The organism is Hoeflea sp. TYP-13 (assembly GCF_040932035.1).
In the GTDB taxonomy this organism is placed as follows: domain Bacteria; phylum Pseudomonadota; class Alphaproteobacteria; order Rhizobiales; family Rhizobiaceae; genus Hoeflea_A.
This window is the reverse complement of the sequence record NZ_JBFRBB010000002.1, coordinates 685431-741812: the sequence shown is the minus strand read 5'-3', so window position 1 is coordinate 741812 and position 56382 is coordinate 685431. Positions and strand designations below refer to the sequence as shown.

At 57.3% G+C, this 56382-nt stretch carries 56 protein-coding genes (2 of these 56 running past the window's edge); 26 read left to right on the top strand and 30 right to left on the bottom strand.

Annotation, left to right across the window (positions count from 1 at the left end):
* Both ABVT35_RS13815 and ABVT35_RS13810 read left to right on the top strand, forming a co-directional pair.
* Nucleotides 1–1550, top strand: the 3' portion of a protein-coding gene (locus ABVT35_RS13815) for a flavin monoamine oxidase family protein (RefSeq protein WP_368467165.1). It extends 19 nt beyond the left edge of the window; only the last 1550 of its 1569 coding nucleotides appear in the window; its start codon lies beyond the left edge, outside the window; the stop codon is at nt 1548–1550.
* A 137-nt stretch (nt 1551–1687) separates the two neighbouring features.
* Entirely contained in the window at nt 1688–2305 is a 618-nt protein-coding gene (locus ABVT35_RS13810; RefSeq protein WP_368467164.1) for a class I SAM-dependent methyltransferase, read from the top strand.
* Nucleotides 2306–2617: 312 nt separating this feature from the next.
* Here ABVT35_RS13810 and ABVT35_RS13805 read toward each other — a convergent pair whose 3' ends face one another.
* From ABVT35_RS13805 to uvrB, 3 genes are all read right to left on the bottom strand, one after another.
* Nucleotides 2618–3046: a cytochrome c family protein gene (locus ABVT35_RS13805; protein ID WP_368467163.1), complete on the bottom strand. Its 429-nt coding sequence runs from the start codon at nt 3044–3046 to the stop codon at nt 2618–2620.
* A gap of 189 nt (nt 3047–3235) precedes the next feature.
* Nucleotides 3236–5071, bottom strand: a complete 1836-nt coding sequence (locus tag ABVT35_RS13800; protein WP_368467162.1) for a BCCT family transporter — start codon at nt 5069–5071, stop codon at nt 3236–3238.
* A gap of 282 nt (nt 5072–5353) precedes the next feature.
* Nucleotides 5354–8119, bottom strand: coding sequence for an excinuclease ABC subunit UvrB (uvrB, locus tag ABVT35_RS13795; RefSeq protein ID WP_368467161.1), 2766 nt, complete (start codon nt 8117–8119; stop codon nt 5354–5356).
* Between the two features lie 240 nt (nt 8120–8359).
* Between uvrB and ABVT35_RS13790 the strand changes: the two genes are divergently transcribed.
* Nucleotides 8360–9430 (top strand): HlyD family secretion protein, encoded by a 1071-nt coding sequence (locus ABVT35_RS13790; protein ID WP_368467160.1) that lies wholly within the window; start codon nt 8360–8362, stop codon nt 9428–9430.
* Between the two features lie 17 nt (nt 9431–9447).
* A complete protein-coding gene (locus ABVT35_RS13785) occupies nt 9448–11052 on the top strand; it encodes a DHA2 family efflux MFS transporter permease subunit (protein WP_368467159.1) in 1605 nt (534 codons plus the stop codon).
* Here ABVT35_RS13785 and ABVT35_RS13780 read toward each other — a convergent pair.
* The 4 genes from ABVT35_RS13780 to ABVT35_RS13765 all read right to left on the bottom strand — a co-directional run bounded on the left by ABVT35_RS13780 (nt 11018) and on the right by ABVT35_RS13765 (nt 13808).
* Nucleotides 11018–11959, bottom strand: a complete 942-nt coding sequence (locus tag ABVT35_RS13780; protein ID WP_368467158.1) for an AEC family transporter — start codon at nt 11957–11959, stop codon at nt 11018–11020. The two genes, ABVT35_RS13785 and ABVT35_RS13780, sit on opposite strands and share 35 nt — an antisense overlap.
* A gap of 29 nt (nt 11960–11988) precedes the next feature.
* On the bottom strand, nt 11989–12396 hold the full coding sequence (locus tag ABVT35_RS13775; protein WP_368467157.1) for an acyl-CoA thioesterase: 408 nt from the start codon (nt 12394–12396) through the stop codon (nt 11989–11991).
* A gap of 131 nt (nt 12397–12527) precedes the next feature.
* A complete protein-coding gene (locus ABVT35_RS13770) occupies nt 12528–12824 on the bottom strand; it encodes a hypothetical protein (RefSeq protein WP_368467156.1) in 297 nt (98 codons plus the stop codon).
* A 669-nt stretch (nt 12825–13493) separates the two neighbouring features.
* The gene (locus ABVT35_RS13765) at nt 13494–13808 is read right to left on the bottom strand and encodes a hypothetical protein (protein WP_368467155.1); all 315 of its coding nucleotides are present in this window, start codon (nt 13806–13808) and stop codon (nt 13494–13496) included.
* A gap of 266 nt (nt 13809–14074) precedes the next feature.
* Between ABVT35_RS13765 and ABVT35_RS13760 the strand changes: the two genes are divergently transcribed.
* The 7 genes from ABVT35_RS13760 (at nt 14075) to ABVT35_RS13730 (ending at nt 18576) form a co-directional block, all read left to right on the top strand.
* Nucleotides 14075–14452 carry a YciI family protein gene (locus ABVT35_RS13760; RefSeq protein WP_368467154.1) on the top strand — a complete coding sequence of 126 codons (378 nt, stop codon included), beginning with the start codon at nt 14075–14077 and terminating at the stop codon, nt 14450–14452.
* Entirely contained in the window at nt 14427–15704 is a 1278-nt protein-coding gene (locus ABVT35_RS13755) for an RNA polymerase sigma factor (protein ID WP_368467153.1), read from the top strand. Before ABVT35_RS13760 ends, ABVT35_RS13755 begins: the two co-directional genes overlap by 26 nt.
* Nucleotides 15705–15758: 54 nt before the next feature.
* Nucleotides 15759–16166 (top strand): VOC family protein, encoded by a 408-nt coding sequence (locus tag ABVT35_RS13750; protein ID WP_368467152.1) that lies wholly within the window; start codon nt 15759–15761, stop codon nt 16164–16166.
* Between the two features lie 61 nt (nt 16167–16227).
* Entirely contained in the window at nt 16228–16620 is a 393-nt protein-coding gene (locus tag ABVT35_RS13745; protein WP_368467151.1) for an MAPEG family protein, read from the top strand.
* Between the two features lie 31 nt (nt 16621–16651).
* Nucleotides 16652–16981 (top strand): TfoX/Sxy family protein, encoded by a 330-nt coding sequence (locus ABVT35_RS13740; RefSeq protein WP_368467149.1) that lies wholly within the window; start codon nt 16652–16654, stop codon nt 16979–16981.
* Nucleotides 16982–16993: 12 nt separating this feature from the next.
* Nucleotides 16994–17680: a DUF2461 domain-containing protein gene (locus ABVT35_RS13735; RefSeq protein WP_368467148.1), complete on the top strand. Its 687-nt coding sequence runs from the start codon at nt 16994–16996 to the stop codon at nt 17678–17680.
* Nucleotides 17681–17760: 80 nt separating this feature from the next.
* Nucleotides 17761–18576, top strand: coding sequence for an extensin family protein (locus tag ABVT35_RS13730; protein ID WP_368467147.1), 816 nt, complete (start codon nt 17761–17763; stop codon nt 18574–18576).
* Between the two features lie 12 nt (nt 18577–18588).
* Here ABVT35_RS13730 and cobT read toward each other — a convergent pair whose 3' ends face one another.
* Complete coding sequence (gene cobT, locus ABVT35_RS13725) at nt 18589–19605, bottom strand: nicotinate-nucleotide--dimethylbenzimidazole phosphoribosyltransferase (protein WP_368467146.1); 1017 nt, start codon at nt 19603–19605, stop codon at nt 18589–18591.
* Between the two features lie 113 nt (nt 19606–19718).
* On the opposite strand from cobT, the gene ABVT35_RS13720 reads away from it, so the two are divergent.
* From ABVT35_RS13720 to ABVT35_RS13710, 3 genes are read left to right on the top strand one after another with little or no spacing between them, the layout of a single operon-like run.
* Nucleotides 19719–20495, top strand: a complete 777-nt coding sequence (locus ABVT35_RS13720; RefSeq protein WP_368467145.1) for an adenosylcobinamide-GDP ribazoletransferase — start codon at nt 19719–19721, stop codon at nt 20493–20495.
* Nucleotides 20496–20541: 46 nt separating this feature from the next.
* Nucleotides 20542–20772, top strand: a complete 231-nt coding sequence (locus ABVT35_RS13715) for a DUF1289 domain-containing protein (protein WP_368467144.1) — start codon at nt 20542–20544, stop codon at nt 20770–20772.
* Between the two features lie 2 nt (nt 20773–20774).
* Nucleotides 20775–21479: a TIGR02281 family clan AA aspartic protease gene (locus ABVT35_RS13710; protein ID WP_368467143.1), complete on the top strand. Its 705-nt coding sequence runs from the start codon at nt 20775–20777 to the stop codon at nt 21477–21479.
* 17 nt (nt 21480–21496) lie between these two features.
* On the opposite strand, the gene ABVT35_RS13705 is transcribed toward ABVT35_RS13710, so the two are convergent.
* Nucleotides 21497–22315, bottom strand: coding sequence for a sulfite exporter TauE/SafE family protein (locus ABVT35_RS13705; protein ID WP_368467142.1), 819 nt, complete (start codon nt 22313–22315; stop codon nt 21497–21499).
* Nucleotides 22316–22407: 92 nt separating this feature from the next.
* Complete coding sequence (locus tag ABVT35_RS13700) at nt 22408–23940, bottom strand: sensor histidine kinase (RefSeq protein WP_368467141.1); 1533 nt, start codon at nt 23938–23940, stop codon at nt 22408–22410.
* 147 nt (nt 23941–24087) lie between these two features.
* On the opposite strand from ABVT35_RS13700, the gene ABVT35_RS13695 reads away from it, so the two are divergent.
* From ABVT35_RS13695 to ABVT35_RS13685, 3 genes are all read left to right on the top strand, one after another.
* Nucleotides 24088–24699 carry a glutathione S-transferase gene (locus ABVT35_RS13695; RefSeq protein WP_368467140.1) on the top strand — a complete coding sequence of 204 codons (612 nt, stop codon included), beginning with the start codon at nt 24088–24090 and terminating at the stop codon, nt 24697–24699.
* Between the two features lie 13 nt (nt 24700–24712).
* A complete protein-coding gene (locus ABVT35_RS13690) occupies nt 24713–25330 on the top strand; it encodes a uracil-DNA glycosylase family protein (protein WP_368467139.1) in 618 nt (205 codons plus the stop codon).
* A 204-nt stretch (nt 25331–25534) separates the two neighbouring features.
* Entirely contained in the window at nt 25535–26026 is a 492-nt protein-coding gene (locus tag ABVT35_RS13685; protein WP_368467138.1) for an Lrp/AsnC family transcriptional regulator, read from the top strand.
* A 14-nt stretch (nt 26027–26040) separates the two neighbouring features.
* On the opposite strand, the gene ABVT35_RS13680 is transcribed toward ABVT35_RS13685, so the two are convergent.
* Both ABVT35_RS13680 and ABVT35_RS13675 read right to left on the bottom strand, forming a co-directional pair.
* Nucleotides 26041–26754 carry a DNA alkylation repair protein gene (locus tag ABVT35_RS13680; RefSeq protein ID WP_368467137.1) on the bottom strand — a complete coding sequence of 238 codons (714 nt, stop codon included), beginning with the start codon at nt 26752–26754 and terminating at the stop codon, nt 26041–26043.
* A gap of 1 nt (nt 26755) precedes the next feature.
* Nucleotides 26756–27625: an NAD(P)-dependent oxidoreductase gene (locus tag ABVT35_RS13675; RefSeq protein ID WP_368467136.1), complete on the bottom strand. Its 870-nt coding sequence runs from the start codon at nt 27623–27625 to the stop codon at nt 26756–26758.
* Nucleotides 27626–27689: 64 nt separating this feature from the next.
* Between ABVT35_RS13675 and ABVT35_RS13670 the strand changes: the two genes are divergently transcribed.
* On the top strand, nt 27690–30149 hold the full coding sequence (locus tag ABVT35_RS13670) for a penicillin acylase family protein (RefSeq protein ID WP_368467135.1): 2460 nt from the start codon (nt 27690–27692) through the stop codon (nt 30147–30149).
* Between the two features lie 57 nt (nt 30150–30206).
* On the opposite strand, the gene ABVT35_RS13665 is transcribed toward ABVT35_RS13670, so the two are convergent.
* The 10 genes from ABVT35_RS13665 to moaA all read right to left on the bottom strand — a co-directional run bounded on the left by ABVT35_RS13665 (nt 30207) and on the right by moaA (nt 39546).
* Nucleotides 30207–31037 carry an ABC transporter permease gene (locus tag ABVT35_RS13665; RefSeq protein WP_368467134.1) on the bottom strand — a complete coding sequence of 277 codons (831 nt, stop codon included), beginning with the start codon at nt 31035–31037 and terminating at the stop codon, nt 30207–30209.
* Nucleotides 31034–31747: an ABC transporter permease gene (locus tag ABVT35_RS13660; RefSeq protein ID WP_368467133.1), complete on the bottom strand. Its 714-nt coding sequence runs from the start codon at nt 31745–31747 to the stop codon at nt 31034–31036. Before ABVT35_RS13660 ends, ABVT35_RS13665 begins: the two co-directional genes overlap by 4 nt.
* Nucleotides 31748–31841: 94 nt before the next feature.
* Nucleotides 31842–32630 carry an ABC transporter substrate-binding protein gene (locus tag ABVT35_RS13655; RefSeq protein ID WP_368467131.1) on the bottom strand — a complete coding sequence of 263 codons (789 nt, stop codon included), beginning with the start codon at nt 32628–32630 and terminating at the stop codon, nt 31842–31844.
* 265 nt (nt 32631–32895) lie between these two features.
* Nucleotides 32896–34179 (bottom strand): gephyrin-like molybdotransferase Glp, encoded by a 1284-nt coding sequence (gene glp, locus ABVT35_RS13650; RefSeq protein ID WP_368467130.1) that lies wholly within the window; start codon nt 34177–34179, stop codon nt 32896–32898.
* Nucleotides 34176–34697: a molybdopterin-guanine dinucleotide biosynthesis protein B gene (mobB, locus tag ABVT35_RS13645; RefSeq protein WP_368467129.1), complete on the bottom strand. Its 522-nt coding sequence runs from the start codon at nt 34695–34697 to the stop codon at nt 34176–34178. The genes glp and mobB overlap by 4 nt, the downstream gene beginning before the upstream one ends.
* Nucleotides 34694–35362, bottom strand: coding sequence for a molybdenum cofactor guanylyltransferase MobA (gene mobA / locus ABVT35_RS13640; protein ID WP_368467128.1), 669 nt, complete (start codon nt 35360–35362; stop codon nt 34694–34696). Before mobA ends, mobB begins: the two co-directional genes overlap by 4 nt.
* A 4-nt stretch (nt 35363–35366) precedes the next feature.
* Nucleotides 35367–36245 carry a formate dehydrogenase accessory sulfurtransferase FdhD gene (gene fdhD, locus ABVT35_RS13635; protein ID WP_368467127.1) on the bottom strand — a complete coding sequence of 293 codons (879 nt, stop codon included), beginning with the start codon at nt 36243–36245 and terminating at the stop codon, nt 35367–35369.
* 24 nt (nt 36246–36269) lie between these two features.
* Nucleotides 36270–37439: a multidrug effflux MFS transporter gene (locus ABVT35_RS13630; RefSeq protein WP_368467876.1), complete on the bottom strand. Its 1170-nt coding sequence runs from the start codon at nt 37437–37439 to the stop codon at nt 36270–36272.
* A gap of 166 nt (nt 37440–37605) precedes the next feature.
* Complete coding sequence (locus ABVT35_RS13625; protein ID WP_368467126.1) at nt 37606–38511, bottom strand: DMT family transporter; 906 nt, start codon at nt 38509–38511, stop codon at nt 37606–37608.
* A 45-nt stretch (nt 38512–38556) separates the two neighbouring features.
* The gene (gene moaA, locus ABVT35_RS13620; RefSeq protein ID WP_368467874.1) at nt 38557–39546 is read right to left on the bottom strand and encodes a GTP 3',8-cyclase MoaA; all 990 of its coding nucleotides are present in this window, start codon (nt 39544–39546) and stop codon (nt 38557–38559) included.
* A gap of 259 nt (nt 39547–39805) precedes the next feature.
* Here moaA and ABVT35_RS13615 point away from each other — a divergent pair, with 259 nt between their 5' ends.
* Both ABVT35_RS13615 and ABVT35_RS13610 read left to right on the top strand, forming a co-directional pair.
* Entirely contained in the window at nt 39806–40546 is a 741-nt protein-coding gene (locus ABVT35_RS13615) for a class I SAM-dependent methyltransferase (protein ID WP_368467125.1), read from the top strand.
* Between the two features lie 21 nt (nt 40547–40567).
* Nucleotides 40568–40951, top strand: a complete 384-nt coding sequence (locus ABVT35_RS13610; RefSeq protein WP_368467124.1) for a gamma-butyrobetaine hydroxylase-like domain-containing protein — start codon at nt 40568–40570, stop codon at nt 40949–40951.
* A 12-nt stretch (nt 40952–40963) separates the two neighbouring features.
* Here the strand turns inward: ABVT35_RS13610 and ABVT35_RS13605 are convergent, their stop codons facing one another.
* Nucleotides 40964–41434, bottom strand: a complete 471-nt coding sequence (locus ABVT35_RS13605; protein WP_368467123.1) for a MarR family winged helix-turn-helix transcriptional regulator — start codon at nt 41432–41434, stop codon at nt 40964–40966.
* Nucleotides 41435–41481: 47 nt separating this feature from the next.
* On the opposite strand from ABVT35_RS13605, the gene ABVT35_RS13600 reads away from it, so the two are divergent.
* Nucleotides 41482–42387 carry an alpha/beta fold hydrolase gene (locus ABVT35_RS13600; protein WP_368467122.1) on the top strand — a complete coding sequence of 302 codons (906 nt, stop codon included), beginning with the start codon at nt 41482–41484 and terminating at the stop codon, nt 42385–42387.
* Nucleotides 42388–42482: 95 nt separating this feature from the next.
* Nucleotides 42483–43094, top strand: coding sequence for a pyridoxamine 5'-phosphate oxidase family protein (locus ABVT35_RS13595; protein WP_368467121.1), 612 nt, complete (start codon nt 42483–42485; stop codon nt 43092–43094).
* A 32-nt stretch (nt 43095–43126) separates the two neighbouring features.
* Here the strand turns inward: ABVT35_RS13595 and ABVT35_RS13590 are convergent, their stop codons facing one another.
* From ABVT35_RS13590 to ABVT35_RS13575, 4 genes are all read right to left on the bottom strand, one after another.
* Nucleotides 43127–43741 carry a L,D-transpeptidase gene (locus tag ABVT35_RS13590; protein ID WP_368467120.1) on the bottom strand — a complete coding sequence of 205 codons (615 nt, stop codon included), beginning with the start codon at nt 43739–43741 and terminating at the stop codon, nt 43127–43129.
* Nucleotides 43742–43867: 126 nt separating this feature from the next.
* A complete protein-coding gene (locus ABVT35_RS13585; RefSeq protein ID WP_368467119.1) occupies nt 43868–44923 on the bottom strand; it encodes a DUF2332 domain-containing protein in 1056 nt (351 codons plus the stop codon).
* On the bottom strand, nt 44920–46539 hold the full coding sequence (locus ABVT35_RS13580) for a fumarate hydratase (protein ID WP_368467118.1): 1620 nt from the start codon (nt 46537–46539) through the stop codon (nt 44920–44922). Before ABVT35_RS13580 ends, ABVT35_RS13585 begins: the two co-directional genes overlap by 4 nt.
* Nucleotides 46540–46702: 163 nt before the next feature.
* Nucleotides 46703–47245, bottom strand: coding sequence for a tetratricopeptide repeat protein (locus tag ABVT35_RS13575; RefSeq protein WP_368467117.1), 543 nt, complete (start codon nt 47243–47245; stop codon nt 46703–46705).
* Nucleotides 47246–47450: 205 nt separating this feature from the next.
* Here ABVT35_RS13575 and ada point away from each other — a divergent pair, with 205 nt between their 5' ends.
* Both ada and ABVT35_RS13565 read left to right on the top strand, forming a co-directional pair.
* The gene (gene ada, locus ABVT35_RS13570; RefSeq protein WP_368467116.1) at nt 47451–48527 is read left to right on the top strand and encodes a bifunctional DNA-binding transcriptional regulator/O6-methylguanine-DNA methyltransferase Ada; all 1077 of its coding nucleotides are present in this window, start codon (nt 47451–47453) and stop codon (nt 48525–48527) included.
* The gene (locus ABVT35_RS13565; protein WP_368467115.1) at nt 48524–49270 is read left to right on the top strand and encodes a 2OG-Fe(II) oxygenase; all 747 of its coding nucleotides are present in this window, start codon (nt 48524–48526) and stop codon (nt 49268–49270) included. The genes ada and ABVT35_RS13565 overlap by 4 nt, the downstream gene beginning before the upstream one ends.
* Before the next feature lies 1 nt (nt 49271).
* Here ABVT35_RS13565 and ABVT35_RS13560 read toward each other — a convergent pair whose 3' ends face one another.
* Nucleotides 49272–51635: a mechanosensitive ion channel family protein gene (locus tag ABVT35_RS13560; RefSeq protein ID WP_368467114.1), complete on the bottom strand. Its 2364-nt coding sequence runs from the start codon at nt 51633–51635 to the stop codon at nt 49272–49274.
* Complete coding sequence (locus tag ABVT35_RS13555) at nt 51628–52791, bottom strand: 2Fe-2S iron-sulfur cluster-binding protein (RefSeq protein WP_368467113.1); 1164 nt, start codon at nt 52789–52791, stop codon at nt 51628–51630. The genes ABVT35_RS13560 and ABVT35_RS13555 overlap by 8 nt, the downstream gene beginning before the upstream one ends.
* 290 nt (nt 52792–53081) lie before the next feature.
* Between ABVT35_RS13555 and ABVT35_RS13550 the strand changes: the two genes are divergently transcribed.
* A complete protein-coding gene (locus ABVT35_RS13550; RefSeq protein WP_368467112.1) occupies nt 53082–53762 on the top strand; it encodes an aquaporin in 681 nt (226 codons plus the stop codon).
* Nucleotides 53763–53935: 173 nt separating this feature from the next.
* On the top strand, nt 53936–55885 hold the full coding sequence (locus ABVT35_RS13545) for a murein L,D-transpeptidase (RefSeq protein ID WP_368467111.1): 1950 nt from the start codon (nt 53936–53938) through the stop codon (nt 55883–55885).
* A 37-nt stretch (nt 55886–55922) separates the two neighbouring features.
* Here ABVT35_RS13545 and ABVT35_RS13540 read toward each other — a convergent pair whose 3' ends face one another.
* Nucleotides 55923–56382: the 3' portion of an HAD family hydrolase gene (locus ABVT35_RS13540; RefSeq protein ID WP_368467110.1), read on the bottom strand. It continues 218 nt past the right edge of the window; the window shows 460 of its 678 coding nt (coding positions 219–678); its start codon lies beyond the right edge, outside the window; the stop codon is at nt 55923–55925.

Here is a 56382-nt window from a genome sequence, read left to right as displayed (position 1 = left end):
ACTTTCTAATTCGCATTGGCCAGGTCGCCGGCGCCGGAGTGCTTTATTCCGTCATGCAGGGGCTTGGGCATTTCCATGTTGCGCAGGGTGCCACACAAACACCCGTAATCCCGAAAGGCCAGTCCGGCAACAAATCGGTGCTGATCCTGGGCGGAGGAATTGCCGGTCTGAGCGCCGCTTACGAATTAATGCAGGCCGGTTACGATTGCCGTCTTTTGGAGGCGTCGGATATCGTTGGCGGGCGCTGCCGCACTCTCCGGCGCGGCGACGCGGTTTTCGAATCCGGTGCTGACGCCCAGATCTGCAAGTTCGACAAGGGGCTCTACATGAATGCAGGGCCGGCGAGAATTCCCAGTGCGCACCAGGCTGTCCTCGGTTATTGCAGGACCTTCGGCATCGATCTTGAGGTGTTCATCAACAACAATCGCAGTGCGCTCTTTCAAGATGATCGGATCAATGACGGGCACCCGGTGGAATCCAGACAGGTGCACCACGACACGGCAGGCCTGATTTCCGAGCTGCTCGCCAAGGCGATCGACGGTCATTTGCTCGACGAAGAGCTGGGAGATATCCACATAGACAGGCTTTTCGCGTTTCTGGGTAGATTTGGGGAACTTGACTATTACGGTACCTACGCCGGCGGTGGCCGCAGCGGATACGAATCGCTGCCCGGGGCATTCGAAAAACGGGGGCGTTTGCGCAGGCCTCTCGAGCTGAAAGATCTTCTGAGCTCGGATTTCTGGCGCTGGAAAATGTATTTCGAAGAAGAGTTCTTTCAGCAGGCCACCATGTTCCAGCCAGTCGGCGGAATGGATGCGATCGTCCGCGCCTTTGCGGATCGCCTCGGTGACCGCATCGAGACCCGGGCCGCGGTCACTGAGATCCACAACACCGAAAACGGCGTTCAGGCCACCTTCAACGCCGATGGTTCTGAAGGAAAAGTCGTCAATGCCGACTTTTGCATATGCACTTTGCCGCTCAAGGTGCTGGCGGGTGTAACGACCAATTTGTCCGCTCAACACAAAGAGGCTGTCCGCTCCGTTGCCTACATGCCGGTCGTAAAGATCGGTTATCAGGCCAATCGACGGTTCTGGGAAGAGGATGATGCGATTTATGGCGGCATATCCTACATCAATCATCCGATTACACAGATCTGGTATCCGTGCAGCGGCTATCATTCCGGCAAGGGAATTATGGTTGGGGCCTATGCTTTTCACGGTGACGCCGTCCGGCTCTCCGCGATGACACCAAAAAAGCGATATGAAACGGCCAAGACGGCGGGAAGCAAGTTGCATCCGCAAATTGGAAGCGAGGTCGGCAGGCCGATTTCTGTGGCGTGGCACAATATGCCGTTGGCCAAGGGCGCATGGGCTGTCTGGCGACGGGACCAGCGCGGCAACGAATACCGGACACTCAGCAAGCCGGACCGGAACATGTATTTTGCCGGTGAGCATATGAGCTGGCTGCCGGGCTGGCAGGAAGGCGCGGTTCTGTCCGCCCATGAGGTGGTCTCTTCCATTCACGAACGGGCTCAGACATCCAAGGGCTGATCCACGACGGCCGAAACCATGGACATCGGTTGAAAACCGGTGCACCATTTCCGTCAGGCGGTGAGCAGGGCAGCGGCGTTAAACCGGAATTTGCGGCTGGGGACTACGAGCAAACTCCGCAATATTGGGAAAATACCATGCCGCATGACATACCAAGTGCAATTGACCTCCGTTTGATGGAGGACGCCAGCAAGTGGGCATCGAATGCCGAACAGCGCCCGGGCAGAAACGCGATATTGGATCGTTTGGTCGAGGAGGCCGGGCGCCGGGCCGGGCCGGATCCTCTCATACTCGAACTTGGGTCGGGGCCGGGTTTCCTTGCCCACCGAATGCTCAAAGAAATTCCGCAGGCTCGCTACACGGCTCTGGATTTTTCACCTGCAATGCATGCGCTGGCGCGTGCGAGAGTGAAGCCCTTCATCGACCGGATCACGTTCCTGGAACGCAGCTTCAAGTCCGATTCTTGGGCTGAAGACCTGCAACCGTTCGATATCGTCGTGACCAACCAGGCGGTTCACGAACTGCGTCACAAGAGACATGCAAAGGCCCTGCACCAGCAGGTTCACGGCCTGCTGACGCAGGAAGGCAGCTATCTTGTCTCGGACCACTTCAGCGGTGATGGCGGGTTGCCCGACACGGAGCTGTTCATGTCTGCCGATGAACAGAGCAACGCATTGTCCGAAGCGGGCTTTCCAAGTGTCACCAGGATCGCGGCCGAAGGAAGCCTGGTCCTGCATTTGGCTCGAAAGATTTAGAGCGCGTCTTGTTTATACGGAATCATTTGACCGAGGCGATTTTGGTCGCTGACAAGGCGGGTTGCGCGCCGTGGTGCGGGCCCACCACAAGCGCGAGCCAACGCAGTCAGCGGGCAAAATCGCCCGGCCCAATCGGCTGCGATGTTCAACAACACCTTTCTTTAAAGGGTGGTGGATAATCGGCCCATCGGCGTCGTTGCGCCGCTTGCCCGATGCACCACATCGCGCTGCGCGACACGCCTAGCCGAGTGTGCCGATTTTCCACCATCAAATGATCCCGTAAAAACAAGACGCGCTCTAGACTGCGCCTATTCAGTCCGCAGCGCTCGCTCCGGTTTCAGGCGAAAACGTCTTTACATAGGCAAGCACGTCAAGACGGTCCTGCTCCTTCTTCAGCTTGAACACCATCTTGGCCTTGGCCTTCGGATCATCCAGATAGGTGCGCAGGAATGTCTTCGGGTCAGTGATGTATTCGAGGATAAGCTCTTCGCTCCAAACAAGGCCCGCAGCGCCGGCCTGTTGCATGCCTGTGCCGTATTTGTATCCATCGACAGAGCCTGCCGGTCGTCCGATGACACCGTTCAGTATCGGGCCGACGCCGTTCTTGGCGTCGTCTCCGACCTTGTGGCAGGCCTTGCATTTCTTGAAGACCTTTTCGCCGGCCGCGACATCCTGCGACCGGACCGGACTGATAGCCGTCAATACGGTCATTGCTGTTGCGGCTGCTAGAAAAGATTTCATATCGTGGCGTATCCCCATCCATCGTTTTGCGTGATGGCAGCATCTTGCCAAATGGGGAGCGCATGTCGCGTCACGATGTGGTGACAGGAACGTGATCGAAAAGGCCGGCTGTCACATTACCGCAATCGTGTGACCGCATTTGCAATGGCCGGGCGAGGTGCCTTATCACACTCGCCCGGCCAACTGATTTTATTCGGCCGCTTCAGGTGATGCCTCACCCAGTTTGGAACGCGCACCGTCGCGGTAGAGTGCCTTGGCCAGAGCTATGCACATAAGCCCCATGACCATCGTGAATGGCAGTGCTCCGATGATCATGGCGCTCTTCAGGGCTTCCATCGGGTCCGACCCGCCATTGGTATTGCCTGCGACCAGCAATGTACCGATCACGAGAGTCAGGATCACACCCCAGACGATGCGGTGTTTGATGCCGGTCTGCTGCTCGCCGCCGGACATGATGGTGTTCATAACCAGAATGCCGGAGTCGGCTGATGTGACGAGGAATGTCAGGATCAGCACCACGCACATGATGGTTATGGCCGATAGAAATCCGCCGGTGATCATCTCGCCCAGGGTTACGAAAAGCTTGGCCGTGTTCGAAGCACCGATAATGGCGCCATCCGCCCCGCCGGTGAGCTCGAGTTCAATGGCCGTACCGCCAAGAATGGTCATCCAGGCGAAGCAGACCAGTGCCGGGGCAAAAACACATCCTACGATGAATTCCCGCACCGAGCGGCCTTTGGATATGCGCGCCAGGAACAGGCCGACAAAAGGCGAGAAGGCGATCCACCAGGCCCAGTAAAATGTTGTCCAGCCGGCCTGCCAGCCGAACTGGCGTCCTGGCTCACCTGCCGCATAGGCGGCCTGAAGCACGTCATCCGAAAGGGCTGCCGCATCGCCTTCGAGACCGGATTTGAAGCTCGCAAACGATCCCCAGGCATTTGTTGCGCCACTGCGCAGTGCATCTGCAAATGGTGCTGCTTCCGCGGGCAGTGCTGCGGCAAACGAGGCAGGTGTCTGCGGGCCGAAGGCGCCAAAGCTCAACGAAATATAATGGAAAATATAATCCACCATCGCCGTTGCGTATGTGGTCATTGCAAAGAGAAACGAGCCGAAAACGATAAAGGTCAGCAACAGGATGATCGACAGAACCAGGTTCAGGTTCGACAGGTATTTAACCCCGCGCCCGACGCCCGACACAGCTGAAATGATAGACAGGCCCATGATGATGACCAGGCCGGTTATCAATCCTACCGTCCCCGGTACAGGCGCGTCTCCGCCCAGATTCATCATCCAGTTCATTCCGGTAATCGCGTACAGTCCATCGATGAACTGGGATACGCCGAAGCCGATGGTAACCGATACGCCGAGGATAGTTGCGACAACACCCAGCACGTCAACCACATGACCGAGCAAGCCATTCATAAAGCGGCCGAAAAGCGGGGTCAGGGCAGACCGGATTGTCAGCGGCATTCCTCGAGTATAGGCGTAATAGGCCAGCGACAGGCCCGTTACCACATAGATCGCCCATGCGTGGAAGCCGTAGTGAAGGAAGGTATAGCGATAGCCGGACTGAATTGCCTGTTCGGTATTCGGTGCGACTTCACCGGCCAGAATGACCGGATTTGAACCCCACAAACCCATGGGTTCGGCAGTGGCAAAGACCATCAGACCGACACCCAGGCCGGCTCCGAACATCATTGAAAACCAGGAAAAATTGGAGAATTCGGGTTTTTCTCCAGGCTGTCCCATAAGCCTTTTACCGGTTTGCGGCAGGATAGCCACGATCAGCAGAAAGAACGAGAAAAGGCCGACAATGACAATATAAAAGGCGTTGAAATCTCCCAGCAATTTCCAGTTCAGACTGCCCAGTACGCCATTCGCGTTTGCAGGCCAGACCAGAGCCCAGATGACCAGCGCGACCATGATGGCCTTGCTGAGCAAGGCAATTTCAACGCTGTGTCCCTCATAGAAGCCGGTTGCAGCCTTTTTGATCTCCAACTCGGTAAATGGTGGTTTGACTGACATGCTATCCTCCCTAAGCGCACGTGCTCGCGTCAGTCTTGCCGATGTTTGCTGCCCATATGCGTTTGCCTTCGCAGTGTATAGTTCTATTTGCGACATGCCGTTCCGGCATATCGAGGGGCGGGAACACCCGTCGTATCGCTGTTTTCAGCCATGAAGACAACGCCTTAGGAGGCGAAATAAAACCGTTTTTGCGACAGCTTGGCGAATTTCGAAAATTCCCGGGATCCGAGACTCACGGCGAACATGTCCGCAAGATCCTGTTTCAGGGGCCTGACCGGCACATCAATGCCCGGGTTTGCCTGTCTTTCCGCGGGTCATCTGCCTGCGTCTTTGCTCACCACCATCCTCGTATGACCCGGTGCCGACCTTGCCGCGCTTGACGGGTTTATCGCCTGATCCGACCGGTCGGGCCATGTCCGTGCCCGGTCCCATGTCGTCGAGCGATGGTTTCTGGAAGTAGCCATCGCCGCGTTCGCTACGCGGCAGAGGCCCGCGAGGCCTTCCCTTCTTTTCCCGCCGAGCGCGCGGGCTTGCGGCCATGTCGTTCTCGAGACGCGCAAGGGGGTCGTCCATGACTGCGAGTTCCGTTTCGCGCAGACGCTTGATTTCGTCGCGCAGGCGGGCAGCTTCCTCGAAGTCGAGATCGGCTGCGGCATCGCGCATCTTTTTCTCAAGATCTTCCAGATGGGCGGCAAGGTTATTGCCGATCATCTCGCCGGTTTCCTTGAAGCCGGAAATATCGGCCCGGACGTGATCTTTTTCATAGACACTGTCGAGAATGTCGGCGATCTGCGCCTTGACGCTCTCCGGCGTGATGCCGTGCTCCTTGTTCCAGGCCATCTGCTTGTCACGGCGCCGGTTGGTCTCGGTCATCGCACGGTCCATCGAACCGGTCACCGTGTCGGCATAAAGGATGACCTTGCCGTCTACGTTACGGGCGGCACGACCGATTGTCTGCACCAGTGATGTTTCGGAACGCAGGAAGCCCTCCTTGTCGGCGTCGAGGATGGCGACCAGTCCGCATTCGGGAATATCGAGGCCCTCGCGCAAGAGGTTGATGCCGACGAGTACGTCGAAAGCGCCGAGGCGCAGGTCGCGGATGATTTCGATGCGCTCAAGCGTGTCAATGTCGGAGTGCATGTAGCGCACCCGCACGCCCTGTTCGTGGAGATATTCGGTCAGGTCCTCGGCCATCCGCTTGGTGAGCACAGTTACAAGCGTCCGGTATCCTTCCTGCGATTTCAGGCGGATTTCATCGAGGACATCATCAACCTGGCTCTTGGCCGGCCGCACTTCGACCGGCGGATCGATCAGGCCCGTTGGGCGGATCACCTGCTCGGCAAAGACGCCGCCGGACTGTTCAAGCTCCCAGCCACCAGGTGTGGCCGAGACGGCAATTGTTTGCGGGCGCATCGCGTCCCATTCCTCGAAGCGCAGCGGCCGGTTGTCCATACATGAAGGCAGGCGGAAACCGTATTCGGCGAGCGTCGCCTTGCGGCGGAAGTCGCCGCGATACATGGCGCCGATCTGCGGCACCGTGACGTGGCTTTCGTCGAGAAAAATCAGTGCGTTGTCCGGTATATACTCAAACAGCGTGGGCGGCGGCTCACCCGGCGCGCGGCCAGTCAGGTAGCGTGAATAGTTCTCAATGCCCTGGCAGGAGCCTGTTGCTTCGAGCATCTCAAGGTCATAGCGGGTTCGCTGCTCGAGCCGTTGCGCTTCGAGAAGGCGACCGGCCCGTTCCAGCTCTGCCAACCGGTGCACCAGTTCATCGCGGATCGACTTGATTGCCTGGTTGAGCGTTGGGCGGGGTGTCACGTAGTGCGAGTTCGCGTAGATCTTGACGGATTTGAGCTGATCGGTCTTTTGTCCCGTCAGCGGATCAAACTCGGTGATCGCATCGATCTCGTCGCCGAAGAGTGAGATGCGCCAGGCACGGTCTTCAAGGTGAGCCGGGAAGATCTCGATCGTATCGCCCCGCACGCGAAACGTGCCGCGCACGAAGTTCATGTCCGAACGACGGTATTGCTGGGCGACGAGGTCGGCCAGCAACTGGCGCTGGTCGATACGGTCACCGATCTCCATTTGAAAGGTCATGGCCGTGTAAGTTTCGACCGAACCGATACCGTAAATGCAGGAAACTGACGCAACGATAATCGCGTCGTCGCGCTCCATCAGAGCGCGCGTGGCCGAGTGGCGCATGCGGTCGATCTGTTCGTTGATCGACGATTCCTTTTCGATATAGGTGTCGGAACGCGGCACATAGGCTTCCGGCTGGTAGTAGTCGTAGTAGGAGACGAAATACTCGACGGCGTTGTCCGGAAAGAAATTCTTGAACTCGCCATAGAGCTGCGCCGCCAGTGTCTTGTTGGGGGCAAGGATGAGGGCAGGGCGCTGTGTCTGTTCAATGACCTTGGCCATGGTGAAGGTCTTGCCGGAACCGGTGACGCCAAGCAGGACCTGGGTTCTGTCGTCATCGCCTAACCCCGAAACCAGATCCTCGATCGCCGTCGGCTGGTCGCCGTTGGGCTCGAACTCCGTTTTCATGCGGATTTCGATACCGCCCTCGGATTTTTCCGGGCGCTCGGGACGATGTGGAACCCACATCTTTCCGTCCTTGAAAAGCGGATTGCCCGATTCGATGAGCTTCGACAACGCATCGACAGTTGCCGTCACGCCCGATCCGCCGTCGGCTTCCACATCAGTAGCGGACTGTTTCTTCTTTTCCGATTTCTTCGACTTGCCGGTACCAGACTGCAGCGCTTCGGCATCTTCAAGTGAAATATCGAGGCCGGCGACCGGGTTGAGCCCGGCAGCCGCGCGGGTCTTCGGGTCCTTGCTTCCGCCGATGGATGTGCCCCTGGCCGTCCGCCCGGCGGTCGTTTTCTTGTCGCGCTTTGCTTTGGTCTTCGCCGGCTGTTTTTTGGCTTCGTCGGCGATTTCCTTTGCCCATTCGCTGACGGAGCCGGAAAGCGGGACGCCTTCAAGCTGTTCCTGCGGCTTTTCGGAGAAACCGCTTTGTTTCTTGTTCTTGGGATCGGAGCTCATGGGGGGAATATGGCGAGTGAAAGGAGAAATGGAAAGGGTGAGAAGCGATCAAATGCCAGCCTCCTGACATTGGGTTGTCAGGAGGCCCGAATAATTGGTTTCATGCAGAACGTTCCCAATGCTCGGTTCTACAACTATTCGGTTTGTTTTTATGACTGGCGGCAATAATGTGGGGTAGTGTCGCGATTCCGCGGCAAATCAGATACGTGCGACGAACAAAGCTGAGTTTGGGGGAATTCCATGGGAGACGATTCCGGTTCTAAGCAAGATGATGCGAGCCCGGACGAAAAAGGCCCCAGCCGGCTGCGCGAAGGGCTGATCGTCGTGATAGCGTTGCTTGTTGGCGGTGCGCTTTTGTTCGGAATTTACATTTACTGGAATTTCGAGCGTGATCACCCGGCAACCGACAACGCCTATCTGAACGCCAACTATGTGTGGATTTCACCGCAGGTAGACGGCCAGGTGGCGGATGTTCATGTCATCAACAACCAACGGGTAAAAAAGGGCGATAAGCTCTTTGCGCTCGATTCGCGGCTTTATGACGCTCAGCTCAATGATGCACAGGCCAATCTTGTTCTGGTTCGTCAGCAGATCGAAGCGGGCAAGGCAAAAGTGGATGCCGCCAAGGCGATGGTCGCTGAACAAAAGGCAGCGGTAAATACGGCTCAGGAAGTAGCGAAGCGGACCAAACCTCTTGTGCAAGAGGACGTTCAGACCGTGCTGCAGGGAATCCAGGCCGAAAACAACCTTATTGAAGCCAGGGCAAAGCTTGAAACACTGCAGGCGGAACTTGTCGTGGCCGAGAAAGAATACGGAACACCCGAAACGATCAATGCGCAGATCGAGCAGGCACAGGCGGCGGTTGACGAGGCACAGCTCAACATGGATTGGACGACGATAATCGCTCCGGCCGACGGCTATGTGACGAATTTCTCGCTTCGACGCGGCGATGTGGTCCAGTCCGGCGATGATCTGTTTCCGTTTGTCGAATCCGATCGCTGGTGGATCGACGCAAATTTCAAGGAGACAAATGTCGATCGCATCAAGCCCGGACAGCCGGTGAGCATCACCATCGACATGTATGGCGATAAGGAATTTTCCGGCACGGTCGAGAGCATCGGCGCGAGTTCCTCGGCTTCGTTCTCACTGTTGCCGGCGCAGAACACGACAGGCAACTGGGTCAAGGTCACCCAGCGTATTCCGGTCCGCATCTCTCTTGAGGAAACTGATCCGGATTATCCGTTCCGGCTCGGCGCCAGCTCGTCGGTCGAGGTGAATACCGACGATCCGCCCGCGGCCCAGTCGCAATGAGCCGTTAGGGATCGCTGATGCCTCAGGAGCCAGCCCATCTGATCAAGCCGTTGCCGCCCGGCTTCCACCGCAACATGATCATTGTAACGACGCTGTTCATCTCATTGATGGCGTCGATCGACCTGACGATCGTTACCGTGGCGCTGCCCTATATGGCAGGCAATCTGAACGCCACCACGGACGAGGTCACCTGGGTGGTTACCATGTTTGCCGTTGGACAGGCGATCGTCATCGGGATTACCGGCCACCTGTCGCGGATGCTGGGACGAAAAGTGCTCATCATGACCGCCGTTATCGGGTTTGTACTGTCGTCGGTTGCATGCGGACTGGCGCAGGATCTGGATATGATCGTCATGTTCCGGTTCATCCAGGGTTTGTTTTCGGGGCCGCTCATCCCTCTGTCGCAGGCGATGCTGATCGATGCGGTCGAGGAGGAAGAGCGCGCCAAGGTCCTCGCATTCTGGGTTGTCGGCGTCATGGGCGGCCCGGCGCTCGGACCTATGCTGGGCGGCTATCTTGCTCAGGACCTCGACTGGCGGTGGAACTTCTGGGTGAACGTTCCGGTCGGCGCCGTCGCGATTATTCTCATTCTGTCATTCGTTCGGCGCACAGCGCACACGCCGATGCGTACTGACTGGCTGGGCCTTGGATTTCTGGTCGCCATGCTGTCGACCCTGCAGATCGGCCTTAATCAGGGTGACAAGCTTGACTGGTTCAGTTCACACGCGATCGTTTATCTGTTCCTGATTTCTTTTGTGGCGGCGTTGATTGTCATCGGACGCGGGATATATCTCGGCAAACGCCACATAATCGATATAGGGCTATTCGCCGACCTCAATTTCACACTTTGCTGTCTCGTGGTGACGGCCATGGGCAGCACCTTCCTGGCACTGATGATCCTTGCCCCGCAGCTCTTTGTCGATGGGCTAGGGTGGCAAGCATCGACAGCGGGCGTCGTCATCGGGTGCTACGGCGTTGGCGGGGTAACCGGCAGTTTTGTTGCCGGGAGATTGCAGTCGATTCTGTCATTCAGAATAAGCTACATCCTTGCCTGCCTCGTGATGGGGTCAGGGTGGTTCTGGTTCAGCCGGCTGAACGAGAATGTCGGTATGTGGCAGGCCGTTCCGCCTGGCGTGTTGATCGTGTTCGGCATGATGCTGGTTTTTCCGATACTCGCAGCCCGTGCATTTGCAAACTTATCCCCGGATAAGCGCGATGAAGGGGCGGGTCTTTTCAATTTGACCAAAACGCTTGGTTTTTCGTTCGGAACCACCGCCGTCGGAACGCTTTATTACAATGGCCAGCTTGCCAACTGGACGCGCAATGTCGGTGAGATCAACCCATCGAATCCGGCTCTCCAGCAGTATCTGAACGATCTTGGCGACAACGTGAGCTACGACACCAAGATGGCCTATGTCGCTGACCTTTTGACAAGTCAGGCGCAACTGCAGACCATTTTCGAGATCTCGCAATATATGGCGTTCTGCACCTACGGATTGGCTGCCCTGGCCATCTTCTTCCGCGATCCCAAAAAGGAAAGCGGACGGGGATATGCCGGTTGGCTTGATATCCGGCCGTTTGGCCGCTTTATGGGAGCGGCCAGATATGCAGGCTCCAGATGACAAACACGGGAAGTGTCAGAGCAGACAGAATGGTTGTCAGCAGCACGAGGCCTGACGCCTCCTGAACGTCCTCGCGGTATTCCGTCGCCACGATGTATTCAAGCACCGCGGTTGAAAGTGCTGCCAACATAACGGCGGAGACTGCCCATTTCGGATCAACCTGCGGAAAGAGCTGAAGGATACCGAGGACAATGAGCGGCATGACGATCAGCTTGACAGCAGCCAGCACGCCGATTTCTCCAAGATTCGTCAGCCGAGCCGCAACCAGAGCCTCGCCCATTGCAAACAGCGCAACGGGAGGCGTGGCGGCGCCAACGATCTGCGTCGTCCGGTCGATCCAGCCCGGCAGTGATAATCCTGAAATGGAAAAGGCCGTCCCGGCCACCAGACTGAAGATGATGGGATTCTTGAAAGTGTGAACGAGCGCCGTGCGAATTGCCGGCCCAAGGTTGCCGGTATCGTTGCGCGCAAGTTCAAGCAGCAAAACGGTAACGGCCATGGCGGTCAGAACGATGAGGTTGGATACGCCGAGAGCCGGCAGCGCCAGTGTTCCAACCATCGGCGTCAGAAGGGGCAGGCCGACAAAGCCGACATTGGCGAAGGAGGCACCAAGTCCGCGTATTGCCCTTTTGCTCATGTCAGACTTGTCGCGCAGGAGTACCCAGGGCAGCAGAAAGCAGACCAACACCGCCGCCCCAAAGGAGACGATAAAGGGCAGATTGAAGATTTCATCAATCGGCTGGCTTGCAAGGGCGCCAAACAGCAACAGGGGAAGGGAGATATGTGTGACGAACCGATTGAGGATAACAGCGCTGTTTTTGCCAATCAGCTCCAGCCTTCCCGAAAGGTAACCGAGGCCCATAATGGCAAAAATCGGAAGTAGGATTGTCACGACTTTTTCGAACACGGCCAGGCCTCCGGCAATCGTGACGCGGTTCAGTCCGTTGGACCGGAAGGTTTGTCTATGCCGGTCGGTTTGCCGTTTTCATCCAGGGCGACCATCACGAAACGCCCGACAATGACCTTTTCCCGAAGCGGTTTCAGATATCGTTGCGCCCAGGCCTCAACCTTCAGCGTCATGGACGTGCGCCCGATCTTCTCGATGTGGATGTAGACACACAAGGTGTCGCCGACATGCATCGGTTTTTCAAAAACCATCTCGTTGACTGCGGCAGTCACGACCCTGCCGCCGGCATGTTCCGCCGCGCGAATGCCGCAGGCCAGGTCCATCTGAGCCATGACCCATCCACCGAAAATATCGCCCGCAGCATTAGCATCGCCGGGCATGGCCAGCGTACGCAATGTCAAATCACCGTTGGGTGTCGCGGTTTCGGCAGATGTCATGTGTCCCTCCAGAATGTGAATTTATGGGGGACAGATACCGGCTTTGCCGTACAATGCAACCGCAGCCGCGGAAATATCACGCAGGGGTCCTGTCCCGCGTTACCTGAAGCACAAGCCGGTGCCGTGTTGTTCTACCGGTCTCCGAACCGCCTGCATATGCGCACCGTGCATTTTGCATTGTCGCGTGTCGGGACCGTTGCAAGATTGGCTATTGAACGGGAACTGCAATGGGTGCTTCCCGATACATATCGGTTGTAGATGGGCAGGGACGGATTGTTTCTGGACGTGTAGCGCAGCTGAGCCGCACCCTCGCGCTTGAGAATCGACTGAACCTGGCCGCAGGTCATGTTGTCTATGTTGTACATTTTCGCAGCGCCGGCCGGAGCTGCAATCAGTATTGCCGGCAGTAAAATGATGAAAATCTTCATTGCCTTCTCCGTGATGGGGTTGTGAACCGCAACATGTTTATCGCTGCGGACAGCTCCAGTGCCGGCGGTTCTGAAACGGCCACAGCGCAAACGATGTATGATTCACCATTTGGATGCCGTTATTCGCCGCCACTAATCATTGAAAAAGAGGCTGTCGCTTAAGTCGGCGCATTTGTGGACCGGGCAGTTGGCTGTGTTTTTCGCGGGAACATAAGCCCTTTTGGCGTATTGGTTGAAGTCGCAATAGAGCCTGTTCCGGACATAACGATCATATATTGGTAGCGAAGGATTGCGGGTTGAACGCCAGCGCAGGATCGCGGCCCCGTCGCGATTTACAGCACTCTGAATTGCTGCGCAGCTCATGGTTTTGACATTGTAACGGTTGATGGCCAGAGCCGGGAAACTGACCGACACAATACAAAGCGCCAATAAAACTCTGTTCATTTTGTATTTCTCCAAAACCGGTCATTTTTGAATGTATGCAACAGTATTTGTATCAAGACTACTGCCAATAACTATGGCAAAATTTGCACGCTGACAGTGCTGTTCACGGATTTTGTGCCTCGTCACAGCCGGAAGCCGCCGGGGAGATGGTGCCGGCGGCTCGCGGTGGGTTGCATTCGTACGACCGCCGGGACGAATGTCAACGACGCGTCACAAACCCGGTGTCTATCTATCGCCAAATGATCGGTCGAAAGTGGAATCAACGCACTTGTAGACCGGGCAGTTTGCTGCATTGTTCGTCGGCACATAGGCCCGCTTCGGATATTGCCCGCGATCGCAGAACAGGCTGTTTCTGACATAGCGATCGTAGATCGGCAGGGATGGGTTGCGGGCGGAACGCCACCGCAAGATTGCGGCTCCGTCGCGGTTGACCGCATTCTGGACGGCTGCGCAGCTCATGGATTGAACGTTGTAACGGTTGATTGCCAGTGCCGGGAAGCTGACCGAGACAATACAAAGCGCCAATAAAACTCTGTTCATGCTGTTGTTCTCCCAAACCTGTCGTCTGCGGGCGTATGCAACCGGGTTGGTTGCGCGACCACGGCAATAAGTATGGCGAATATTGCGTATCGACAGTGTTGTTCACGGATTTGCTATCTCGTGATAGCAGGACGTTACCAGAGAGGCGGTTCCGGAGGCCGCCAGCGGGTTGCAATTTGGCCAAATGCAGAGACAAATTGAATCGGCGTGTCGGATTGGCGTCCGTTGAAACGTCCTAGGTGAGACAACCTTATCGGGAGTGAGTTATGCAGTACGCGATTTTGATCTATTCCACCGAGGGCTTTTTTGAACGTCTGCCGGAGGATGAACAGGACGCGGCCATGGAGCACCACAGGGAGCTGCAGCGCGAGCACAATGAAAAGGGCACGCTTGGGGCCGTTGCCAAGCTTATGGACACGTCGGCCGCCATGACGGTCAGGAAACGCGGCGACAGCGTAATGGTGCTGGATGGTCCCTTTGCCGAGACCAAGGAGCAACTCATGGGGCTGTATGTAATTGAATGCGAGAGTATCGACGATGCCATTGAGCAGGCGAAGAAGCTGCCGCAGGGCGTTGCCGCCTACGAAGTCCGTCCCATAGGCTGGGGCGGCGGAACGATTGCCGAAGCGACCGAAGACAACTGACGAGGTGCTCAGGCAAAGTGAAATCGCTGCCCATCTTGCCATGGCGAGGCCCCGGGTGCTCGCGGCTTTGACGCGACAGTTTTCAAGTCTCGATATTGCAGAAGACGCTTATCAGGAAGCCTGTATGCGGGCACTGGAGCGCTGGCCTGCTGCCGGGCTGCCGCGTGACCCGACAGCGTGGCTATTGATGACCGGCCGAAACGCGACAATAGACCGAATACGGCGGGACAAGCGGCTGTTCTTCAAAGACGAATTGCCTGAAAGTTCCGAAGCGACAAATGATGTCGAGACCGAGCTTGCGGATCAGATCGATATGTCCGAACTGCGTGACGATGTGCTGCGGCTCATGTTCATGTGCTGCCATCCGGAGCTGAGCCTGCAGGATCAACTGGCGCTCGCCTTGAAAGTGATAGGTGGTTTTTCGGTTGATAAGATTGCTCGCGCCTTTGTCGTCAAGCCGAAGGCGATGGAGCAGCGCATCACGCGGGCGAAGAAAAAGGCTGCAATTGTGGCCGTGCGCATCGACACGCCCAGTCTGCAGGAGCGGACCGCCAGGCTCGATGCGGTTTGCGTCATGGCCTATCTGCTTTTCAACGAAGGTTACACGGCCAGCGGTGGAGATGAGCATATTCGCGCCGAACTGTGCGAAGAGGCCATTCGTCTTGTCCGGTTGCTGCTGACACTGTTTCCCTCGCAGGCCGAGGTCATGGGATTGCTTGCGCTGTGTCTGTTTCAGCACTCCAGACGCCGGGCGCGGCTTGGTGCGGACGACAGCCTGGTGCCGCTGGAAGAGCAGGACCGGACACTTTGGAACAGGCAGGAGATTACGGAAGGACAGGTTCTGCTTGAAAAGGCCCTGCGCCATGGCAGGGCCGGTCCCTATCAGATACAGGCCGCCATTGCGGCGGTGCATTGTGCAGCGGAAAAGGCCGAGCACACAAATTGGCGGGAAATTGAGAGACTGTATGCGGCGCTTGAACAGGTCCAGCCGACACCGGTTGTTTCACTCAACAGAGCCGTTGCGCTTTCCAAGGTCAAAAACGCTCAGGCCGGGCTTGATTACCTCGCCACCTTGTCCCACTCCCTTGCCAACTATCTCTATTTTCACACCACCCAGGCTTCGCTCCTGAAAGAGGCCGGCCATCCAAAGCAGGCAATTGCAGCTTACAAGCAGGCGCTGTTGCTTGGCCCAACTGAGCAGGAGGCGGATCATATCCGCGCCCAAATGGAGCAGTGTGGTGAAATAGAATAATTTTTTTGTGCCGTTGTAGGGTTCGGTATTCCCCGTTCGTCCTTGGTTCATTGAATGAGCAACTTCAAGGAGGATATGATGACAAATCCGATGCAAACTCACGGCGCCGCAAGTTGGATCCAGCACAGTGGCAAGGACCCTGCCGGTGCACGAAAATTCTATGAAAGCGTTCTCGACTGGAATGTGAACGACATGCCGATGCAGGACGGATCGTCTTACGCCGGTATTGTCGTCGGTGAGAACCCGATCGGTGGTTTCATGCCGTTTCCGGCCGACAATGGGGAATGGACGATCTACATTACCGTTGACGATGTCGATGCCCGGTTCAAGGCCGCGCTGGAAAGCGGTGCGGAAGCGATTGATGAGCCGGCCGATTTTCCTGGCGTTGGCCGAATGGCTAAATTCCGCGACCCGTACGGCGCATCGATCTCACTGATTACCTACGAAAGCATGCAGGGCTGAAATCAAACCGGCGCGGTTAACCGCGCCGGTTCCCTTGATGCTTTGGATCGGGAGAACCAACATGTTGACGACGACGATCATTTTTACCGGCATATTTCTGCTGATGCACACCGCCCTGTCCATCACCACGAGCGCGAACCGTGCAAAATACGACATTGATTTCGGTGACGGTGGCAACCAGGCCATGCACAAGGCGATCCGAGCGCAGGGAAATTTTGTCGAATACGTTCCGATATTGCTGATAGCCATGGGGGCCAGCGAATATATCGGTGCGCCAGAATGGCTTATCTGGACCTGCGGCTGGGTGCTGGTCGTTTCGCGGATGTCGCATGCGGCCTTTATGCTTGGTTTCGCCGGAAAACCGGCTCGACTCGTCGGTGCTGGACTGTCGTTTTTGCTGATGATCGTGCTGGGCCTGTATCTTCTTGGCCGTGGAACCGGGCTCATCGCCTGATTTTTTAGCACACAGATTACGGGAGCAAATCATGGCGCATGATCCACATCTGGCAGAATTGTTGCGGGAAGCGCTCCAGGACCGGGCAGGGGTTACGGAGAAAAACATGTTTGGCGGTGTCTGTTTTCTGCTTAACGGCAATATGTTCGCCGGTGTCGCCAATCACGACAGTTTCATGTTCCGCGTCGGCAAGGACCTCGAGGCGGAGGCGCTGGCAAGGCCCGGCGCGCGTCCGATGGATTTTACCGGCCGCAAGATGGGTGGCCTGATCTGGGTTGAGGCCGATGCCGCGATTGACGCCGGGCTGGATAACTGGCTTGATTTTACCGCCCGGTTTGTCGGCGGCCTGCCGCCAAAATAGGAGAGGAATCCGATGTTTGAAGGAATTCCGCGAAAGTCTGTCGCGTTTCTGAAAGACCTCAAGGCCAACAACAACCGCGAATGGTTCGAAGGGCACAGGGCAGAATACGAATCCCGGTTCGTAGAGCCGGCCATGCAGCTCATTGAGGCTCTGTCTCCGATCGCGGCCTCGCTTGATCCGCCGCATCAGGCTGTGCCGAGGGTCAACAAATCTTTGAGGCGAATCCACCGGGACACTCGGTTTTCAAAGGACAAGACACCGTATCATACCCATATGCATATCGTGCTGTGGACAGGAGACCACCCGAACCGGTCCGCTGGGATACACCTGGTTCTGTCAGACAGTCATTTTGGTTTTGGTTCGGGGCACTGGGCGTTTGCCGGCGACGGTCTGGACCGCTACCGCACCGCGGTTCAAAAGGAGCCAGTCCGGGCCGAGTTGGATGCCGCGCTCGCAAGGGCTGAAAAGGTAGGCTGCACGCCGGGTGAACCCGAACTTCAGCGTGTACCGCGCGGTTTTGACGCCGATAGTCCCGCTGCAGTCCATTTGCGCCGCAAGGGAATAGTCGCACGGACCCATGAAAACCCCGGATTTGACGATCGCCTGTTCGGACCGGGTGCGGTCGGCTATCTGACCGAAATTCTTGAGGCGTTGTGTCCCTTGGACCGGTGGATCAACAGGCATGTCGAAACGGCATAAGCTGCTTTATTTCATCCTGTCGCATACCATGTCGACTAGCCGGCATTCACATGGATGACCCTGCGTGGTATCGAAGTTTTATGATCCGGTCTCAGTTCGCGCGGCGCGCTTTGTTTCTTATTTTGCCGATGTTTGTTGTCGCGCTTCCCGGGGTGGTCGGCGCTTCGAGCGTGCCGGTACCGAAGTCACGGCCTGCTCAGGTAAAGACGCCGGACGAGGCAAAGAATACGGTCAAGCCGGATGAATCGCCTGCCGGGAAGGCGGCATTGCCTGTTCCCAAGCCACGCCCGTCTGTCACCAAAGCACCCGAAAAGACCCAACAGATTGCGAAGCTGTCGGAGTTCCCGGACGAGGAGGCCGCTTGCCGTGCTCGGCTAAGCGCGATGGGTGTCCGCTTTTCGCCAGTCAAGCAGGTGGCTGGTGAGGGCGGCTGCGGCATTCGGCATCCCGTCAGGGTCTCAGGATTGCCGGATGGGGTTAAATTGTCCGGGCGCACGGTGCTTGGTTGTGATGCCGCTGAAGCTCTGGCCAACTGGACAGCAAAGGCCGCGGTTCCGGAAGCCAGACAGCAATTCGGATCCGAACTGAAACAGATCGACCAATATGCGTCCTATGTCTGCAGAACGCGCAATTCACTGACCGGTACAAAATTGTCGGAGCATGCCAAGGGTAAAGCCGTTGATCTCGGGCGGTTTCACCTTTCGGACGGAACTGTTGTCGATGTGGCTTCGCGGCCGAAAACCGGCAGCCCCGAGCAGCTTTTCCTGAAAGCCCTGAGGGATTCCGGCTGTCAATTCTTTACCACGGTGCTTGGCCCCGGCAGTGACGATTTTCACAGCGACCACTACCATTTTGACCTTGCCAAGCGGCGACGCGGCTACCGCTACTGCAAATAGTCGGGACGCGCGTTAGTCCTTGTCGCTGACGCCGGCCTGTTCAAAAGTCGCCATGCCGGTATGACACTGTGCGGCCGCTTTTACTATGCCAGCAGCGAGCGCTGCACCGGTGCCTTCACCAAGGCGCATGCCGAGTGACAGCAAGGGGACCTTGCCGAGTTTTTCGATCGCCCGAATGTGACCGGGTTCAGCCGATACGTGGCCGATCAGGCAGTGATCGAGCGCCGTTTCATTGGCGGCGTGGAGCACCGCAGCGGCAGCCGTCGCCACATATCCGTCGACGATAACCGGGATCTTCTCCATTCGAGCGGCAAGAATTGCGCCGGCCATGGCGGCAATTTCGCGGCCGCCGAGACGGCGCAGGACTTCAAGCGGGTCACCCAGATGCGATCTGTGCAGCGCCACTGCTTTTTCGACAGCGGCGATCTTGCGTTGCAGGCCTTCGCCTTGCGCGCCTGTGCCGGGGCCTGTCCAGTCTTCGGCGCTTCCGCCGTAGAGGGCGTGGAATATCGCCGCAGCAATAGTCGTGTTGCCGATGCCCATTTCGCCGATGCAAAGAAGGTCGGTTCCGCCGGCGATCGATTCCATGCCGAAGGCCATGGTTGCAGCGCAGGCCCGCTCATCGAGCGCAGCTTCTTCCGTAATGTCACCCGTCGGCATTTCCAATGCGAGGTCGAACACCTTGAGGCCGAGATCATTGGCGATGCAGATTTGGTTTATGGCGGCGCCGCCGGCGGCGAAATTGGCCACCATCTGTGCGGTTACTTCAGACGGGAAGGGGGAGACGCCCTGTTTCGTGACACCGTGATTGCCGGCAAAAACGGCGACAAGCGGGCGCGTAACCGCCGGAGGGCGGCCGGTCCATGCGGCCAGCCATTCGGCAATGTTCTCAAGTCTGCCCAGTGCGCCGGGCGGTTTCGTCAGGAACCGGTCACGCTCACGGACCGCCCGTACCGCCTCCTCATCGGGACCCGGCAGATTGGCAAGCAATTCACGAAAATCATCAAATGGAAGGCCCGTTGTCGACATCAATATTGTCCTTGTGTTTCAAATGCGCTCCCGCAATAGGCTAATTGGTGATATTTGCAAATACGCCTTTTTGCCATCGCCGCACCGGCGATTTGTGACGTTTGGGGAACACAGTGAACGAGATTATCGGTGACACAGCGCGTGCAGTGGCATTTTTAAGCCGGTTGCCGGTTCCGGACCGCTATTTTTCGGACGAGACGGCTCCCGCGGCCCAATCGTCCCGCGCCTATGCTCTGGCCGGAATTGTCGTCGCATTGCCTGCGGCGATTGCCTTTTTTGTGCTTCTTGCGCTAGGGCTTGCTCCATTGTTTGCAGCGGCGCTGGCGGTGCTTTGCCAGATGCTGACAACCGGCGCGTTGCACGAAGACGGTCTGGCCGACTGTGCAGACGGTTTTTGGGGCGGACGGGACCGCGACAGCGTTTTGTCGATCATGAAGGACAGCACAATCGGTGCCTATGGCGGACTTGCGCTTATCATGTCGGCGTTGCTGCGCGTGGCGGGACTGGCGGCAATTGCTTCTGGCACGGATGCGGCATCATCCGCCCTGGCGTTGATTGCGGTTGCGGCAACAAGCAGAGCCGCCATGGTCTGGCACTGGCACATTCTACCCGCCGCCAAACCCGATGGCGTTGCCGCATCTGCGGGCAGGCCGGACGGCGATGCGATGGTTTTTGCGGCCCTTACCGGCGCCGCGATTGCCTTTGTCCTTGGTCTGCCTGCCTCAGGTATTGCGGGGGCAATATCCATGCTTGTGCTGGCTGCCATAGTCTGTTCAGGATTTTCGCGTATAGCTGGCAGCAAGATAGGTGGGCATACAGGCGATACGATCGGCGCAACGCAGCAGATTTGTGAGATCGCTTCGCTTTTGGGACTTGCCCTTTGGGTGTAGCGGTCCAATATGCAGGCGTACGGAACGGTTCTTGCCATGGCGAAAGATGACTAACGTGGAATCACCCTGCATCCTTGTCTGTTCAATTGACATGAATACCGGCTATTGTTTCGGCTGCGGGCGCACCGGCGATGAAATCGCCGGTTGGCTGGACTTTACGTCGGGTCAACGGCGCGAGGTTATGGAGGCGCTGCCGGCGAGGCTGGAAACGATAGAACGCAAACCGCGCCGCGAAACCCGCAGGAAAAAAATGGCGCGCGAGCGCGCCGGGAGCTGATTGTGGGACGTACATTGTGGATTATCTTTGGCATTATCGGCTTCGGACTGCTGATGCTGCTGATCAACCACAATTCAGGTGAGACGTTCGGACTTCCCAACGACACATTCGCCAGTGCGCTGTATCTCGGCGTATGGGGTGCAGTCGTCGCTGCTGCGGTTGTCGGCTCCGGCCAGAGGCTCGGAGAAATGGCGCGCAATGCCATTATCTGGCTTATGGCGATATTGGTTCTGTGCACTGTCTATGTCTACCGGTTCGAGCTGCAGGAGATCGGAACGCGGCTCGCGGGCGGGCTGTTGCCTGGCGCGCCGATCAGCCGGGTATCGGATGACGGAAGGCCGGAGGTTGTCCTGACGAAAGGACTTGGCGGGCATTTTCAGGCAAGGGCCGATATCAACGGACAATCCGTAAGCATGATGGTCGACACCGGCGCCAGTACCATTGCTTTGTCGTTTCGCGATGCGGAGCGCATCGGGCTGGATGTCGAAAGCCTGCGGTTCATACAACCGGTTGTCACAGCCAACGGGCGGGCGATGGCCGCACCCGTGACACTTCCGGAAGTCTCCGTCGGCGATATCACGAGGCACAATGTGCGCGCCGGTGTGCTGGAACGCGGCAAGCTGGCCGAGAGCCTTTTGGGCATGAGCTTTATTGAGACGCTTTCGTCCTTCCATATGAGCAGGGACGAATTGGTTCTGCGCGATTGAGATCGACGGGAAACTCTTTAGATCAAGCTCCAGAAGAAACGGCCTGCGACAACAATCATGAACACGCCAAAGGCAGTTTCCAGCTGCCGCCTGTTCAGGGCATGGGCGGCGTTGGCGCCGAGCGGAGCCATGAGCAGCGTGATCGGTATCGTCAGTACGACCGCAATCCAGTTGACATAGCCGGTCGAGTAAATCGGCAGGTCGGGATTGCCCCAGCCGGCCCAGATGTAGCCGATGAGGCCGGGCCAGGAAATCAGAATGCCCAGTCCCGATGATGTCGCCACAGCCTGATGAACCGGACGGCCAAAGGAGGTCATGAAGGTGTTGTTCAAAACACCGCCGCCGACACCCATCAGGGCTGACAAAAGCCCGATTACGAATCCGCAGATTGCGCGCAGCGGATTTTTTGGCAGGTCGTCGGCGAGACGCCAGCTGTCGCGGTTTAAGATCATGCGAATGCCGACCAGCACCGCTATGACGGCGAACACGCCCCGCAGAACCGAACTTGAAGCCTCCGCGACAATGATCGACGCGACGATCACCCCGAGCGGAACGACGATGACCCAGCTTTTCAGCAGGGCCATGTCGGGGGCCTTTCGCTTGTAATGGGCGCGAAATGAGCTGATAGATGTTGGGACAATGACCGCCAGGGATGTTCCCACCGACAGATGCATACGGACCTGATCGGACGTGTCGAGAAGCGTGAATGCCTGATAAAGCACGGGCACGAGTATCGCGCCACCGCCGATACCGAACATGCCGGCGAGAAAGCCGGCAACGGCGCCGGCAATTGCCAGCACAGTTATAAACCAAAAGAGTTCTTGAATCGGTACCATTGATTGCCCCCTGACCGCGCGCCTCGTGTGTCATGCGGGTCTGAGTGCTGTCAAGAAAATTGAAATGCCAGTGCAGTTTACACCGAATAGAATCAGGCGAATGAGCGCCGTTTCTGTTTTGCCGGATCCGGTGTTTCGATGCTGGGCGCATCGACGAGGACGCGATTGCGCGGCAGGACGGCGGTTGCCTCCGTACCTTCGCGCAGCTTCGATTTCAGGACGAATTCGCCGCCGTGCTCGGCCAGGATCGCTTGGACGATCGGAAGACCGAGGCCGGTTCCCTGTTCTGCACTTTTAATGGCGATCGATCCCTGTCCAAAAGCCGAAAGGACAACAGGAATTTCATCTTCGGGAATTCCCGGCCCGTCATCCTTGATAGAGACGTACTGGCCGCCGCCGGCTGTCCAGCCGACCTTGAGTGTCACAGTGCCTTTTGGCGGCGTAAATTTAACGGCATTGGAAAGCAGATTGAGGATAACCTGGCGTATGGAACGCTCATCGGCCCAGACAAGCGGCAGCACCCGCTCAAACTGTGAGACGATGTTGATATCCTTGTTCTGCGCCTTCATCTCAACCATGGCAATGCAGTCTTCGGCGATATTGCGCATGCTGACCGGCTCCTCGTTAAGCGCGTAGCGCCCGGCTTCGATGCGCGAGAGGTCGAGGATTTCGTTGATCAGATGCAGCAGGTGATCGCCCGAGCGGTAGATGTCGGAAACATACTCCCGGTAGGTATCGTTTTCGAGCGGTCCGAGTACTTCATTCTTCATGACCTCGGAGAACCCAAGGATTGCGTTGAGCGGCGTGCGCAACTCGTGGCTCATCGAGGCAAGGAAGCGCGACTTGGCGAGATTGGCTTCTTCGGCGCGCCTTCTCGCTTCGTCGGATGTGGAATTGGCCATTTCAAGTTCGGTGATCAGCCAGTCCTTTTCCGCCTGAACCGACAGCATGATCAGGTTGGCGCTGTAGAGACGCCCGGACACGAACACGAAGAACACGAGCGTTGCAATCAGCATCGCCAGAATGGAAATCTGGAACGGACTGCTTGGTGGTGAGCCCGCCAGATAAAACACGATGATCGGTGTTGAGAATGCCAGGAGCGGCAGCCGGCGTAGCGTGAAACTGGACATGGCGGTCACAGCCATCGCCACCAAAAGCACAACGCCCTTGAAGAACGCGTAGTCCATTCCGGTGCAAAGCGCGCAGGGTTGGAAAGCGAAGATCGCCCAGCCGAAACCCGTCAGAGCGTGAACAGCAATAAACTGCTTTTCCAGCCGTTTTGCGGACTCGAAAGTCAGCTTGTGATGGGACGCACGTTTGGCGATATAGGCCATGGCCGCGTAGCCGAGCAGCGTTGCGACCATCCAGGTGATAACGTTCTGACTATGGAAAAAAGCTATGCTGACGGCCGCGGTCAACAGGACAAGCACAGGCATGGCAGCCGCGCCCTGAACGGCGGAACTGACATAGATCGCCATGAGTTCGCGGTCGTATTGGGCGCTGCGCTTCCCATCCGTCTGCAAACGGTCGCGCGTTGCCTTCACCGCACGCGCCATTTCAGGGTTGCGGCGTACGCGTGACCGGTCGACAATATTCTTGTCTGCGCTACTTTTTACCGAACTCATACCAACTCGAGCATTTCCGTTTGTTTGGACAATAGGCTCGAATGATTAAAAAGACCCTTCCAAGCAGTCCGGGAATTGCTACTCATAGGCGATACGAAACGGTTTGGCGCCGGGATTGAAATCCCTGTGGAATCAAGGAGACATAATTTGCTGCTTTATGATGGTGGAAGGGCGCCGAATCCGCGCCGTGTACGTATTTTCCTGGCGGAAAAGGGCATCGAAGTGCCGATGAAGGCTATCGACATGACGGCAATGGGGCATCGGTCCGGAGAGGTAACTGCGCTAAATCCTTTTCAGCGCCTTCCGGTTCTGCAGCTCGATGACGGTACGGTTTTGACTGAAACCGTTGCAATTTGCCGCTACTTCGAGGAGCTTCATCCTGATCCGCCGTTGATGGGCATCGACGCGCTGGACAGGGCGACGGTGGAAATGTGGAACCGCAGGGCGGAGCTTAATTTTGTGTATTTCGTCGCCCAGGCGTTTCGCCATACCCATCCGGCCATGAAGGATTGGGAAGTTCCGCAAAATCCGGAATTTGGTGAAGCAAATCGGCCCAAGGCATTGAAAGCAATGGAATTTCTTGATGAGGAACTGAAGTCACGTGAGTTCATTGCCGGGGAGCGCTATACCATCGCCGATATTACAGCGATGATGGGCATCGATATGTTGAAACCGGCGCGTATCGAGCGGCCGGTACACCTTGAGAACCTGATGCGATGGTATGAAGCGGTATCATCCCGGCCGAGTGCGGCCGCCTGAGGAAGATCGATAAATGACGCTTGACGCGCTGCTGCAACAGATCAAATTGTGCAGGGTTTGCAGGGACGAGCCCAGATACGGGCAGCGGTTGCCGCATGAGCCGCGGCCGGTCTGCGTTGCGTCGGCTTCAGCCAGCATCCTGATTGCCGGCCAGGCGCCGGGAACCCGCGTTCACGCGTCAGGCATTCCATTCAACGACCCATCCGGAGACCGGCTTCGCGACTGGATGGGAATAGACCGCGATGTTTTCTACAACGAAGAAAAAATTGCCATTGTCCCGATGGGATTTTGTTTTCCGGGGCTTGATGCGAAAGGAGGCGACCTGCCTCCGAGACGCGAATGCCGGGAGGTCTGGCGCGACAGGGTTATAGATGCGCTGCCGCAGACCAGCCTTGTGCTGGTGATTGGTCAATATGCGCACGCTTATCACCTTGGAAAGCGGCGAGAGAAATCACTGACGGCGACCGTTGCCAATTGGCGGACCATTCGCGAAGCCGGAACCCGGCCGATGGTTTATGCGCTTCCGCATCCATCATGGCGCAACAATGCATGGCTGAAAAAGAACCCTTGGTTTGAAGCGGAACTGTTGCCTGTGCTGCGCCGCGATATACATGCGGCACTTAGAAAATAGTCACTTACGGCCCATCAATCGCAAAATTTGGAAAAAAATTCTATGAATTTTCAAATTGGGGATTGATTTTCTGAAAATTGATGCGATTTAGAGAGTACGGAAAACATGAATTCGTGCCGGACTGATAATTGCCGGCCATGAATTCAACAGGCGCGCCGGAAACTGATGTCTTTGTTTCAGCGGCGCAAGATCAGGAGACCGGGAATGGACCGGCTTGACCGAAAAATACTCCGCCTGTTGCAGGAGGATTCAACCCTCGCTGTGGCAGATATCGCCAAGAAGGTGGGATTGTCCACGACACCCTGCTGGCGGCGAATCCAGAAGCTGGAAGAAGAGGGCGTCATTCGCAAGCGGGTCGCGCTGCTCGATCAGACCAAGATCAATGCCAGCGTGACTGTCTTTGTCGCCATCCGAACCAATTCCCACTCTCACGAATGGCTGTTGCGGTTTTCCGAGGTGATCACCCAGTTTCCGGAAGTCGTCGAATTTTATCGCATGAGCGGTGAGGTCGATTACCTTCTGCGTGTGGTCGTTCCCGACATCGCCGCTTATGATGCCTTTTACCAGCGGCTTATACAGAAGATCGAAATCCGCGACGTGTCCTCGTCATTCGCGATGGAGCAGATCAAATATACGACGGAACTGCCGCTCGACTATATGGTTCTGGAAGGCAGCCGGTCGTCTGAGCCCGCGTAAGCCATCAGCAATGTCTATTGCTGTGCCCTGGCCGTGAGCCTGTCCCGTATCTTCTGGCTGTCCAGTTCCCGAACCGCATCGCGGCCGATCCAGCGGGCGGTCTTGTCTTCGCTTGCTTCCAGCTTGCGGGCAAGCGCGAGCGCTGGGGTGTGAAGAGCCATTGAGCGTTTGCCGATTTGCCGCAGAGCCCAATTGACGGCTTTCCTGACGAAATTGCGTTCGTCTTTGCTGTGGCGCTCGATCAGCGGAAGCCAGCCCTCCATAACACTGTCCGGCTCCTTTTTCAGATGAACCGCGCCCCAGGCCATCATGGCGAAGCCTGCGCGCCGGACGAACTCGCGCTCATCTCGAACAAAATGTTCGATGAGTTCATCATGCAGTTTGGCTTCGACAAACAGCCCGGTGGCATGATCGACAATCTCCCAGGAATTGAAATCGTCAGCCCACAGCCACGCCTGTTTTGCCGTTACCTTCTTCGGTTCATCGGAAAAACAGGCAACAAGCCTTGCTTCGCGGATGCCCGTTTTCCAGAGCGCCAACGCACGGTCGTGGTTGCGTTTGATCTTGCGGGCGAGGGGACGCAGTTCGGCATTGCGAATGCCGAGCGCAAGTTCCGTATCGATGCCAAAACGCGCCATCCCAGCGACATCTTCGTCGGAGCCGTGCGCACGCAACCAGCGCACGACGTCGTCGCAGTTCCAGTCCGGCGACGGCTCCGATATCGCCATGCTAGCGTTCCAGGCGAGCAAGCAGAGAGGACGTATCCCAGCGGCTTCCGCCCATCTTCTGGATATCGCGGTAGAATTGGTCGACAAGCGCGGTGACCGGCAGGCTGGCGCCGTTGGAGCGCGCTTCATCGAGCAGGATAGCAAGGTCCTTGCGCATCCAGTCGACGGCGAAACCATGTTCGTAGTGTCCGTCATTCATGGTTTTGTAGCGGTTTTCCATCTGCCACGATCCGGCCGCGCCCTTGGAGATGACCTCGATGACCTTTTCAATGTCGAGGCCGGCCGCCTTGCCGAAATGGATACCTTCCGCAAGCCCCTGCACAAGGCCAGCGATGCAGATCTGGTTGACCATCTTGGTAAGCTGGCCGCTGCCGACGTCACCCATCAGGCCGACCATCTTTGCGTAGCAATCGATCACCGGCTTGGCCGCCTCGAATGTATCACTGTTGCCGCCAACCATCACGGTCAGAACGCCGTTTTCGGCTCCCGCCTGACCGCCCGATACCGGCGCGTCGAGAAAACCGAATCCCTTTTCTTGCGCAGCGGCGTGCAACTCGCGGGCAACTTCGGCTGACGCGGTGGTGTTGTCGATGAATACTGCGCCTTGCTTCATTGCATGGAAGGCCCCGTCAGGTCCGGTCGTCACGCTGCGCAGATCCTCATCATTGCCGACACATGCAAATACAAATTCGGCCCCTTGTGCCGCTTCAGCCGGGGTTTTTGCGGCTTTTCCGCCAAATTCTGCCACCCATTTTTCCGCTTTGGCACCGGTGCGGTTATAGACACACACGTCATGACCGCCACGGGTCCTCAGGTGTCCGGCCATTGGGTAGCCCATAACCCCAAGTCCGATAAATGCGACTGTTGCCATATCAAACGCCCTTCTGCAAAGTGCTGCTGTTTGTTTCAGATGTATTTTAGGAGGGAATAGATCAATGCGACGGATCATCAAAGCCCTAGTCCGTTTTATTTTTGTGGCTGTTCCCTTGATAATCATCGCCGCCGGAGCCGGATATCTGTGGTTGGCGCGCTCATTGCCGCCGGCGTCGGGCACGATGAAAATCGACGGCCTGAGCGATGTCGTCACGATTGCCCGTGATGAAAACGGCGTTCCCCATATCACCGGGTCGTCGGTTGAGGATGTCTTTGCCGGGCTCGGCTTTGCCCACGCGCAGGATCGGCTCTGGCAGATGGAGGTCGTGCGGATCGCGGCGCAGGGCCGTCTGTCCGAGCTGTTTGGCGAGCAGACGGTCGACAGCGATATCTGGCTTCGCTCGATGGGCTTTTACGAGGCATCGAAGGCGTCTTACGAATTGCTGCCCGACGATGCGAAACGGGCGGTGGACGCCTATTCGGACGGCATCAATGCGTGGATGTCGCGAGGGGGCCGCACATTCGCTTCGAAGCTGCCACCTGAATTTGTGATCCTGAATCACACGCCGGAGCCCTGGGAGCCCGCACACACGCTATCGGCCCTGCGGATGATGTCGGTCACACTCGCCAAAAATGCGTCCGAAGAGGTCAAGCGCCTTTCCTTTGCCCGCCTTGGATTTTCCCCTCAGGACATTGACGAGTTGATGCCGATGCTGCCTGGCGAGAACCCTCCGGCGCTCCCGGATCTGACGGCGTTGCTGGAGCTTAACACCGGGCCGCTGCAGATATCGGCGACAGGCGGAAACCGGGATGCATTCTTGCTGCCGCCCGGTGACCAGAACAACAAGGGCGCGTCTAACAACTGGGTGGTTTCAGGTTCCCGAACCGAAACCGGCAAACCGATCCTGGCGAACGATCCGCATCTGTCCCTCTCAGCGCCTTCCCTGTGGTATCTGGCGCATCTGAAGGTTGAGGGTTCTGACGGTGACCGCAATTATGTCGGCGCCACCACACCGGGTTCGCCGCTTGTACTTCTGGGGCGCAGTGACCATCTGGCCTGGGGTTTCACCAATACCGGGTCCGATGTGCAGGACATCTTTGTCGAGAAGATCAATCCGGACAACGCCGATGAATATCTGGCACCCGACGGCTGGAAGACTTTCGGCAGCAAGGAAGAAACCATCAGGATCCGCGGCGGCGAGGAGCGGAAATTCACCAGGCGCTGGACGCGGCACGGACCGGTGCTGCCGGCAAGCTATCTCGATATCGGCACCTATCTGCCCGAAAACACGGTGGCGGCCCTGCAATGGGTCGCACTCTCGCCGGACGATCTGACGCTGGACGCGGGCATCAAGGTGTTGAACCAGACAACGGTCGAAGGCTTTCAGGAGGCGATGCGGAACTATGTGACGCCGATGCAGTCAATGGTGATTGCCGACACGTCCGGCAATATTGGACTCATCGCGCCTGGGCGCGTGCCCATCCGCAACCCCGACAACACCATCATGGGACGCGCTCCGGTTCCGGGCTGGGATGCGGTCTATGACTGGACGGGGTTCATTCCATTCGAGGGGCTGCCGCGCCAGAACAATCCCGCCATCGGGGCCATCGGGACAGCCAATACGAAAATGGTCGGGCCGGACTATCCGTATTTTCTGACGCTGGACTGGGACGAGCCGTGGCGTCAGGAGCGGGTCAATCAGCTCATTGTCGACAACCGGACACCGCAGACTGTGCAGATGACACGCGACGCGCAGGCCGATGTCCTGTCGCAGGCCTTTGCTTCGGTCGGGCCGAAGATGATTGCCCTGATCGAGGACAAGGAGGGCGTCGATAAGCAAGCGCTCGCGACGCTCAAGGCATTTGACTACAAAATGGTGCGCGACAGCCGCGCGCCGCTGATGTTCATGGCCTGGTTCCGCGAGAGCATGATCGGCATTTACAGCGATGACCTCGGGCCGGCCTTCGATGCGTGGTTCAAGGCGCGGGTCAACGTGGTGGAGGCCGTGCTGGACGGTAAAGCACAGCGTGACTGGTGTGACGACCGGAGTACGCAGGGTGGGGAAAGCTGCGCCGATATACTGGCCGAAAGCCTGGACAGGGCGATCGCGGATCTCCAGCGGCGTTACGGCGACAACCGGGAGAAGTGGAGCTGGGGTGCGGCGCACAAATCGGCCGGTGCGCATTCGCCGTTCTCACGCGTGCCGTTCCTGAATGCGATATTCGACGTCAAGGTGGAAAGCCCCGGCGGCCCCTTCACGCTTGATCGCGGGCGAACGCCGCTGAACGATGCGGCTGAGCCCTTTATCAACAAGAGCGGTTCCAGTTTCCGCGGCATCTACGACTTCACCGATCTCGACAAATCGACTTATATCCAGACGACCGGGCAGTCGGGAAATCCCTTTTCCAGGCATTACAGGGATTTTGCCGTGCCGTGGTCCAATGTCGAATCCATCACCATTCCGACAGATCCGGCGGTCTATCAGCCGAACGTCGTCGGCACATGGCAACTGACACCCTGATTTACAATTCGATCGAACCGTCATCATCCGTCGCGAGATGGCCGTTCGGTTTCCCCGCTACCGTTTGAGATGCCGGGTCAATCTGTTTTCAAGCAGGTTCCAAAGGTTTCGCAGCGCTTCCACGATGATCAGATAGAAGATCGCGGCCCAGATATAAGTCTGAAAATCGAACGTACGCGAATAGGCGCGTCGTGTTTCTCCGAAGAGATCGAAGACGGTGATAATCGCGACAATAGCCGAACCTTTGATCATCAGGATGATCTCGTTGCCATAGGGGCGCAGAGCGACGATCATGGCCTGCGGCAAGATGATTTTCCAATAGATCACGAAGCGTGACAGGCCCAGCGCCTGGGCGCCTTCGAACTGGCCCTTGTGGACGCTCTGCAACGCACCGCGGAGGATTTCCGCCTGATAGGCGGCGGTGTTAAGCGTAAAGGCCAGGATGGCGCAGTTCCAGGGATCGCGGAAAAACCCCCAAAGGCCCATTGCCTGAAGCTGCGGGCGGAATTCGCCAAGGCCATAATAGATAAGGAACAGCTGGGCAATCAGCGGTGTGCCGCGGAAGAAATAGACATAGCCGTAGGCAGGCACGGAAAACAGCGAACTGGATGACATCCGGCCGATGGCGATGGGGATGGAAACAATTGCGCCCAGCACGATAGATATGCTCACCAGTGTCAGGGTCACGCCAAGGCCGGAAAAGTATTTCGGCGCATAGCGATCGATTTTTTCCGGACTCCATTCGGCGACAAGGAACAGGATTATTCCAACGCCGATGACGAGCCAAAGCGCCATCACGGCAAAGCCGGTCATACGGGCGGCGGTCCATGGCCGGGCGATATCCGGAGGAGGAAGCTGAGCCTCGATGAGTTGCTTCGTCACGCTCATACCTGCACCTCCGAACGCTGCACACGGCGCTCAATCGCGTTAATGACGAACGAAGACAGGATTGCAAGGACAAGGAACAACAGGCAGGCGACACCGAAAAACAGGAATGCTTCCTTGCTAACCCGCGCGGCAATTCCGGCCTGGCGTAAAATGTCGGGAAGGCCGATGACCGAGACAAGTGCCGTTTCCTTCAAAAGGATCATCCACAAATTTCCGAGGCCGGGCAGCGCTATGCGGATCAGCTGCGGCAGGATGATCTTGAACATCGTCTGCGCCTTGCCCATACCGAGCGCGTAGCCGCCCTCATACTGTCCGTTGGGAATGGCGCGAAAGGCGGAGAGGAACACTTCGCTGGCAAAGGCAGAGAAAACAACGCCAAGGGCAATCATGCCCGCCAGAAACGAATTGATCTCAATGGCGGATTCATAGCCGATCGCAAGCAGCGCCTGGCGGATGCCGATCTGGAGGCCGAAATAGACAAGAAACAGGGTCAAAAGCTCAGGCAATCCGCGGAATATGGTGGTGTATATTTCCGCCGCCATGCGCAGGACCCTCTCGTCACTTTGTTTTGCAAGTGCGAGCAGGAAACCGAAAACAAGACCGAGCGGCAGGGTTGCCAGTGCGAGGCTAATGGTCACGAGCACACCGGATGCGATCTGGTCCCCCCAGCCATCCGGCCCGAAACTCAAAAGGGTTAAAGTCTGTTCCATGGTGTATTTTTATCAGGCATGCCCGATATTTGTCCCCCTACAAAAACGGCGGGAATGAACCCGCCGTTTTTTCTATCATAAACAAGGCCGCCGATTACTCGCCGTACACATCAACTTCAAAGTACTTGTCGTTGATTTCCTTATATTTTCCGTTTGCGCGAATAGCGGCGATCGCTTCGTTGAACATCTCGCGCAACTCGTCCTCGCCCTTGCGGATGGCAATGCCGGCGCCTTCACCGTTGATGACCGGATCGGGAGTCAGCGTTCCGAGGATTTTACAGCAGGCACCGTCATCGGTCTTCAGCCACTCGCCAAGCACGATCACATCGTCAATGACCGCGTCGACACGGCCGCTTACGATGTCCAGCTTATACTCGTCCGGTGTCGGATAGAGCCGAACGTCGACCGACGGTAGCTTTTCTTCGGCATAGTTTGAATGTGTGGTGGCGCTCTGCGCTCCCAGAATCTTGCCAGACAGGCCGGCGTCGGTTGCTTCGGAGATGTCGGAGTCCTTTGGAACTGCGACCGCAGGTGGCGTATTGTAGTATTTCTCGGAGAAATCGACCTTCTCTTTGCGCTCGTCGGTTATTGACATCGAAGCGATGACTGCGTCAAATTTTCCGGCAACCAGTGACGGGATCATGCCATCCCAGTCATTGATGACAAATTCGCATTTGACCTTCATTTCCTCACAAAGCGCGTTGGCAATATCAATATCGAAACCTTCGAGCTTGCCATCGGATGTCAGGTTATTGAAGGGAGGGTAGGCGCCTTCCGTGCCGATCTTGATCATTTTTTCATGACTGTCGGCGTTTGCAGTGCCCATCGTTGCCGCGACTACGGCTACAGATGCTGCAATGGTAAGGTACTTTGAAATACGCATGGTGGTCCTTCCTGATGTTGTGCCTTGTTTGTTAAATTTGACGGCACATTTTTGCGGGCCCCCAATGTCCCGCTCAGGCGGCGATATTCCCACTGTTTTAAAGCAAAAAGCAACCGCAAAATTGACAGCAATCGAAGTGTTTTTGAGCAAAATGCAACCATGGAACTGACAATCTGCGCGGGATTGTCCTATCGAACCCGCCACTGGGGCGAATGAAGTTCCAAAATGGTCAATTGGACGGCGATGGGTGGCTGGATGTTGCCGGTCAGCTGTTCACGATCCCGAATTGAGAAAACGGGATGTAATTGACCGCATCGCCTTGCTGCACGGTTTGTATCTCTTCGCCGAGTTCAATAAGGCCGTCGGCGCTGCGCAAGCCGGAAATGAGGCCGGATCCGTCGCGCTGATATTTACGCACGAGCGTGTTGCCCTGGCCATCCGTTTCCAGCCAGCCGCGAAGGAACTCCCGGCGGTCCGGCTTCTTCTTTTTTATCTCAAATCCGGCAGGAACCTGGAAGCGCACCGGTTCGCGATAATTGCCGCCGCCGAGCACCGCCATCGCCGCGTGACAATAGAGCAGAAAACAGACGAATGCGGCGACCGGATTGCCGGGAAGGCCAAGGAACACGCAGTTGTCGATCTGCCCGAAAGTCATTGGCCGGCCAGGCTTTATGGCTATCTGCCAAAGATGCCGCTTGCCAAGCCTGTCGATCATTTTGACGATATGATCTTCTTCGCCCCTTGATGCCCCGCCGGTTGTCAGGATGACATCGTTATTGCGGGCAGCCCTTGAGAGCACTTTTTTGATGGCCTGCTCGTCATCCCTGACGATGCCAAGATCGGTCACGTCAACCGGCAGACGGCTGCAGAGGGCGGCCAGCATATGGCGGTTGGAATCGTAAACCTGCCCTTCGGCAATTGATTCAGCGTTACCCGGATCGATTATCTCGTTGCCAGTGGAGACGATTGCGACCCGAAGCCGGTCGAATACACTGATCTTCGCCATGCCAAGAGACGCCAGTGCGGCAATGTCCTGAGGACGCAGCATCTGACCGGTTTCAAGCAGCAGATCACCGCCCTTGAGGTCCTCTCCAGCAAGGCGCCTGTTGGCGCCCGGCCTCAGCCCTTCCGGAATACGGACGCTGGCGCCATCATCCAACAGGACGCAATCCTCCTGCATCGCCACCGTATCAGCATTGGGCGGCATGACGGCTCCGGTGAAAATCCGCGCCGCGGTTCCAGTGGCCAGCGGGGAGGGCGATCCGTCACCTGCTGCAATACGCGCGCCGAGTGAAAGGGCCCCGGCCTTTAGATAATCAGCATGCGCGAAGGCATAGCCGTCAACTGCGCTGTTGTCATGCAACGGCACGTTCCGCGGTGCGGTCACGTTCTCGGCCAGGATTCTTCCAAGTGCCTCTTGCAGTTCCACGTATCCGGCGTCGACGATCCGGTTCAGGCGCGACAAAAGCATCGCCACGACCTCGTCATGGCGCATGCGGTCCTTGTCGTGCAGGAAGCAATCATCGATCAGGTGTGGTGTCTTGCTCATTTGGGTTCCGTATCGGCAAGCCCGGTGTAAGTCTCGACAAAGTCCGCAATGGCCTTCGTGTCATCGAGATCGAACACGGGTATTTCGCTCGCATCGATCGGATAGTCCGAAGCGATTGCCACAACCGTGGGGTCACTCTCGGATAGGGGCACATGGCTGTTCGATTCGCTTCTGCGCGCTTCAAGCTTCGGGTGTTTTTGCGCCTTGTAGCCTTCGACGATGATGAGATCGCAGGGCGAAAATTGCGCAATCACGGAATCAAAGTCCGGCTCCGGCTCATCCCGCAGTTCATGCATCAGGGCCCAGCGATTGCCGGATACGATGGCGACTTCCGTCGCACCGGCGGCGCGGTGGCGAAAACTGTCGGTGCCTTCATGATCGATATCAAAGGCATGGTGGGCGTGTTTGACGGTCGATATCCGCCAGCCACGGGCGGTCAGCTCCTCGACGATACGGACGGTCAGTCCGGTCTTGCCGGAATTCTTCCAGCCGGTAAAACCAAAGATCCTGCGGGTCACGACTGTCCCTCCGTCAGGGTCTCTTCACTCATCTGCATGGCGAGTTTTTCCGCCGTGGCGAAATCTTCCGGTGTATTGGCGTTGAAGAACGGGTCTAACTGCTTGCCTGAAGTCACGACCAGCGGAAAATCCACCTGCTGCAAATCATGGTTTTGAACCCATGCCATGACCTTGTAGGTTTCGGTTTCCTGCAACCAGCGCGCCAGATCATCGTGGAGGGCGACAGGCCAAAGGGCGAAGACAGGATGCCTGTTGCCCTGCGATGTCGCCATGACGATCGTGTCCGGTCCAATCGACGCTTCAGACAGAAAGCGGGAGACGAGATCCGCCGGGAAAAACGGCGTGTCGGCAGCGGCGGTAACAATATGAGAGCAGCCGGCAGCGTTTTCGGAGCTCCACCGCATGCCGGCAGCAACGCCTGCCAGCGGACCGGCAAATCCCTTGATGTCGTCCTCAACAACCGGCAAGCCGAATTCAGAGAAACGTTGAGGATCCCCGTTTGCATTGACGATCAACCGGCCGGTCTGAGGCCGCAATCGTTCAATGACCCGGCCAAGCATAGGAACGCCGCCCAGAAGTCGCAGCGCCTTGTCGCCGCCGCCCATTCTGCGCGACAGTCCGCCAGCAAGCACACATCCGATAAGGTTGTCAGGTTTTGGGTTCATCAGATCATTCCGTTTGCCCGCCCTTGCGGGCGTGTTTTTTGTCTTCATCGGCAACGGTGCCCGGATCAATATCAAATACGATGCGCTCTTCGCCGGAAAGAGCGACAAAGCGTTTTCCGCGGGCGCGGCCGACAAGCGTCAGCCCGGCCTTGCGGGCAAGTTCGACGCCCCAGGCGGTAAAGCCCGAGCGCGATACCAGAATTGGGATGCCCATCATGGCGGTCTTGATCACCATTTCCGATGTGAGCCTGCCTGTGGTGTAGAATATCTTGTCTTCAGGGCCGACGCCGTTCATGAACATCCAGCCGGCAATCTTGTCGACGGCATTGTGCCGGCCCACGTCTTCCATATAGACGAGCGGCTGGTCTTCTCGGCACAGAACGCAGCCATGGATCGCACCGGCCTCCAGATAGAGCGAGGGCGCTGTATTGATCGCCTTTGTCAGGGCGTATAGCCAGGACGTCTTGAGAATTGCATTGGGGTCGAGATCGATGGAATCGAACCCTTCCATCACGTCCCCGAAAACCGTCCCCTGCGCACAGCCGGATGTACGAACCTTCTTTTGAAGTTTTTCTTCGTAGTCGGTTTCTCGTTCGGTTCGCACGACGACGACATCCACCTCGTCATCATAATCGATCCCGGTGATCTTATCGTCCGGGGCAAGCATGTTCTGATTGAGCAGGTAGCCGACGGCCAGGAGATCGGGATAGTCGCCGATCGTCATCATGGTGACGATTTCCTGGCGATTGAGATAGAGCGTCAGCGGCTTTTCCGTCACGACCCTGGTGCTGATGGGCTGACCGTTGTGATCGGTGCCCTCGACTTCGACAGACAGTCGCGGATTGCCCGGGTCGGGGCTAAGCAGAAACCCGCTCTTGCTCATGCTCTCATCCTGCATCTTGGCAGCTCATTCTCCCGCCGGTTCGCTGGCCTGAAGGGCAACCTGCCTTGCAACGTGGATAACGTAAAGGGCCATCATCGCTCCGGCAATTGCTGATATAAGCATTATATAGAGCAGCGGATAGGGGCCTGTTTCGGGCGACAGCATCGATCCGGAAAGAACCGACAGGGCGGCACCGCCACCGATCATCAGTGCGCCGCCCAGCCCTGCAGCCGAGCCGGCGAGATGAGGGCGAACACTGACGACACCGGCATTGGCGCTGGGCAGGCTGATGCCGTTGCCGACGCCGATGAAAATCATATAGCCGAAAAAGGCCATCGGGTGCGTAGAGCCGAGGGAGAACGTGATGATCGAGCCGACCATGCCGAGCGCGGTTATGATGTTGCCGCTCAGCAGCATCGTATTGATGCCGAACCGTTGTGAGTAGCGACCGGAAATGAAGTTCCCGCCCATATATCCGAGAGCCGTCAGGGCAAAATAGGCGCCAAGACCTGATGGGCTCAGGCCGAGAAACTCGACGGAAACATATGGCGCGCCGCCAAGAAATGCGAAAAAAGACCCCGAGGTGAAGGCGGCCGACAGTGCGTAGCCCCAAAAACGGCGTGACCGGATCAGCTCGGGATAGGCCCTGAACTGTGCGCCGAAACTGGCACTCCTGTTCCGGTTGGTCTCTCCGAGATCGGACCAGACCAGCATCAATACAAAAATGCCGAAAACCAGTGAGACTGCAAAAGCTGCCTGCCATCCGTAGATTTCGTCGAGGACACCGCCAATCATCGGGCCGATCATCGGCACAAGAGCCATGCCCATGGTTATGTATCCGAACATGCTGGCGGCTTCGTCGGTGCCGACCATATCGCGAACGATGGCCCGCGACAGCGCCAAACCCGACACGACGATGGTCTGGATCAGCCGCCCGATCAGGAGGATCTCAAAATTTGGTGCAAAAATGCACAGGATTGTTGCGGCAATAAAAATGGCCAGGCTGACGAGCAGGACCGGGCGCCGGCCAAAGCGGTCGGACAGCGGGCCGATGATCAGCTGCATGAACGCGGTGGCCGCAAGATAGGCGGAAATCAGCAGCTGGACGTAGGAGTAACTCACCCCGAAATCACGCGCGATGCCCGGCAGCGAGGGCAACAAAACGTTCATGTTCAGTGCGCCGGCGCCGGTCATGATCACCAGAGTGGCGATATGTGGCGGGGAGCGTCTGTCCAAAAACCTGATGTCTTGATTCACGGTGAATTCCTTATTCCGGCCCTGGCAATGACCAATGAACCGGGTTTTGATGAATGTCGGAACCGACGGGGTGAAGCCGGGCAATATTCTGAAGCGAACGCGTCTAAGTAGTTTCGAAGGAACGCGTTCCATCCTTGTCGCGATTTGTTACGCGACGTTCACGATATAGGGTATAGAGCCCCGTCATGACAATGATTACGCTGCCGATGACGGTCAGATAGTCGGGAAATTCCGCGAAGAACAAGGCTCCGAGTAAGATCGACCAGAGCAGACTTGTATAGCGGAACGGGACGATGAAAGACATTTCCCCATCACGTGTGGCGAGCACGATGAACTGATATCCGATCAGGATGAATATCGCTGCCGAGATGATCTTGAAGCCGTGATTTACGTCAATCGGCGCAACAGTACCGTCGGCGATCCACATGACAAGACCGGTAACGGCCACGGCCGGCGCCACCAGCACGGACAGAAAGAGCGACGGCACGTTGTCATCCATGGCCCGGGTCGACAGATCGCGCATGGCGGCAAAGATGACAGCGCCGACAACCAGCAGCGAATAGGAATCGTAGCCAGCCAAACCGGGCCTGATGATGATCAGGACGCCTGCAAATCCGATCAGGGTCGCCGACCAGCGCCGCCAGCCGACCGGCTCCCTTAGGAACAAGGTGGCACCGGCGGTAATCGCCAGCGGCAGCGCCTGCAGGATTGCGGACGCATTGGCCAGTTGAATTTCCGCAAGTGCCGTGAGGAACAGTACGGTCGCGATGGATTCGCTCGCCGTTCGCAGCAACACCATTGGCTTGAACATGATTGCGGCGGGTCGAAGTGCGCCACTGCGCCACGCAATGATGAATATGAGCGTCGAAGCAACAATACCACGCAGGAATATTGCCTGGCCCATGCTCATATCCTGCGCCAGGCTCTTCATGAAAACGTCGTTGAAGACATAGCCGGCCATGGCCAGCACCATGAAAAGGGCGCCGCGCATGTTGGCGGATTGCAACATCAGGCCTGGCCTGTGTTGTCTGGTTCCTGTCCGGAAGGCTGCATGTTATCCGCCGGTCACGCTCATATGGCGCGCCACAGCGGGCTTGTTGCTGCGGCGGTCGATAATGAAGTCATGGCCTTTCGGTTTGCGAAGGATGGCTCTGTCGATTGCCTCGGCGAGAAGCTCATTTCCTTCGGACGCGCGCAATGGTGCGCGCAGATCAGCAGCGTCATCCTGCCCAAGACACATATAAAGCGTTCCAGTGCAGGTCAGGCGGACACGGTTGCAGCTCTCACAGAAATTGTGCGTCATCGGGGTGATGAAGCCGAGACGTCCGCCAGTCTCGGCGATTTCGACATAGCGCGCCGGGCCGCCTGTCTTATAGGCGATCTCGTTCATCGTGAACTGCTCGGCAAGGTCTGCGCGCAGCATCGACAAGGGTAAATAATTGTCCGTGCGGTCTTCATCGATTTCACCCATGGGCATGGTCTCGATGACGGTCATATCCATGTCGAGGCCGTGTGCCCAGCGGATCAGTTCCGGAATTTCGGCGTCGTTGAAGCCCTTCAGCGCTACTGCGTTGATCTTGAGCTTCAACCCGGCTTTCCGCGCCGCTTCCAGGCCGGACATGACACGGTCGAGATTGCCCCAGCGAGTAATGTGCCTGAATTTGTCGGCATCGAGCGTATCGAGCGAGACGTTGATGCGCCGCACGCCGCTATCAAACAGCTCATCGGCGAAGCGGGCCAGTTGAGAGCCGTTGGTTGTGATGGTCAGTTCTTCGAGTTCGCCGGACTGAAGATGACGGGACAGCCCGCGGATGAAATGCATGATATTCTTGCGCACGAGCGGCTCGCCGCCGGTGAGCCGCAATCGCTTGACGCCCTTTTCGATAAAGACCGTGCAAAGCCGATCCAGCTCTTCCAGGGTCAGCAGGTCTTTTTTAGGCAGGAATGTCATGTTTTCCGCCATGCAATAGGTGCAGCGGAAATCGCAACGGTCGGTCACCGAAACGCGAAGGTAGCTGATCGCCCGCCCAAACGGATCGACCATCGGAGCAGCAGCATTTCCACCACTTGGGGTGGCATTCATTTCATCTGTCATACGATCCCGCACTGAACTACTCCTGATGCCAATTGGCGACACGGCATGAGGGGGTGCGTTGCCCTCTCTGTCCGAAAGCATGATATGTTGCGCCCCGAGACGCCTTCGTCAAGGCGCAAATAGCCGCGCATCGCATCTGCTGCGTGTTATTGTCGTCATGTGCAATGCGGCATCATAACGGTTTGGCTGCAATTTTGTGGGTGCCATTGTGACAGATTACGACCGACAGGGCGATATATACAGCCGCTGGAGCATCAAGGAAACGCTCTACTCCGTGCTGGAGTGGCATACGTTTTTGCAGGTCCTCGGATCGGTCAAGGGGCTCGATATACTGGATGTGGCCTGTGGTGACGGACGCCTGTCGCGCGGTCTCATGGATCATGGCGCAAAATCCGTTCTCGGAACCGATATTTCCGAAAATATGATTGCGGCGGCCAATGAGAAGAACCGGCCGGATGCCGAAAGTCACCATGACGGGCTGCATTACCAGACCGTCGATGCTCGAGACGAGGCATTTCGCCTGGAGACGCCCGTCGATCTTGTGACGGCAATGTATCTGTTTCACTACGCAACCAGTGTCGACGATCTTGACAGAATGTGTCGTTTCGTAAGCCGCAACTTGCGTCCGGGAGGACGCTTTGTCTGCTACACGATCAATCCCGAATATGATTTTGAGCGGCAATACCCGCTAATGGCCGATGCGTTTGGCTTCAGGTATAAAACAGTCGACCCGCCCGAATACCGGCTGGTGATCGGTGATTTCGAAGCGAAGATGTGGCAGTGGAGCAAGGCCGAACATGAGGGAGGCTTGAAGAAAGCGGGCTTAACCAATATTCGCTGGCACGCATTGGCTCTGCCAGAGAACCGCAAAGACTTGGCACCTTCCGTGCAGTGGTATCTGGACAATCCCAGTCTAATCGTGCTCAGTGCAGAAAAATCGACCGGCTAGCGGCACACAACAGGATGACAGATGACTGAAAACAGCACCATTCGGCCCAGCGAACTGAGGGTTTCCAAGGGCCGTCAGTCCCTGACTGTGGTGTTTGAGAACGGAGAGACATTCAATTTGCCTGCCGAGGCACTTCGTGTCATGTCACCATCGGCTGAAGTGCAGGGGCATTCGGCCGATCAGCGCGTGACAGTTCCGGGAAAACGGCAGGTTTGCATTAGCGGCGTAGAGCCAGTGGGCAACTATGCTGTGAAGATCGCATTCGATGACGGACACGACACCGGAATTTTCACCTGGAAATACCTGCATGAGCTCGGGTCCGAGTTGGACAGCCGATGGTCTGACTATCTTGCTGAACTGGAAGATAAGGGCATGAGCCGCGACCGCGCCGAAGTGCCGCGCTAGCCGCCGTCTTGCCTAGGCCTCTCTACGCGCTTCCCAATCGTCCATGCGCTGGATCATCCGGTTCATCACTTCACCGATGAAATTGCATTCGTCTATGTTGGTGGTCGACATGGAATGCTCAATGAGCTCCAGTTCGATGGCCAGCGCCTTTGACGTCACTTCCCGTCCCTTGTCGGTCAGGTAGAGTCGCAAAACGCGCTTGTCAGTCTCATCCTTGCGCCGAATGATCAGGCCCCGCTTTTCGATCTGCGGCAGCAGCATGCTGATATTGGAACGGCCCACCAAAAGCTTGTGCGCCAGGTCCTGCTGGGAAATTCCCTCAAATCTGTAGAGATTGGCGAGGATATCCAGATGCGGGACTTTGATATCCAGCGGGGTGAGGGCTCTACCCAGTTTTTGATGAATGAGTTGGCTGGCTCTGGCGACGGCTATCCAGTTCTTGAAACGCGGATTGTCCCAGGGTAGCGCTTGATTTTTGTTCATAGTTGTACAATTATGTTCATAGTTGAACTTACCGTTGGAATCCGACTATGACATCATTGATACAAAAGGTCATCCACTTCGGCTTTGATATCACAGGACGTTTAGCGCCCGAAACCGCTGGCAGGGTGGCTTTTCGCCTGTTTTGCACAACCCCGTCCCGTAAACCGGCAAGCAAAAAGGCACGATTGGCGCTAGAGCAGGCAGGTCCGGCGATGGCCGGTGCCACCAAATTGATGCTGCCGATTCACGGCGGCAGGGTTGCGACCTGGTACTTTCCCGCAAATGGCGCGGCAAATTCCGAGACCGTTCTTATCACCCACGGTTGGGGGGCACGGACCGAACATATGTTGGATATCGTCAAATCACTGCAAAAAGCGGGCAAGGCCGTGGTTGCTCTTGATCTTCCCGGCCATGGCGCCTCGAGCGGACGCACGCTCAACATGGCTCTGGCCGTGGAGGCGGTGGATGCGGCCTGGCGGCAGTACGGACCGTTTTCCATGATGCTCGGGCATTCATTCGGCGGTGCTGTCGTTCTCAATGCCGCTGTCGGCTCGGTTGCGGGCATCAAGCCGAACAGGCCCGACAGGATTGTGCTCATATCAGCGCCAAACGCGATACCGGCGGTCTTCGAGTGGTTTGCCGGGATGCTTGGGCTCAGGCCGAAAAGCCGCAGAGCTCTGTTCGAGCGCGTGGAGCAGGTAACCGGGCGGCCGCTGGAATCCTTCATGGGAACAGTTCAGCTCGCGGCGCTCAAAAAGCCGGCGCTGATAATTCATGCGCGCGAGGACAGGGAAGTGACTGTTGACCATGCCGAAGGTTTCATGACCGCCGGACGGCACGTTGAAGTTCTGTGGGCCGACGGATATGGTCACCGCCGTATTCTCAAAGCGCCGGAAGTCGTTCAAGCCGTGACGGAATTCGCCGACGGGAGTGAACACGCCAAGGCAGCCTGATCGTGTAACCAACGTTGCGGCCAAATTGGTAAAAGAACCGGTAGCTCGTCCTATCCCGGCCATTGTGGCCGCTAACACGAAGGAACTGCCGGTTCATGACAATCGTTCAGACTGTCGAGGAGCTTGAGGCTCACTACGGAACTCCAGGCAAGGCGTCTCTCGTCAAGGTCGCCGACAGGATTACAGAACCCTATGGGCGTATCATCGCGGCTTCGCCGTTTTGCGCGTTGGCGACGGTCGGACCGGAGGGGCTGGACTGCTCGCCGCGTGGCGATCTGAGGGGTTTTGTGCGCATTGGCGATGAGAAAACCCTGTTGCTTCCCGACCGCCGCGGCAACAACCGCATCGATTCACTGCGCAACGTTGTTCGTGACCCGCGTGTGGCGTTGATGTTTCTCGTGCCCGGATTAGGCAATGCCCTGCGCATTAACGGGCGCGCCGTTGTCAGCGTAGATGGCGCGCTGCTTGAGAGTTTTACCGTCAAAGGCAAAGCGCCGCGAAGCGTCATGATTGTGGATGTTTCGGAAATATATTTCCAGTGCGCCAGAGCTTTGGTGCGGTCGGATTTGTGGAACCCCGAGAGCCATGTCGACCCCAAAACACTGCCGACGCCGGGAGAAATCCTGGCCTCAATGTCCGGCGGCCAGGTTGGCGGCAAATCCTATGACGACGAGTGGCAGGGTCGTGCCGAAAAAACCATGTGGTAGGCGGCAGCGCTTTGCACTGCCACCTGAGTGTCCTAGTTGCGCACCACGACACGCGTGCCGATGTCCACGCGCTCATAGAGGTGGCGGACATCGTCATTGGCCATCCGGATGCAGCCCGATGACATCGCCTTGCCGATAGTCCAGGGCTGATTGGTGCCGTGAATGCGGTAGATCGTGGAGCCGATATACATTGCGCGGGCACCGAGCGGATTGTTCGGGCCGCCTTTCATGTAAGTGGGAAGAATACGTCCCTTTGCGGCCTCACGACGGCGCATGACTTCCGGCGGTGTCCATCCCGGCCACTCGGCCTTGCGGCTGATGCGGTTTCTTCCCTGCCAGGTAAAGCCGTCTCGCCCGACGCCAATCCCGTATTTCATCGCCTTACCATTGCCCAAAACATGATAGAGGCGCCGCTCCGAAGTATCGATGATAATCGTTCCTTCCGGATGGGACTCCTTGAAACGCACAACCCTGCGCGGGATAGGCGACTTGTCGGACCTGTATCTTCCGTTCTTGTAATTCGGAGATGGCGGAAACAGGATCTGCAACAGGCTACGCTGCTCGCCGTCGCGCTCAGCAAAGGCCGTTGACCCTAGCGGATGCAAAGTAACAATAGCTGCCAAAGCAGCGATCAGGATGGACTTCATGGTTATGTCGCCTGTGTAACCAGTTAAACTTCATGCTGCCCCGTATAACCGATTCGAATACCGGCAGCTGCTGTTGATTTAAGCGGTGAACTCTTTAGATTTCGTTGCGTTACTTTCCGTGAACTCCTAGATCCACGCAATCCAGCGGGCGTGAAAATCGACACGAGCAAGTTCACGTACATTGCCGCCGGGCCATGCACATATGCGCAAAGCCGCACCCGGTGACCGGCCATCGGATTCCATGCTCAGCAGGAATAGCGGCGCGTCCCGTGTGCTGCGAGCACCGGCTGCTTGGATGATTCGTTTCCCCCGTCTTTGGTCCCCCTTGCTCAGATATTGCCATGCAATGGTGTGAAAAACCACATGTGCATGGCCGGGCCTTGTGGATGAAAGCCGCTGATCGAGCCAGTCGACGGCATCGGCAGCATCGACTTTGACCGGCAACTCATCGAAGATGGCGAGAGCCGAGCGCATACGGTCAAGCCGGTCGGTCTGATCCGCCCACAGATAGGACAGAAGCCGAATCCTGTGATTTTCCTCTGCGAGGTCAAACGGGCTGAGATCGCATCCACGCCGGTCCGCGATCATAAAATCTGCCGGCGGTGGAGCCTTGCCGGTCCACTCGGGTTGGAGGTGCACCGGCGAATTTTCCGCGCCGCTGACTGTCTCGCCCAAGGTAAAGCCGAACCGATCGAGAAGCAGATTAAGTCCGGCACTTGCACCGATTTCCGAGAGGATGAGAGGTTTGTCGATAAGCGTTACAATATGCAGAAGGCCCGCATGAATGGCCGCCGCGCGCCCTATTTCGTTGGTTTGCGGCGGGTTCAGGAGTCTTTTACAGATTCGGCCTTCATGCCGGGAAATCGCGCCGGCCAGAGCCGAATGAATATGTGACAGCTCCAATACGTCGGTGGCGGGTGGGTACAATTCTGCAAGGTGGGCATCTGCACCCGACAGCACCAGCTCGTGCAGGGCGCCGCACAGCCGCAAAGGCACCGAATCGCCATTTGATGAGGGATCACCCGGCCATGTGGCAATCATTTCGCGAACGGATGATGGCGGAAGTCCGTTTTCTGCAATCGTCTGGCAGATGCGGGCTGTGAACGGCGACCCCAACTGCTCGCAGGCGCTCCGTTGCTGTTGGAAGGCGGTCGCGAGCTTTTGGGGCAGGGGCTCCGTCATCCCAGATTGAGTTCCTTGAAGAAATCGTTGCCCTTGTCGTCTATGACGATAAATGCGGGGAAGTCTTCAACCTCGATTTTCCAGATCGCCTCCATTCCGAGTTCCGGATATTCGACGACATCGACCTTTTTGATGCAGTCCTGCGCAAGCCGGGCCGCTGGGCCGCCAATGGAACCGAGGTAAAACCCGCCATGGCGGGCGCAGGCTTCGCGCACGGTTCTGGAGCGGTTGCCCTTTGCCAGCATGACCATCGATCCGCCAAAAGACTGGAACTGGTCGACATAGCTGTCCATGCGGCCTGCCGTGGTTGGTCCGAAAGATCCTGATGCATAGCCTTCCGGCGTTTTTGCGGGGCCGGCGTAATAGACCGGGTGATCCTTGAAATAGGCAGGCATGTCTTCGCCGGCCTCGAGCCGCGCACGGATTTTCGAGTGCGCCAGATCACGGGCAACGATGATTGTGCCGTTCAGCGAAAGGCGAGTCTTTACCGGGTGTTGCGACAGTTCTTTCAGAATTTGTGCCATTGGCTGATTGAGGTCGATGTGAACCACATTGTCCGTCAGTGCGTCTTCGTCAATCTCCGGCATGTATTTGGCCGGATTTGTCTCCAATTCCTCCAGGAAAATGCCTTCAGCGGTGATCTTTCCTTTGGCCTGCCGGTCGGCGGAACACGAAACGCCAAGTCCGATGGGCACGGAAGCACCGTGGCGCGGCAACCTGACCACGCGTACGTCGTGGCAGAAATACTTGCCGCCAAATTGCGCTCCGATGCCCATCTGTTGCGTCAGCTTGTGAACTTCCGCCTCCATATCAAGGTCGCGGAAGGCGTGGCCGGCTTCCGAACCGGAGGTGGGCAGGCCGTCGAGATATTTGGTCGAAGCAAGTTTGACGGTTTTCAGGTTCATTTCCGCCGACGTTCCGCCGATGACGATGGCAAGGTGATAGGGCGGGCAGGCAGCTGTGCCGAGCGTCAGGATCTTTTCCTTCAGGAAGTCGAGGAGCCGATCATGGGTCATCAGGGACGGGGTGCCCTGGTACAAAAAGGTCTTGTTCGCAGAGCCGCCGCCCTTGGCGACGAACAGAAACTTGTAGGCGTCTTCGCCTTCCTCGTAGATATCGATCTGCGCCGGCAGGTTGTTGCGCGTGTTCTTTTCCTCGAACATCGAAATCGGCGCAAGCTGGGAATATCTGAGGTTTTTGTGCTCATAGGCATCACGGACGCCTTGGGCGACAGCCTCCTTGTCGCCACCCTCGGTCCAGACCCGGGGGCCCTTTTTGCCCATGACAATGGCCGTTCCGGTGTCCTGACACATGGGCAGTATGCCGCCGGCTGCAATATTGGCGTTCTTCAAAAGGTCATAGGCAACGAAACGGTCGTTTTCAGTGGATTCGGGGTCTTCCAGGATCTTGGCAAGCTGTTTGAGATGGGCAGGTCTCAAAAGGTGATTTATGTCGGCAAAGGCGGTTTCAGCAAGCAGGCGTATGCCTTCCGGTTCGACCGTCAGGACATCCTGCCCCTTGAAGCTGTCGACCGAGACATGATCGGAGCTGATTTTTCGGTATGGGGTGGTATCTTCATCAAGCGGAAACAGCTCTGCGGCACCCGTTTCGGACATTTATTTTACCTTTCATGGGCTTGGTATGAACCTGGCAGGAGGTGTGTATTCGCTGAGCGCATTAATTGCAATTATCCGACCAACAACGTACCGGGCCCCAAACAAAAAACCGGGCGCTGATTTCGCAGCGCCCGGTCCAATAAACTCGATATTCGGGACGGACTTAGCCGTCCTGATTCTTGATATAGGTCGCGATCTGCCCTGAAAGTTCATTGTATTCGCTGCATCCGCGACCCTCGCAGAGCCGCCTGATTTCGGAGAGCTGTTCGAGTGCGCCCTTGAGATCGCCTTTCTGCAGAAGCGCTTCGCCCATATATTCGCGTACGAGCGTGTATTCCGGATCAAGAGCCAGTGCCTGGCGGTAATAGGTCAACCCGACATCAACGTGCCCGAGTTTGCGATGGGAGTAGCCGAGATAATTCAGCACACGCTTGTCGTTACTGGATGCCATCATCAGAACATCGATGGCTTCCTGATAGCGCTCCGCGTGGGCAAGTTGGCGGCCGGCCTCATAGAGGCTTTCCTGGTCGACTTCCGAGGATTGCCTGACACATTTCCGCTTGGACTTGTCCCAGACCCAACCGCTGTTGCACGGGTTGTTGGACGATGAGCCTGAACCTCCACCACTTCCGGCGGCGAAGACAGGCGTTGACATAACCAGCCCTGCGGTAAGCAGCAGCGCGAGTGAGAGTGTTGCACCTTTCATCAGTATCCCTCTGGTGGTTGTTCGATTGCGGCCATCATACATATTTTCATGTAAACTGCAGTTCACGATCACATGAGCCCCTCTAACGCTTTATTACCGGAAACAACTTTGCGAATTGCAGAGCAAGGGGCGGAGTGTGACCGTTCCGAAGGCACCTTATTGTGATCCCCATGATGATGTATCGTTCCAAATCAGGAGAATGACGATGTCTATCGGGATCGTTGAGATGAGCAGGCAGCAAATGACGGATGATGATCGCTGGCAGGCTGTGCAGGAGCGTGACGCAAGTGCTGACGGGCAGTTCGTATTTGCAGTGCGTACAACCGGCATATACTGCCGTCCGTCCTGTTCCTCACGCGCGGCCCTGCGCAAGAATGTTGCGTTTTACGGCAATGCACAGGAAGCCGAGCATGCCGGATACCGGCCCTGCAAACGGTGCAAGCCGCAGGATCTTGGGCCGGCCCGGGAGCGGGCCGAGATGGTTGCCAAGGCCTGCCGCATGATTGAAGAAGCGGAAGAGCCGCCAAGCCTTGACGAATTGGCAAACAAGGCCGGGATCAGCCGGTTTTACTTCCATCGCGTGTTCAAGGAAGTGACCGGAATTACACCCAAGGCCTATGCGGCCGAATGCAGGGCAGCGCGTGTTCGCGGCGAACTATCACGGGGTGCGTCGGTCACGGGCGCCATTTTCGATGCCGGTTACAATGCCAGCAGTCGGTTTTACGAGGAATCGGACAAACGGCTCGGCATGCGCCCGACACAATACCGTGACGGCGGGCGTGATGCGCGCATCAGGTTCGCCGTGGGCGAGTGCACACTCGGCTCAATCCTGATAGCGGCGACTGATCGTGGCGTTTGTGCTATCGATTTCGGCGACGAGCCTGAACTTCTGGTCACCGCATTGCAGGACAGATTTCCCAAAGCCGAACTGATTGGCGGCGATCCGGAGTTCGAGAATATGGTTGCCGCTGTCATCGGCTATGTGGAAGACCCGCAGGACAGCCTTGATCTGCCGCTCGACATTCGCGGGACGGCATTTCAGCAAAGGGTCTGGGAAGCATTGCGATCGATACCGGCCGGTGAAACCGCCAGCTATTCCGACATTGCGCGCGAGATAGGACAACCACGGGCCGTGCGCGCCGTTGCACAGGCTTGTGGCGCCAACAACATTGCCATTGCCATTCCCTGCCACCGTGTGGTGCGGACGGATGGTGCGCTGTCCGGATACCGCTGGGGCGTCGAACGCAAGGCTGAGTTGCTGAACCGGGAGGCCCGGCTGTGACCGGGCCGGCAGCGGCCCTGCAAGGGCGTCTGCAGGCCGCGCCGCAGGATCTGGTAGACAGTCTCGACTGGCATCGGATTTATGAGGATCTGGACCGGCGCGGCTATGCCACAACCGGTCCGGTCCTTTCCGCCGACGAGTGTCGGGGAATTCGTGAAACCTATGATGACGATAGCGGGTTCCGAAGCCGTGTGGTCATGGCGCGGCACAGTTTCGGGCGGGGCGAATACAAATATTTCGACTATCCGCTTCCACCCGCGATTGGAGAGATGCGCAGCGCGTTTTATGCCCATCTGGCGCCGGCGGCCAATCATTGGCAGGAGATGACCGGCGCGCAAGTCCGGTTTCCTGAAAGGCACGCCGAATTTCTGAAACGCTGCCATGAGGCAGGACAAGGTCTGCCGACGCCACTGATGCTGCGCTACGTTGAGAACGACTATAACTGCCTGCATCAGGACCTTTATGGCGAGCATGTTTTTCCGCTTCAGGTGGCGATCTTGCTGTCCGACCCGTCATCGGAGTTTTCGGGCGGGGAATTTGTACTGACGGAACAGCGTCCGCGCATGCAGTCCCGCGCTGAAGTCGTATCAGCGGAGCAGGGTGAGGCGGTGATTTTCGCTGTCAACGAGCGGCCCGTTCAAGGAACCAGGGGTACATATCGTGTGCGCATGCGGCACGGCGTCAGCCGGGTCAAATCAGGGCAGAGGCATGTCCTTGGCCTGATTTTTCACGACGCTTCGTAAGTTACGGCTCGTCGGGTGCGGGGCCGGCCGCACCTGCCGATTCAATGGCAGGCTGCGCGGCTGCTGCAATCGCCTTTTTATCTTCCTCGCCGAGCGGCTTGTCGCCGACGACCTCGACGGTCACATTGCGTTGGGCGAAGTTGATGCCATTTGCTTCAAAGGCATCGCGCAGTTTCATATAGGCATCGCGCCGGATCAGCCATTGCGCGCCGGGCTTGGCCATGAACTTGACGCCGATGACCATGTTGAACTCTTCCATGCGGCGCACACCCTGCGATTTCAACGTCTGAATGATGCTCTCGCCATAGCCTTCGTGTTCGAGCAGTTCAGCGCCGATTTTCTTGACGATTTTCTTGACCAGCTTGATATCGGTGTCGAACGGCACTCGGAATTCCAGGCGCATGATGACCCAGTCGCGGCTGTAGTTTGTCAGCGATTTGAGCTCGCCAAAGGGGATCGTGTGGATGGCGCCGAGATGGTGGCGAACGCGCAGTGACCGGATCGACATCGATTCGACCGTGCCGCGCAATTCGCCGATCTCGATGTATTCGCCGATGCGGAAGGCATCGTCGATGAGAAAGAATATGCCGGACACGATATCGCGGACCAGCGCCTGCGCACCGAAGCCGATGGCAATGCCGATGACGCCGGCACCGGCAAGCAGCGGGCCGATATTGATGCCGAATGAAGCAAGCACGGTCATGACAACAATTACGACGAGGAATACGAAAAGCGTTACCCGCAATATCGGCAACAGTGTCGCCATGCGTGCCTCTGGCCCGGGCGCTTCACCCGGCTGCGGTGGAATATAATTGGCGAGCCGGCGATCGATGGCGGATTTGGCCCAGACCCAGATGAGGTCAGCGATCAGGACTGCAGCTATGATGTCGGCTAACAGAACAATGAAACGGCCCGTGAATGTCTGCGAATCGGACAGTGAGAGTATGCCGCCGCTCCAAACATAGAGCAGTGCAAGCAGAGCGCCGATCAGAACGACGAACCGGGCAAACCGGCGCGCAACGGGACGATAAAGCTCTAGCGGACCGACAACCTCGTCCTCGTCTTCATCGCTCTCCTCCGGATCCGCGTCGGGCGGTGCTTCCTCTGTTGTCACCGGTCCGGTCTGCAGATCGGTTGCGGTTTCCTGCGGCAATGCCGCCGCAGAAAGTGCCGTGGCGGCCGGTTCGTCCGGCTGCGGTGCATTCAACCCCTCCGCCTGATCGAAGAGGTGGTTGACGCATCCGCTCAGCAGCCGTGTTACCGGAAGGACGAGGCCGACTATCAGGACGGTCCACATCAGCGTGATGGCGGCGAGCATCCACAATACAACTGCGATAAGTACAAGCACTGTCAGGTATGTTGGCCAGATGCGGCCCTTGCGAACATTTTCACCTGGGTTTGTGTGTCTGCGAATAATCGATGCCATGTGCCAGATGGCTATGACCAGCAGGGCTGCGCACACCAGCCCGGAGATGATGGAAACGGCAAGAGCAGCGCCGACCGCATCAGTCGCGCCGGCGAGATGAGTAAAGATGTCGCTGATTGCAAATGCAATAGTGGCCAGTGAAACAAGACCGATTAGCCAATAGTGCAGCGGTTGCGCGATGGCAGTGCTCAATGGCACCAATCGAAGCGAGGCGACACGCGGAGCAAGCACGAACAGAGACAGGGTCGCTGCGCTGCGAATGGTGATGATGATGACAAGCAGGTTCAGAACCAGGTTTTCGATAAATGGTGGCCAATCGAAACTGAGAAATCCGCCGATCGCGCCAGCGGAAAATACGGCAAGTCCACCAAAGATGGTCACTGCACGCATAATTGCCGCCTGAAAACGGCCTGCCAGCGTCTCGCCGTGCCGCAGTTCCAGCCGCAATAGCGTAACCTGTGTGTACTGACGATAGAGCCATTCAAGCCCGCCGCCGACGACAAGGAATATCAGCACATAGGTCATGCTTCTCAAGGTGTCGTCAGCCGACAGTTCGGACTGCCATGCATTGATGAGGAATTGCGGCGCGATCGACAGATTACGCCAACTTACAACAAGCGCGCCGATGCGTGTGCGGGTGTGTGCCACCCGATTGGCAAATTCCTCGGTAAGGCTCAGGGCGGGCTCCAGCGTGCCGAGCGCTTCGGGGTTTTCGCTCTGGGTACGCAGCCATTCGACCATGCTTTGATCGGATAAAAGCCGCATCAGTTCCCGAACGTCGTTGGGAGAGGGTGGCGGTGTCGTGGTTTCTTCTTCCGCCTGTGGAGCGCCGATTGTACCGGGAAGGACCTGGGCCTTCGATGGATGCGAGCCCAGCGTCACAATCAACAGGATGGCTGCAATCCAATGAACCGGCAGAACAATCATGGGTTTACGCATTGGCACCCTCCGCTGCCGGCTGCTGGTCTTCGTCCTCGTCGTCGTTTGATGCAGCATGAAGATCACCGGGTAGTATGTCGGGAGCAATCAGGCGTTCGATTGTGATTGAACCCGCGCCCGGGACGACCTGGCATGCCAGCCGGATATCCGGATCAAGCTTTTTGCGTTTGAGCGTTGCGGCCTCCACCGGACCGGGCTCCGGCAGTGGCGGATCCGCTTCGATAATGCGTATGCGGCAGGTCCCGCACCGACCGCGGCCTCTGCACAGATTGGCGTGAGGTAAATGGTGAAGGCGCGAGATTTCGAGCATGCTTGCGCCTGTGGGCACTTCAAACTGCGGGCCGTGGAGATAGCGAACCGACACTCGCGCGCGCCGGGCTATGTGCAGCCGGATCGCTCTTGCGACGAACGTTATCACGACGAGCACCGAATAGATGCCGATAACCGTCCACATTATGCGTCTGGTCAGGTCGAGCTTTTGTCCGATTTCCTCGGCACGAATCGCTGCAGCCTCTTCCTGTGCCCGCAATTCCTCTTCGGACAACTGCGGCTCGTCGGCCGATGACGCTTCGATGGCGCGTTCCCGATCGGCGATGACCTCGTTGCCGGCGTCGACGAAACCGACAAGCGCCAGCACAGGAACCACAACCACCAGCGGGTAGATGAAGAGCGACAACCTGTCCCAGGATGCCTTGAGCCGCATCCAGCTGAATATGCCGATGCTGCCGTGCAACCAGGCAACAACGACGACGAGGACCTGCCGCAGTCCTTCAATCGGCGTATCGATCCAGAACACGGTCAAAATGAAGTGGTAGGTGGGGTCGGACGCGAACAGGTTCTTGACCGCCCAGATGCCGACGATATGCGAGGCCAGGAGCGGTACGACCAGAAGTCCCGATATCAGCTGCACCGTGTCGTAGCTTGACATTCTCAGCGTGTTCCGGCGGTAAATCGCTTCCAGGCCCAGCACTGCGTGAACCAGCATGGACAACAGCAGCAGCGGCGAAATCGGAAATACAGTCCAGGGAACAGTCAACACACGGCGGGCGCTTTCCACCGCCTCCACGGAAATGAGACCAAATGCCATGTTGAGCAGGTGGCAGGTCACAAAGATATAGAGCACCGCCCCAGAGAGCATCCGAAGGTTTCGCTTCATTCAAACTGTCCTGTTCCCCAAAAGTATTTGTTCTTTTTTGGAATTATTCCGGTTTGAGGTCAAATTTTCTCGCGTATACAGACTGTCGCTGCAGTGTATGAGCATAAGAAGCCGCCAGTTGCGAGGCGATGGCAAACAGCCGCTCACACTTGCTTTCATCCATAAATCATGATTTCCAGAACTATCGATAATACAAAGAATCGGTGGCCGTTTGGCGGCTGAAATGGGCGTGGTCGGAATCAGGGACATTACACCCGGCGACGTGCTTCAATCGATCCGAGGGGATAAATATGAATGACGGTCTTTCAAGGCGGCTCGGTGCGGAATTCGTCGGGACCGCGTTCCTGCTTGCCACAGTCGTCGGTTCGGGAATCATGGCCGAAGCCCTGGCCGGTGGCAATGTAGCCATTGCACTGCTAGGCAATACCATTCCGACGGGTGCAATCCTCGTCGTACTGATCACCATGCTGGGACCAATATCGGGCGCGCATTTCAACCCGGCCGTCACCCTGGTGTTCGCGGTCAGGCGAGACATTCCGGCGACAGAAGCGATTGCCTATGTCGCCGTTCAGATAACGGGCGGCCTTGCCGGGGTATGGGCAGCGCACCTGATGTTCGACCTCGAAGTACTGCAGATTTCACAGAAAGTCAGAACCGGTTCTTCACAATGGTTCGCGGAAAGTGTTGCAACATTCGGCCTTGTATTCACGATCCTGGCAACGCTCAGGGCGCGCGAATCAGCGGTTGCCATGTCGGTCGGGCTATATATCACCGCGGCCTATTGGTTCACCGCCTCGACCTCCTTCGCAAACCCGGCGGTCACCATTGCGCGGGGCTTTTCCGACAGTTTTGCGGGAATTCGGCCGCAGGATGTGGTACCCTTCGTATCAGCGCAACTCATTGCCGCGCTTGTCGCATTGGTGTTCTGCAACTGGCTATTGCTGTTCCGGCAAAGTGATCATTCGCAGTAACATTGATCAATTTTTTAGGAATTCAACGGTATTTTACTGATTTCGACCTTCTGGCTGTTGCACACTGGCCAGAACAAGTCGTAGCAATAGCGCTGCATTTGACCACGCTGCGGCGGGCGGCCTGGCAAGGGGCATCTACGGAGGGGCTGGAATTGAAGACCGGGAGTTTGAGGATGCGCAAAAGCTTGGTTGCTTTGGTTTGTGTTTTAACCGTTGGATCGGCGCTGCCCGCAACGGCGCCGCCGGCTTTCGCCCAGAACGGCCTGTTTGATATCATATTCGGCAATCAGCATCGCGCCAGGCGTCACAGGCAGCGTGAGATTGAACGACTGCGCGCCCGGCAGGCCGCATCGCCGGCTCCAAGGATCAAGGGCCCCACATTCTACACGTACAAGCCGGATGTGGTGAAAACGTTCAATCTGTCCGTGCTTGCGGAAGTTGAGGTCGCATCCGCAGACCCGGTTGTCGCCGACGTCGAGGTCGCGTCCGCCGACCCCATCTTGACCGAAGCCGAGGTTGTTTCCGACGACGAGACGACCGCAACGCCGCTGAGCAGCAGCGAATTCGACAAATCGCGGCAGTATCTTGAAGGCTACAAGATCCGGGCGCTGAAAGAAGTCGGCGCTGCGTTGATTGAGCACTACAAAGCCGATCCGTCGTTCATATGGATGACCGACGGCGCGCCGAACGACCGTGCAAATGCAGCACTCAAAGCAATGGCAGCAGCCGATGAGGTCGGTCTGTCAGCGCAGGATTATGTCGTCGAACTCCCTGCAGCCGAATTCGATGCGTCCGATATGGATGCCCGCAAGCGGGCGCTGATGCAGTTTGAAATGAACATGAGTGCAGCGGCACTCCACTATGTACTCGACGCAACACGCGGAAGGATCGATCCCAACCGCCTGTCGGGCTACCATGATTTCAAGCGCAAGGATGTCGACCTTGTCGCCGCACTCGGAAACCTTGCTGCCACTTCTGATGCCGGTATTTATCTGCGCGGAAGCAATCCGGGCAACCGACAGTTCAAGGCCCTGGTTGCGGAGCTTGCGACACTGCGTGAGGCGGATGCCGAAGATCATATCGAAATTGCCGAGGGAACATTCCTCAAGCTGGGCCGTTCCAGTCCCGAATTGAAGAATATTGTGGCGGCCATCCGCAAGCGCGGTTCGGATGAACTCCTTGTCAACCACGGCATAACACTGGTTGACTATGACACCAGTGGTGGTGAGCTCTACACGCCCGAGCTGGTCGCCATGGTCAGGGACTTCCAAAAAGAAAACGGGCTTGCCGCAGATGGCATCATCGGTCGCAACACGATCGGAAAGCTGACCGGCATCACCAATGAAAGCAAGATCGACAAGGTCGTTCTGGCGATGGAACGGCTGCGCTGGCTGCCGCGCAATCTTGGTTCGCGCCATGTATTCATCAATCAGCCCGCTTTCCGGGCGACCTACGTGAACAACGACAGGGACGCGATATCCATGCGTGTCGTTGTCGGCAAGCGATCCAACCAGACCAGCTTCTTCCATGATGAGATCGAGACGGTGGAATACAATCCCTATTGGGGTGTGCCGCGGTCGATCATTGTCAATGAGATGTTGCCTAAACTGCGCCAGGATCCGTCCTATCTCGACAGGTTGGGCTACGAGTTGACGGACAGGCGCGGACGGCGCGTATCGTCTTCCAACATTGACTGGTTTACTGTCGGCTCGACAACCGTTCCCGTCGATGTGCGCCAGCCGCCCGGCCGCAAGAACGCGCTTGGCGAACTGAAGATCCTGTTTCCCAACAAGCACGCGATCTATATGCATGACACACCGGCCAAGAACCTGTTCAATCGCGATAGCAGGGCTTTCAGCCATGGGTGTGTGCGCCTGCAGGATCCGCGTGGTATGGCAGCTGCCGTTCTGGGTAAATCCCGAGAGCACATTGCGCAGCAGATCGCACAGGGCCGCAATCTCGCCGAGCCTGTCCCTGGCAAGATTCCGGTCTATGTCTCTTACTTTACCGCCTGGCCCAATGAGGACGGCTCCGTCGGCTACTATTCCGACATGTATGGCCGAGACAAACACCTCGACAAGGCGATGGAGCGGACACGGCAGAGCCGCGAGATTCGCGGTTAGTCAACGCGGACAAGCAGGAAATATATGCGGGGACCGGTCAGCCGGTTCCCAACAGGCGCTCGACGACATCGAGCGTCAGTTCGTCATAATGCGACATCACCCAGTCGGGTCCGAGTTTATCAACGGCCGTGTCGGAATATCCGAAAGGCACTCCTATGGAGGGAATGCCTGCATTTCTTGCGGCCGCAATGTCGTTGACGGAATCGCCGATCATCAGTGATTTTGAACGGCTGCCTCCAGCCATATCAATCGTGCCGAGCAGATGGCCGGCCTCCGGTTTTCTGACATCAAAGGTGTTGCCACCGGTCACCGCCGCGAAGCGCGGGAGGAGGCCGGTAAGCGAAAGCAGCCTGACGGCCATGGATTCTGTCTTGTTCGTGCACACTGCCATTGACAGACCGGCTGCCGAGAGCCTGTCCATGGCGTCCGCCGCGCCTGGATAAAGGGCTGTTGATCCAGGCATGGACGCGCCGTAATGATCGAGAAAGAGCCCGAAT

What these genes read in the sequence shown, in the direction of transcription:
- ABVT35_RS13810 (WP_368467164.1), top strand. Translation starts at nt 1,688, where the DNA reads ATGCCGCATGACATACCAAGTGCAATTGACCTCCGTTTGATGGAGGAC.
- ABVT35_RS13805 (WP_368467163.1), bottom strand. Translation starts at nt 3,046, where the DNA reads ATGAAATCTTTTCTAGCAGCCGCAACAGCAATGACCGTATTGACGGCT.
- ABVT35_RS13800 (WP_368467162.1), bottom strand. Translation starts at nt 5,071, where the DNA reads ATGTCAGTCAAACCACCATTTACCGAGTTGGAGATCAAAAAGGCTGCA.
- uvrB (WP_368467161.1), bottom strand. Translation starts at nt 8,119, where the DNA reads ATGAGCTCCGATCCCAAGAACAAGAAACAAAGCGGTTTCTCCGAAAAG.
- ABVT35_RS13790 (WP_368467160.1), top strand. Translation starts at nt 8,360, where the DNA reads ATGGGAGACGATTCCGGTTCTAAGCAAGATGATGCGAGCCCGGACGAA.
- ABVT35_RS13785 (WP_368467159.1), top strand. Translation starts at nt 9,448, where the DNA reads ATGCCTCAGGAGCCAGCCCATCTGATCAAGCCGTTGCCGCCCGGCTTC.
- ABVT35_RS13775 (WP_368467157.1), bottom strand. Translation starts at nt 12,396, where the DNA reads ATGACATCTGCCGAAACCGCGACACCCAACGGTGATTTGACATTGCGT.
- ABVT35_RS13770 (WP_368467156.1), bottom strand. Translation starts at nt 12,824, where the DNA reads ATGAAGATTTTCATCATTTTACTGCCGGCAATACTGATTGCAGCTCCG.
- ABVT35_RS13765 (WP_368467155.1), bottom strand. Translation starts at nt 13,808, where the DNA reads ATGAACAGAGTTTTATTGGCGCTTTGTATTGTCTCGGTCAGCTTCCCG.
- ABVT35_RS13760 (WP_368467154.1), top strand. Translation starts at nt 14,075, where the DNA reads ATGCAGTACGCGATTTTGATCTATTCCACCGAGGGCTTTTTTGAACGT.
- ABVT35_RS13750 (WP_368467152.1), top strand. Translation starts at nt 15,759, where the DNA reads ATGAGCAACTTCAAGGAGGATATGATGACAAATCCGATGCAAACTCAC.
- ABVT35_RS13745 (WP_368467151.1), top strand. Translation starts at nt 16,228, where the DNA reads ATGTTGACGACGACGATCATTTTTACCGGCATATTTCTGCTGATGCAC.
- ABVT35_RS13740 (WP_368467149.1), top strand. Translation starts at nt 16,652, where the DNA reads ATGGCGCATGATCCACATCTGGCAGAATTGTTGCGGGAAGCGCTCCAG.
- ABVT35_RS13735 (WP_368467148.1), top strand. Translation starts at nt 16,994, where the DNA reads ATGTTTGAAGGAATTCCGCGAAAGTCTGTCGCGTTTCTGAAAGACCTC.
- ABVT35_RS13730 (WP_368467147.1), top strand. Translation starts at nt 17,761, where the DNA reads ATGATCCGGTCTCAGTTCGCGCGGCGCGCTTTGTTTCTTATTTTGCCG.
- cobT (WP_368467146.1), bottom strand. Translation starts at nt 19,605, where the DNA reads ATGTCGACAACGGGCCTTCCATTTGATGATTTTCGTGAATTGCTTGCC.
- ABVT35_RS13715 (WP_368467144.1), top strand. Translation starts at nt 20,542, where the DNA reads ATGACTAACGTGGAATCACCCTGCATCCTTGTCTGTTCAATTGACATG.
- ABVT35_RS13705 (WP_368467142.1), bottom strand. Translation starts at nt 22,315, where the DNA reads ATGGTACCGATTCAAGAACTCTTTTGGTTTATAACTGTGCTGGCAATT.
- ABVT35_RS13700 (WP_368467141.1), bottom strand. Translation starts at nt 23,940, where the DNA reads ATGAGTTCGGTAAAAAGTAGCGCAGACAAGAATATTGTCGACCGGTCA.
- ABVT35_RS13690 (WP_368467139.1), top strand. Translation starts at nt 24,713, where the DNA reads ATGACGCTTGACGCGCTGCTGCAACAGATCAAATTGTGCAGGGTTTGC.
- ABVT35_RS13685 (WP_368467138.1), top strand. Translation starts at nt 25,535, where the DNA reads ATGGACCGGCTTGACCGAAAAATACTCCGCCTGTTGCAGGAGGATTCA.
- ABVT35_RS13680 (WP_368467137.1), bottom strand. Translation starts at nt 26,754, where the DNA reads ATGGCGATATCGGAGCCGTCGCCGGACTGGAACTGCGACGACGTCGTG.
- ABVT35_RS13675 (WP_368467136.1), bottom strand. Translation starts at nt 27,625, where the DNA reads ATGGCAACAGTCGCATTTATCGGACTTGGGGTTATGGGCTACCCAATG.
- ABVT35_RS13670 (WP_368467135.1), top strand. Translation starts at nt 27,690, where the DNA reads ATGCGACGGATCATCAAAGCCCTAGTCCGTTTTATTTTTGTGGCTGTT.
- ABVT35_RS13665 (WP_368467134.1), bottom strand. Translation starts at nt 31,037, where the DNA reads ATGAGCGTGACGAAGCAACTCATCGAGGCTCAGCTTCCTCCTCCGGAT.
- ABVT35_RS13660 (WP_368467133.1), bottom strand. Translation starts at nt 31,747, where the DNA reads ATGGAACAGACTTTAACCCTTTTGAGTTTCGGGCCGGATGGCTGGGGG.
- ABVT35_RS13655 (WP_368467131.1), bottom strand. Translation starts at nt 32,630, where the DNA reads ATGCGTATTTCAAAGTACCTTACCATTGCAGCATCTGTAGCCGTAGTC.
- glp (WP_368467130.1), bottom strand. Translation starts at nt 34,179, where the DNA reads ATGAGCAAGACACCACACCTGATCGATGATTGCTTCCTGCACGACAAG.
- mobA (WP_368467128.1), bottom strand. Translation starts at nt 35,362, where the DNA reads ATGAACCCAAAACCTGACAACCTTATCGGATGTGTGCTTGCTGGCGGA.
- fdhD (WP_368467127.1), bottom strand. Translation starts at nt 36,245, where the DNA reads ATGAGCAAGAGCGGGTTTCTGCTTAGCCCCGACCCGGGCAATCCGCGA.
- ABVT35_RS13630 (WP_368467876.1), bottom strand. Translation starts at nt 37,439, where the DNA reads ATGACCGGCGCCGGCGCACTGAACATGAACGTTTTGTTGCCCTCGCTG.
- ABVT35_RS13625 (WP_368467126.1), bottom strand. Translation starts at nt 38,511, where the DNA reads ATGTTGCAATCCGCCAACATGCGCGGCGCCCTTTTCATGGTGCTGGCC.
- moaA (WP_368467874.1), bottom strand. Translation starts at nt 39,546, where the DNA reads ATGGTCGATCCGTTTGGGCGGGCGATCAGCTACCTTCGCGTTTCGGTG.
- ABVT35_RS13610 (WP_368467124.1), top strand. Translation starts at nt 40,568, where the DNA reads ATGACTGAAAACAGCACCATTCGGCCCAGCGAACTGAGGGTTTCCAAG.
- ABVT35_RS13605 (WP_368467123.1), bottom strand. Translation starts at nt 41,434, where the DNA reads ATGAACAAAAATCAAGCGCTACCCTGGGACAATCCGCGTTTCAAGAAC.
- ABVT35_RS13600 (WP_368467122.1), top strand. Translation starts at nt 41,482, where the DNA reads ATGACATCATTGATACAAAAGGTCATCCACTTCGGCTTTGATATCACA.
- ABVT35_RS13595 (WP_368467121.1), top strand. Translation starts at nt 42,483, where the DNA reads ATGACAATCGTTCAGACTGTCGAGGAGCTTGAGGCTCACTACGGAACT.
- ABVT35_RS13590 (WP_368467120.1), bottom strand. Translation starts at nt 43,741, where the DNA reads ATGAAGTCCATCCTGATCGCTGCTTTGGCAGCTATTGTTACTTTGCAT.
- ABVT35_RS13585 (WP_368467119.1), bottom strand. Translation starts at nt 44,923, where the DNA reads ATGACGGAGCCCCTGCCCCAAAAGCTCGCGACCGCCTTCCAACAGCAA.
- ABVT35_RS13580 (WP_368467118.1), bottom strand. Translation starts at nt 46,539, where the DNA reads ATGTCCGAAACGGGTGCCGCAGAGCTGTTTCCGCTTGATGAAGATACC.
- ABVT35_RS13575 (WP_368467117.1), bottom strand. Translation starts at nt 47,245, where the DNA reads ATGAAAGGTGCAACACTCTCACTCGCGCTGCTGCTTACCGCAGGGCTG.
- ada (WP_368467116.1), top strand. Translation starts at nt 47,451, where the DNA reads ATGTCTATCGGGATCGTTGAGATGAGCAGGCAGCAAATGACGGATGAT.
- ABVT35_RS13560 (WP_368467114.1), bottom strand. Translation starts at nt 51,635, where the DNA reads ATGCGTAAACCCATGATTGTTCTGCCGGTTCATTGGATTGCAGCCATC.
- ABVT35_RS13555 (WP_368467113.1), bottom strand. Translation starts at nt 52,791, where the DNA reads ATGAAGCGAAACCTTCGGATGCTCTCTGGGGCGGTGCTCTATATCTTT.
- ABVT35_RS13550 (WP_368467112.1), top strand. Translation starts at nt 53,082, where the DNA reads ATGAATGACGGTCTTTCAAGGCGGCTCGGTGCGGAATTCGTCGGGACC.
- ABVT35_RS13545 (WP_368467111.1), top strand. Translation starts at nt 53,936, where the DNA reads ATGCGCAAAAGCTTGGTTGCTTTGGTTTGTGTTTTAACCGTTGGATCG.